This is a genomic window from Veillonellales bacterium (assembly GCA_039680175.1).
In the GTDB taxonomy this organism is placed as follows: Bacteria; Bacillota; Negativicutes; order JAAYSF01; family JAAYSF01; genus JBDKTO01.
This window is the reverse complement of the sequence record JBDKTO010000091.1, coordinates 1-57,671: the sequence shown is the minus strand read 5'-3', so window position 1 is coordinate 57,671 and position 57,671 is coordinate 1. Positions and strand designations below refer to the sequence as shown.

Annotated in this window: 56 protein-coding genes and 1 pseudogene (1 of these 57 running past the window's edge); 48 read left to right on the top strand and 9 right to left on the bottom strand. The window is 47.7% G+C overall.

Annotation, left to right across the window (positions count from 1 at the left end):
* Both ABFC84_15615 and ABFC84_15610 read left to right on the top strand, forming a co-directional pair.
* On the top strand, positions 1 to 315 hold the 3' end of the coding sequence (locus ABFC84_15615) for a glycosyltransferase (GenBank protein ID MEN6414166.1). 1,434 nt of this gene lie to the left of the window's left edge; 315 of the gene's 1,749 nt are visible here — the last part of the coding sequence; its start codon lies off the left edge, out of view; it ends in the stop codon at positions 313 to 315.
* A complete protein-coding gene (locus ABFC84_15610) occupies positions 312 to 1,412 on the top strand; it encodes a glycosyltransferase (GenBank protein MEN6414165.1) in 1,101 nt (366 codons plus the stop codon). Before ABFC84_15615 ends, ABFC84_15610 begins: the two co-directional genes overlap by 4 nt.
* Positions 1,413 to 1,447: 35 nt before the next feature.
* Here ABFC84_15610 and ABFC84_15605 read toward each other — a convergent pair whose 3' ends face one another.
* Positions 1,448 to 2,305 carry a DUF6385 domain-containing protein gene (locus tag ABFC84_15605; GenBank protein MEN6414164.1) on the bottom strand — a complete coding sequence of 286 codons (858 nt, stop codon included), beginning with the start codon at positions 2,303 to 2,305 and terminating at the stop codon, positions 1,448 to 1,450.
* A 275-nt stretch (positions 2,306 to 2,580) separates the two neighbouring features.
* On the opposite strand from ABFC84_15605, the gene ABFC84_15600 reads away from it, so the two are divergent.
* On the top strand, positions 2,581 to 4,104 hold the full coding sequence (locus tag ABFC84_15600) for a tetratricopeptide repeat protein (protein ID MEN6414163.1): 1,524 nt from the start codon (positions 2,581 to 2,583) through the stop codon (positions 4,102 to 4,104).
* A 22-nt stretch (positions 4,105 to 4,126) separates the two neighbouring features.
* On the opposite strand, the gene ABFC84_15595 is transcribed toward ABFC84_15600, so the two are convergent.
* A complete protein-coding gene (locus tag ABFC84_15595) occupies positions 4,127 to 4,489 on the bottom strand; it encodes a P-II family nitrogen regulator (GenBank protein ID MEN6414162.1) in 363 nt (120 codons plus the stop codon).
* Positions 4,490 to 4,519: 30 nt separating this feature from the next.
* The gene (locus ABFC84_15590) at positions 4,520 to 5,941 is read right to left on the bottom strand and encodes an ammonium transporter (GenBank protein MEN6414161.1); all 1,422 of its coding nucleotides are present in this window, start codon (positions 5,939 to 5,941) and stop codon (positions 4,520 to 4,522) included.
* Between the two features lie 541 nt (positions 5,942 to 6,482).
* Between ABFC84_15590 and ABFC84_15585 the strand changes: the two genes are divergently transcribed.
* The 22 genes and pseudogenes from ABFC84_15585 (at position 6,483) to ABFC84_15480 (ending at position 28,683) form a co-directional block, all read left to right on the top strand.
* Positions 6,483 to 8,429 (top strand): ASKHA domain-containing protein, encoded by a 1,947-nt coding sequence (locus ABFC84_15585; GenBank protein MEN6414160.1) that lies wholly within the window; start codon positions 6,483 to 6,485, stop codon positions 8,427 to 8,429.
* 27 nt (positions 8,430 to 8,456) lie between these two features.
* Entirely contained in the window at positions 8,457 to 8,948 is a 492-nt protein-coding gene (locus ABFC84_15580; GenBank protein ID MEN6414159.1) for a helix-turn-helix domain-containing protein, read from the top strand.
* 271 nt (positions 8,949 to 9,219) lie between these two features.
* The gene (locus tag ABFC84_15575; protein MEN6414158.1) at positions 9,220 to 9,927 is read left to right on the top strand and encodes a corrinoid protein; all 708 of its coding nucleotides are present in this window, start codon (positions 9,220 to 9,222) and stop codon (positions 9,925 to 9,927) included.
* A gap of 81 nt (positions 9,928 to 10,008) precedes the next feature.
* Positions 10,009 to 10,674, top strand: coding sequence for a corrinoid protein (locus ABFC84_15570; GenBank protein MEN6414157.1), 666 nt, complete (start codon positions 10,009 to 10,011; stop codon positions 10,672 to 10,674).
* Positions 10,675 to 10,678: 4 nt separating this feature from the next.
* A pseudogene (locus ABFC84_15565) lies at positions 10,679 to 12,070 on the top strand (monomethylamine:corrinoid methyltransferase).
* A 324-nt stretch (positions 12,071 to 12,394) separates the two neighbouring features.
* On the top strand, positions 12,395 to 13,270 hold the full coding sequence (locus ABFC84_15560) for a uroporphyrinogen decarboxylase family protein (protein MEN6414156.1): 876 nt from the start codon (positions 12,395 to 12,397) through the stop codon (positions 13,268 to 13,270).
* Positions 13,271 to 13,289: 19 nt separating this feature from the next.
* A complete protein-coding gene (gene pylSc / locus ABFC84_15555; GenBank protein MEN6414155.1) occupies positions 13,290 to 14,126 on the top strand; it encodes a pyrrolysine--tRNA(Pyl) ligase large subunit in 837 nt (278 codons plus the stop codon).
* Positions 14,127 to 14,184: 58 nt separating this feature from the next.
* Positions 14,185 to 15,273 carry a methylornithine synthase PylB gene (pylB, locus tag ABFC84_15550; protein MEN6414154.1) on the top strand — a complete coding sequence of 363 codons (1,089 nt, stop codon included), beginning with the start codon at positions 14,185 to 14,187 and terminating at the stop codon, positions 15,271 to 15,273.
* Positions 15,264 to 16,400 (top strand): 3-methylornithine--L-lysine ligase PylC, encoded by a 1,137-nt coding sequence (gene pylC, locus ABFC84_15545; protein ID MEN6414153.1) that lies wholly within the window; start codon positions 15,264 to 15,266, stop codon positions 16,398 to 16,400. Before pylB ends, pylC begins: the two co-directional genes overlap by 10 nt.
* 78 nt (positions 16,401 to 16,478) lie before the next feature.
* Positions 16,479 to 17,303: a 3-methylornithyl-N6-L-lysine dehydrogenase PylD gene (gene pylD / locus ABFC84_15540; protein ID MEN6414152.1), complete on the top strand. Its 825-nt coding sequence runs from the start codon at positions 16,479 to 16,481 to the stop codon at positions 17,301 to 17,303.
* 13 nt (positions 17,304 to 17,316) lie between these two features.
* Entirely contained in the window at positions 17,317 to 17,676 is a 360-nt protein-coding gene (pylSn, locus tag ABFC84_15535) for a pyrrolysine--tRNA(Pyl) ligase small subunit (protein ID MEN6414151.1), read from the top strand.
* 121 nt (positions 17,677 to 17,797) lie between these two features.
* Positions 17,798 to 19,153 (top strand): uroporphyrinogen decarboxylase family protein, encoded by a 1,356-nt coding sequence (locus ABFC84_15530; GenBank protein ID MEN6414150.1) that lies wholly within the window; start codon positions 17,798 to 17,800, stop codon positions 19,151 to 19,153.
* A 92-nt stretch (positions 19,154 to 19,245) separates the two neighbouring features.
* A complete protein-coding gene (locus ABFC84_15525; protein ID MEN6414149.1) occupies positions 19,246 to 20,187 on the top strand; it encodes a CobW family GTP-binding protein in 942 nt (313 codons plus the stop codon).
* A 170-nt stretch (positions 20,188 to 20,357) separates the two neighbouring features.
* Entirely contained in the window at positions 20,358 to 21,350 is a 993-nt protein-coding gene (locus ABFC84_15520) for a hypothetical protein (GenBank protein ID MEN6414148.1), read from the top strand.
* Position 21,351: 1 nt separating this feature from the next.
* Positions 21,352 to 22,338, top strand: a complete 987-nt coding sequence (locus ABFC84_15515; protein ID MEN6414147.1) for an aliphatic sulfonate ABC transporter substrate-binding protein — start codon at positions 21,352 to 21,354, stop codon at positions 22,336 to 22,338.
* Positions 22,339 to 22,374: 36 nt separating this feature from the next.
* Positions 22,375 to 23,187 carry an ABC transporter permease gene (locus tag ABFC84_15510; protein ID MEN6414146.1) on the top strand — a complete coding sequence of 271 codons (813 nt, stop codon included), beginning with the start codon at positions 22,375 to 22,377 and terminating at the stop codon, positions 23,185 to 23,187.
* Positions 23,184 to 23,927 carry an ABC transporter ATP-binding protein gene (locus tag ABFC84_15505; protein MEN6414145.1) on the top strand — a complete coding sequence of 248 codons (744 nt, stop codon included), beginning with the start codon at positions 23,184 to 23,186 and terminating at the stop codon, positions 23,925 to 23,927. The genes ABFC84_15510 and ABFC84_15505 overlap by 4 nt, the downstream gene beginning before the upstream one ends.
* Positions 23,928 to 23,952: 25 nt before the next feature.
* Entirely contained in the window at positions 23,953 to 24,330 is a 378-nt protein-coding gene (locus ABFC84_15500) for a helix-turn-helix transcriptional regulator (GenBank protein ID MEN6414144.1), read from the top strand.
* Between the two features lie 37 nt (positions 24,331 to 24,367).
* On the top strand, positions 24,368 to 24,820 hold the full coding sequence (locus tag ABFC84_15495; GenBank protein ID MEN6414143.1) for a GNAT family N-acetyltransferase: 453 nt from the start codon (positions 24,368 to 24,370) through the stop codon (positions 24,818 to 24,820).
* A gap of 249 nt (positions 24,821 to 25,069) precedes the next feature.
* Entirely contained in the window at positions 25,070 to 26,620 is a 1,551-nt protein-coding gene (locus ABFC84_15490) for a glycosyltransferase family 39 protein (protein MEN6414142.1), read from the top strand.
* Between the two features lie 82 nt (positions 26,621 to 26,702).
* Positions 26,703 to 27,383: a response regulator transcription factor gene (locus ABFC84_15485; protein ID MEN6414141.1), complete on the top strand. Its 681-nt coding sequence runs from the start codon at positions 26,703 to 26,705 to the stop codon at positions 27,381 to 27,383.
* Positions 27,376 to 28,683, top strand: a complete 1,308-nt coding sequence (locus tag ABFC84_15480; GenBank protein MEN6414140.1) for an ATP-binding protein — start codon at positions 27,376 to 27,378, stop codon at positions 28,681 to 28,683. The genes ABFC84_15485 and ABFC84_15480 overlap by 8 nt, the downstream gene beginning before the upstream one ends.
* 88 nt (positions 28,684 to 28,771) lie before the next feature.
* On the opposite strand, the gene ABFC84_15475 is transcribed toward ABFC84_15480, so the two are convergent.
* From ABFC84_15475 to ABFC84_15465, 3 genes are all read right to left on the bottom strand, one after another.
* Positions 28,772 to 30,178: an aspartate ammonia-lyase gene (locus ABFC84_15475; protein ID MEN6414139.1), complete on the bottom strand. Its 1,407-nt coding sequence runs from the start codon at positions 30,176 to 30,178 to the stop codon at positions 28,772 to 28,774.
* 49 nt (positions 30,179 to 30,227) lie between these two features.
* Positions 30,228 to 31,559, bottom strand: a complete 1,332-nt coding sequence (locus ABFC84_15470; protein MEN6414138.1) for an amidohydrolase — start codon at positions 31,557 to 31,559, stop codon at positions 30,228 to 30,230.
* Positions 31,560 to 31,712: 153 nt separating this feature from the next.
* Positions 31,713 to 33,869, bottom strand: coding sequence for a cell division FtsA domain-containing protein (locus ABFC84_15465; GenBank protein ID MEN6414137.1), 2,157 nt, complete (start codon positions 33,867 to 33,869; stop codon positions 31,713 to 31,715).
* A 259-nt stretch (positions 33,870 to 34,128) separates the two neighbouring features.
* Between ABFC84_15465 and ABFC84_15460 the strand changes: the two genes are divergently transcribed.
* The 9 genes from ABFC84_15460 to ABFC84_15420 all read left to right on the top strand — a co-directional run bounded on the left by ABFC84_15460 (position 34,129) and on the right by ABFC84_15420 (position 41,847).
* Positions 34,129 to 34,767, top strand: coding sequence for a cyclodeaminase/cyclohydrolase family protein (locus tag ABFC84_15460; protein MEN6414136.1), 639 nt, complete (start codon positions 34,129 to 34,131; stop codon positions 34,765 to 34,767).
* A gap of 237 nt (positions 34,768 to 35,004) precedes the next feature.
* Positions 35,005 to 35,727 carry a TerC family protein gene (locus ABFC84_15455; GenBank protein MEN6414135.1) on the top strand — a complete coding sequence of 241 codons (723 nt, stop codon included), beginning with the start codon at positions 35,005 to 35,007 and terminating at the stop codon, positions 35,725 to 35,727.
* Positions 35,728 to 35,831: 104 nt separating this feature from the next.
* Positions 35,832 to 36,101, top strand: a complete 270-nt coding sequence (locus ABFC84_15450; GenBank protein ID MEN6414134.1) for a hypothetical protein — start codon at positions 35,832 to 35,834, stop codon at positions 36,099 to 36,101.
* A gap of 6 nt (positions 36,102 to 36,107) precedes the next feature.
* The gene (locus ABFC84_15445) at positions 36,108 to 36,575 is read left to right on the top strand and encodes a hypothetical protein (protein MEN6414133.1); all 468 of its coding nucleotides are present in this window, start codon (positions 36,108 to 36,110) and stop codon (positions 36,573 to 36,575) included.
* Between the two features lie 206 nt (positions 36,576 to 36,781).
* Complete coding sequence (locus tag ABFC84_15440) at positions 36,782 to 38,080, top strand: ABC transporter substrate-binding protein (GenBank protein ID MEN6414132.1); 1,299 nt, start codon at positions 36,782 to 36,784, stop codon at positions 38,078 to 38,080.
* 134 nt (positions 38,081 to 38,214) lie between these two features.
* Positions 38,215 to 39,120 (top strand): sugar ABC transporter permease, encoded by a 906-nt coding sequence (locus ABFC84_15435; protein MEN6414131.1) that lies wholly within the window; start codon positions 38,215 to 38,217, stop codon positions 39,118 to 39,120.
* The gene (locus ABFC84_15430; GenBank protein ID MEN6414130.1) at positions 39,110 to 39,931 is read left to right on the top strand and encodes a carbohydrate ABC transporter permease; all 822 of its coding nucleotides are present in this window, start codon (positions 39,110 to 39,112) and stop codon (positions 39,929 to 39,931) included. The genes ABFC84_15435 and ABFC84_15430 overlap by 11 nt, the downstream gene beginning before the upstream one ends.
* Before the next feature lie 31 nt (positions 39,932 to 39,962).
* A complete protein-coding gene (locus ABFC84_15425; protein ID MEN6414129.1) occupies positions 39,963 to 41,081 on the top strand; it encodes an ABC transporter ATP-binding protein in 1,119 nt (372 codons plus the stop codon).
* Positions 41,050 to 41,847, top strand: coding sequence for a sugar phosphate isomerase/epimerase (locus ABFC84_15420; protein ID MEN6414128.1), 798 nt, complete (start codon positions 41,050 to 41,052; stop codon positions 41,845 to 41,847). Before ABFC84_15425 ends, ABFC84_15420 begins: the two co-directional genes overlap by 32 nt.
* A gap of 24 nt (positions 41,848 to 41,871) precedes the next feature.
* Here the strand turns inward: ABFC84_15420 and ABFC84_15415 are convergent, their stop codons facing one another.
* Positions 41,872 to 44,058, bottom strand: coding sequence for a Tex family protein (locus ABFC84_15415; GenBank protein ID MEN6414127.1), 2,187 nt, complete (start codon positions 44,056 to 44,058; stop codon positions 41,872 to 41,874).
* A gap of 214 nt (positions 44,059 to 44,272) precedes the next feature.
* Positions 44,273 to 45,292, bottom strand: coding sequence for an HD domain-containing phosphohydrolase (locus tag ABFC84_15410; protein MEN6414126.1), 1,020 nt, complete (start codon positions 45,290 to 45,292; stop codon positions 44,273 to 44,275).
* Positions 45,293 to 45,446: 154 nt separating this feature from the next.
* On the opposite strand from ABFC84_15410, the gene ABFC84_15405 reads away from it, so the two are divergent.
* From ABFC84_15405 to ABFC84_15370, 8 genes are all read left to right on the top strand, one after another.
* Positions 45,447 to 47,159, top strand: coding sequence for a sensor histidine kinase (locus ABFC84_15405; GenBank protein ID MEN6414125.1), 1,713 nt, complete (start codon positions 45,447 to 45,449; stop codon positions 47,157 to 47,159).
* Positions 47,134 to 47,892 carry a LytTR family DNA-binding domain-containing protein gene (locus ABFC84_15400; protein MEN6414124.1) on the top strand — a complete coding sequence of 253 codons (759 nt, stop codon included), beginning with the start codon at positions 47,134 to 47,136 and terminating at the stop codon, positions 47,890 to 47,892. Before ABFC84_15405 ends, ABFC84_15400 begins: the two co-directional genes overlap by 26 nt.
* A 225-nt stretch (positions 47,893 to 48,117) precedes the next feature.
* Complete coding sequence (locus ABFC84_15395; GenBank protein MEN6414123.1) at positions 48,118 to 48,315, top strand: hypothetical protein; 198 nt, start codon at positions 48,118 to 48,120, stop codon at positions 48,313 to 48,315.
* 15 nt (positions 48,316 to 48,330) lie between these two features.
* Positions 48,331 to 48,642, top strand: a complete 312-nt coding sequence (locus ABFC84_15390) for a spore coat protein (protein ID MEN6414122.1) — start codon at positions 48,331 to 48,333, stop codon at positions 48,640 to 48,642.
* 167 nt (positions 48,643 to 48,809) lie between these two features.
* A complete protein-coding gene (locus ABFC84_15385) occupies positions 48,810 to 49,235 on the top strand; it encodes a Fur family transcriptional regulator (GenBank protein ID MEN6414121.1) in 426 nt (141 codons plus the stop codon).
* 165 nt (positions 49,236 to 49,400) lie between these two features.
* On the top strand, positions 49,401 to 50,462 hold the full coding sequence (locus ABFC84_15380) for an HD-GYP domain-containing protein (GenBank protein MEN6414120.1): 1,062 nt from the start codon (positions 49,401 to 49,403) through the stop codon (positions 50,460 to 50,462).
* A gap of 107 nt (positions 50,463 to 50,569) precedes the next feature.
* Entirely contained in the window at positions 50,570 to 51,208 is a 639-nt protein-coding gene (deoC, locus tag ABFC84_15375; GenBank protein MEN6414119.1) for a deoxyribose-phosphate aldolase, read from the top strand.
* Positions 51,209 to 51,283: 75 nt separating this feature from the next.
* The gene (locus ABFC84_15370) at positions 51,284 to 52,144 is read left to right on the top strand and encodes a hypothetical protein (protein MEN6414118.1); all 861 of its coding nucleotides are present in this window, start codon (positions 51,284 to 51,286) and stop codon (positions 52,142 to 52,144) included.
* A gap of 44 nt (positions 52,145 to 52,188) precedes the next feature.
* On the opposite strand, the gene ABFC84_15365 is transcribed toward ABFC84_15370, so the two are convergent.
* Complete coding sequence (locus ABFC84_15365; protein MEN6414117.1) at positions 52,189 to 52,353, bottom strand: hypothetical protein; 165 nt, start codon at positions 52,351 to 52,353, stop codon at positions 52,189 to 52,191.
* Between the two features lie 57 nt (positions 52,354 to 52,410).
* Here ABFC84_15365 and ABFC84_15360 point away from each other — a divergent pair, with 57 nt between their 5' ends.
* The 6 genes from ABFC84_15360 to ABFC84_15335 all read left to right on the top strand — a co-directional run.
* Positions 52,411 to 53,853, top strand: a complete 1,443-nt coding sequence (locus ABFC84_15360) for a phosphomannomutase/phosphoglucomutase (GenBank protein ID MEN6414116.1) — start codon at positions 52,411 to 52,413, stop codon at positions 53,851 to 53,853.
* A 77-nt stretch (positions 53,854 to 53,930) separates the two neighbouring features.
* Positions 53,931 to 54,707, top strand: coding sequence for an MBL fold metallo-hydrolase (locus tag ABFC84_15355; protein ID MEN6414115.1), 777 nt, complete (start codon positions 53,931 to 53,933; stop codon positions 54,705 to 54,707).
* Between the two features lie 16 nt (positions 54,708 to 54,723).
* Positions 54,724 to 55,845 carry a trypsin-like peptidase domain-containing protein gene (locus ABFC84_15350; protein MEN6414114.1) on the top strand — a complete coding sequence of 374 codons (1,122 nt, stop codon included), beginning with the start codon at positions 54,724 to 54,726 and terminating at the stop codon, positions 55,843 to 55,845.
* On the top strand, positions 55,842 to 56,321 hold the full coding sequence (rlmH, locus tag ABFC84_15345) for a 23S rRNA (pseudouridine(1915)-N(3))-methyltransferase RlmH (protein MEN6414113.1): 480 nt from the start codon (positions 55,842 to 55,844) through the stop codon (positions 56,319 to 56,321). Before ABFC84_15350 ends, rlmH begins: the two co-directional genes overlap by 4 nt.
* Before the next feature lie 149 nt (positions 56,322 to 56,470).
* Positions 56,471 to 57,277 carry a hypothetical protein gene (locus ABFC84_15340; GenBank protein ID MEN6414112.1) on the top strand — a complete coding sequence of 269 codons (807 nt, stop codon included), beginning with the start codon at positions 56,471 to 56,473 and terminating at the stop codon, positions 57,275 to 57,277.
* Between the two features lie 78 nt (positions 57,278 to 57,355).
* Positions 57,356 to 57,671: transposase (locus ABFC84_15335; GenBank protein MEN6414111.1), on the top strand; the 316-nt coding region annotated here is incomplete at its 3' end.

The following is a 57,671-nucleotide window of genomic DNA, read 5'->3' as shown; positions in this document are numbered from 1 at the left end:
AACCGCAGCGCTGCCTGGGCTCTGTTAAGCTTGATTTCTCGCTGCAGCGGCGGCGAATACTACCGTGGGGTGGAAAAGTTCCGGGAGACAGAAGCAGCCCGGGTATTGCTCAATGTTGCCGCCAACTGTCTGCGGGCCGGTTCAGGCAGGGACGGAGCTATGTTCCGGCGGCTGGCGGCCGAGGCTCTTGACCTTGTTTCCGGCATGTCGCCAGCCGGTGCCCGGCTGACGGTCGAATTTTGGCGGAAACAGGGGAACGACGTTGAAGAATTGATGAATATTCAATATCTTCCGGCAAGGAGTTTATATGTATGAAAATCAAGCCGACAGTCAGCTTATGCCTTATAACGAAAAACGAAGAAGACTGCATTACAGCTTGCATCCAAAGCGCGGCGGGGCTGGTCGATGAGATCGTCGTTGTTGATACCGGTTCTGTCGATCATACGGTGAAACTGGCAGAGAAGCTTAAGGCCAAGGTCGTGCCGTATGCATGGCAGGATGATTTTGCCGCCGCCCGCAACTTTGGCCTGGGTCAGGCTGCAGGCGATTGGATATTAGTCCTGGATGGTGATGAGGTACTGGAACCTGTTGATCGGGAATTGTTTGCCCGGCTGCTTGCCGCTTCCGGCGTGGAAGGTTATTTTCTTACCATTCGCAGCTTGCTGGGGGATGGGGAGGAAGAGGTCAGCGATCAAGTCGTGCGGTTGTTTAAGAACAATCCGTTATACCGGTTTGAAGGAGCGATTCATGAACAAGTTATCGGCAGCATAAAGCAGCAAAACGGAAATTTTGGCCTGGTTCACTCCGGTATTGCGATTCTCCATACCGGCTATCTGCAGAAAAGAATTGCGGCGAAAAATAAGCATCAGCGCAATATCTGTATTATTAGACGGGCATTGGAAGCAAAGCCGGATGATCCGTTTTTGCTGTACAGTTTGGGAATTGAATTTACTCAGGCCGGTGATATTATCCAGGGCAATGAATTTTTGTCAGCTGCTTTGGTGCGTCTGACAGGGGGAGAGGGCTATTTTCATCATGTGATTACTACTTTGGGGACGGGAATGCTTCAAACCGGTGAGCGGGAGCGGCTGAACCGTCTGTTGGACAATGCGTTGATTATGTTTCCCGGAGATCCGGAATTTTGTCTATTGAAGGGACTGACAGCTGTTCAGTCTGGTGACTGGCAGGCGGCTGCTGACGGTCTGCGGCAGGCGGCAGCGGCAGGAACAGATACTCTTTTACCGCTTTGCCACATTCAGGTATTGCTGGCGGATGCTTTGCTGATGACCGGCCGGAATGATCAGGCGGAAGCCGCCTACTTAGCAGCCTGCCGCCTGGCACACCAGTGGCAGTATCCGCAGGGCCGGTTGCAGGAATTAAGGCAGCGGCAGTCAACAGTAGAAAAAACATAACAACAGAGACCGGCAGGTTTGCCGGTCTCTGTTGTTTATGATGTTCCTTGTACATAAACAGTTAAGGCAGTACTTTGGCCAGGAACTGCGGATGTGTAGCATAATCGCGAGAATTTGGCAATGTAGATGGCGGCAAATGTGTGCAGTTGTTTTGGCTGTATCCTGGCTGTTTCGGTCTGAGTCAGCCATGTTTCACCGTCCGGACTGATTTGCAGATAGGCAATTGCCGGGGATTCGCCGCTGTTCATCACTAAATACGAATAGCTAAAACATAAAGTATTGATCGGGTTGGTGCAATTTATTTCGTCTGAGGTATGGACATTGGACCGGAACTCCAAATGAGGGCAGCCCTGATCGTCGGGCGGATGGGGCTCCAGATAATTGATTTCAATGTACGGCCAGCAAGAAGAGTCATTGAATTCGCTGCTGCAAAAACGAATAAGATTGTTAAAACCAATTTCGCATTTCGTTCTGATCATGACACCCAGATTTGCCGCCAGACTGCTTTGCCATTTTGCCACCAGCGGTGTTATATTGAAAGCTAAACAGTCTTTGTTTTGGTTAGTTTTCAGGACAGTGTCAACTGGTTTGGCCCCGGTTAAAGGAAAGTTAATTCCGGAAACCGTTTTTTGGTTCCAGCGGGATAATACCTGAAACAACTGAATGGTTTGCGATTTGTCGCAATAGTCGCTGAAGAGAAATAAATATAATGTAGCGCGAAAGATCGGTAAAGAAAAGGGCAATTGGGATAAATCAAATTGCAGTAAAGCACGGAAAGTGTCGTCGTCCTTCCGGCCAACATTTAATTCTTTCTCGCGGCAGCGAAGACGATGGCGGGAGCCCAGGTTGACAGATGTATCCATAACCGGGGGCTTAAAAAAAATAACGCCCACGAAAATACCTCCTCACTTTATATTAGGGAAATTTATCAAGAGTTGTTAATCGGTTACATATTTACTTTAAGCACTTGCGAAGATACCGGGTGGTTTAGTAAAGCTGTTAGTACATAATATTACGCAGCAGTCTGAAAAGTGACATAAGAGATTAATATATAATTGGAATAATATCAACGGCATCAGGCCGGTTAACGCCGAACGGATGCCGTTTGCACATCGTAAATGTCCATGGCATATAGTAGTATAGATACTATTTAAGTTAAGGTGTGAATATGGATAATTTATGCATGATTGTGAAGGCTGAAGCTGCTCCGGATAATTACCAGGCACGTTATCACTGTGGAATAGAGTTGTTTCGGGCTGGGCACTTTGAGGATGCAGCCCGGGAATTCGAATTTGCGGTTCAGGAAACCGATCATAGGCAAATGTTTTTGCCAAAACTATTTAATTATCTGGCATACTCCTATTATAAAAGCGGGGAGCCACAACGAGCGCTGGCGGCGGCCCGTACCGGTTTAGAGCTGTTTCCCGACCATGCCGGTTTGTATTTATGCAGTGGTCAGGTAAGCTATGAGGCGAAAGATTATGGGGCAGCATATACTTTTTTTGCTAAATGTTTGTCACTGCCGGAGCAACCGGATCATTACGACGCATTTAACGGAAGCAGGGGATTTTGCCCCTGTTTTTATCTGGGACAATTGGCTGAGAAGTTCGGCAATGAGGAGGAGGCGCTACGCTACTACATTCGGGGATTGCGGGATAATCCAGCATTCGTTACCGCCCTGGAGTGCATCATCCGCATTCTCAGGCCAAGGGAAGATCCGATATATGCCAGGGAGTGCCTGGAAAAACTGTGTGAGCTTCGCTCCCCCCAGGCGCATTTGCTAATGGCTCAAATTCTTATCGGACAGGGAGCGTTCAGATTAGCGCTGGATTACTATGAACAGGGGATGCCGGAGTACCCGGTTCCCTCGCAGAACATTCTGAATCAGGCTATATGCCTGATTCAACAGGAACGCCATTTGGAAGCTTTGCGGCTGTTTGATTTATTTACTTCTGACGACCCATTATACCCGGTCGCCAAGTTCAATCTACTTTTATGTTTTTGGTTTCAGGGCAACGGCCATATCGTCGCTATGCTGGCTGAGCAGCTATTTGTGCTGGGGTTATCTGCCGATACCGGGGCGGTTATCAGACTGCTGCGGGATGCGTCCAATAGTAAGGAGAGTTTTTCCGTGCTTTTAGGGGAAGAAGGCATGGCTTTATTGCTGGACATTCTAAGACGGACATTCGATTTGACGCGATGGAAATATGGTAAAGAACTGCTGAATCATCTGGATGGTACCTGTTTAAACGAATATGGATTGATCATCGGTCGACTGTGGCAGCAGTATGGTCAGCTGACGGATGCCAAGTATTATGTACGTCTTTATCTGGCTGCTCATCCGGACTGCCAGGAGGCTTACGGCACATTGGCTGATTTGCTGCAGCAAACCGGATCGCCAGGGGAAGCTGCCGGCTGCTACCGGCAGGCAATTGCCTTGGAACCCCGGGAACCGGAATATTATTGCAAACTCTATGACCTGTATGAGTTTATGCGCCAGGATGTGCAGGCCGCCGCGCGTTATGGGGAGGCGGTTGATTTGGAAACACAGGAATGCCGTTGCCGACTTATTACTCTGTATAATGCTATGGGCCAGAGAATGGGTGAGCAGGTGACAAAACGGTTTGCCGCAGCCGCTCAGTTTAAGATAGCTCCTTGCGTCTTCCCAACCGAAAGACGCAAGGAGCTATAAAAATCGGGGAAATAATTCTACGTTATTGATTTGGCTCCATAATCGCGATGTCTCCTTCTTCGCCGGTACGAATTCGTACGGCGTTAGCAAGAGAGTAGACAAAAATTTTACCATCACCTATTTTACCGGTACGGCAAACTTTTTTAGCGGTTTCTACCACCCGTTCTACCGGAATTTCGCAAACTACAATTTCAAGTTTGATTTTTGGTACTAAATTGATAGTGTATTCTTGGCCGCGATAAACTTCGTTATGGCCTTTGCTTAAACCGCAGCCATACACATTTGTAATAGTCATACCGGCCACATTAATTTTATTCAGAGCTTCTTTCAGTTCATCTAATTTTTCCGGCCGGGTAATAATCTCAATTTTTGTTAGCGGATTCATCGGATTTCCCCCTTCTTTTCTACAGCGAGGTTACGCCAGTGTTGTTTTTTTCACAACAGCTGACTGACTGGAAGCAGTATTTGATAAAAAGTTCAGCGGTGAACCAACGGCGATATCCTGATGGGCGTAACCGCGTTCGCCGTGTTCGATAAGATCGATTCCTTGCACTTCTTCATCGGGATCGGCTTTAATTTGCAGGAACAGGCCAACGACTTTGACAATGATGAAGGTTACTACGGCAGCGAATATCCAGCTGGTAGCCACACCGGCAAGTTGATACAGTACTTGTTCCGGATTACCGTAGAAGAAACCATCGGCGCCGGCGGAGTTAATCTCTTTTGAGGCGAAGAAACCGGTAAGAATCGCGCCTAACGTGCCGCCAAAGCCGTGGATACCGAAAGCATCCAAGGAATCGTCATAACCAAGCTTTGTTTTCATTACGGCTACGGAGAAGTAGCAGGCGGTGCCGCCAATGGCGCCCATAATAATGGAAGACATGGAGCTGACGAAGCCGGCGGCAGGAGTTATGATAACCAGACCGGCAAGACAGCCGGATGCCGCACCAAGAATCGTCGGTTTGCCATGATGCAGCCATTCGGCGATGACCCAGAACACAGTAGCGGTGGCTGCGGCCATATGAGTCGTAACAAAGGCGGTAAGAGCAGTGCCGTTTGCACCGAGAGCGCTGCCGGCGTTAAACCCAAACCAGCCAAACCACAGGAGAGCTGCGCCAATAACAGTCAATGGCAGATTGTGAGGCACCATCGCTTCACTGCCGTAGCCCTTGCGTTTGCCAATCATAATGGCAAAAACGAGACCGGATACTCCGGAAATAATATGCACGACAGTACCGCCGGCAAAGTCAAGCACACCCAGGTCGCGCAGCCAGCCGCCAACACCCCATACCCAATGAGCTACGGGATCATAGACGAAAGTTGCCCACAGGAGGATGAAGGCTAAATAAGCCGGGAATTTTACACGTTCGGCGACAGAACCGGAAATAATGGCGGGTGTAATAAAGGCGAACATTCCTTGGAAGATCATGAAAGCAAGATGCGGGATCGTAGCCGAATAGTCAACGTTTGGATCGACGCCCACAGTATTGAGCCCCATCCAGTCCAAACTGCCAATTATATGGTTTACATCAGGTCCAAAAGCAAGAGAATAACCAAAGAGCGCCCATTGAATGGACACGATGCCAAGACAGATAAAGCTTTGCATGATTGTGCTTAATACATTTTTTGTTCGAACCATGCCGCCGTAAAAGATTGCCAGCGCGGGGGTCATTAGCATTACCAATGCGGCGCACAGCATAACGAATGCGGTATCGCCGGTATCGATTTTAGGCGGTTCCACCACAGGAGCGTCTCCTCCTTCAGCAGCGAAAACAACGGGAGCTAATAGTGCGGTTAGAACGAGCAGTAACCCAAGAACGGTACATAGCTTTTTCATACATAAAACCCCTTTCATTCCAGTCGATATATTTTTGCTTGGACACGGCTTTCAAATAAAGTACTGAATTAGATGCTTTTACGAAATAATACCATGGGGGCCACCTCCTTCAAAAAAACAGAGATGTCCTGGGGAGCATAATCCCCAGGACATCATTGTCCAGATGACTAAAAACAAAAATGCCTTTGCAAAAAAATGCAAAGGCAGCATTGCCTGATGAATGAATCAAATTTGATGTTTATATACTAGCAGATTGAAAAACAGCTGTCAATAAAAATATCATACCGAATTTAATGGATTTATATATATCATTTTACGCTAAGATATATTTTGCGTAGTAATATTTATTGCAGATATGATTGACAGAAAAAGATGATATTGCTATTATAACAGTATAAAATATCAGCAATGAGAACAAAGATGTTCCGGCGTAGCTTCGCAGAACATCTGTTTTTATTGGCATTTTGCCATTAATGGATATTTACGGCAGGTATTATCAGATAAGTTGGTATCGTTATAAATGGAATGGAGAGAATTTATCATGGAATATACTGCGGTTTTTCAGCCAGCAGGCTGCCGGGGAACGGTTTCCGAAAATCAAACTGTACTTGATGCCGCCAGAAAGCTGGGAGCTGAGATTGAAACACCCTGCGGCGGAGCTCAAATGTGCGGCAAATGCAAAGTTAAAATTGAAGCAGGCTTTTTTGGTAGCTGCGGCATTACTTCCGGTATGGCACATTTGTCACCGGTAAGTGAGCGGGAAAAAAAGCTGCTGACGCCGGAGGAACTGGCCGCTCATTATCGCTTGGCATGCTGTGCGACAATTCAGGGAGATATTGCAGTGTATGTCCCGGAACAAAGCAGAGCTGCCCGGCAGATTATTCTGGAAAATGGACAAAAGAAAGTTTTTAAGATCAATCCGGCTGTAAGAAAATATGAAGTGGAACTGGACAGGCCAACGCTGGAAGATTACCGTGATGATGCTGATCGTCTCAAAGCGGGTTTGCCGAACCGGTTATTTCAGAGAGGTAAAGACATAAATATTGATTATAGTGTTTTGAAGGTTCTGCCTGATATTTTGCGGCAAAATAAATGGAAAGTGAATGTTACGATATGGAAGGATTCAGAAATTATTGCCGTAGAGCCGCAAGACTGTGACAAAGCATATGGGATTGCCATGGATATCGGCACAACCACGCTTGCGGCATATTTATGTGATCTGGCCACAGGGGAAGTCCTGTCCCAGGACTCTTTGATGAACAGTCAGGTCCGCTATGGCGATGATGTCATATCGCGGATTACTTATTGCATGCTGAATGACGACGGCCTTGAAAAGCTGAATCAATTAATTATTGACGATATTAACACGCTTGTTAAAAGACTGACCAAGACGGCCGGTATTACGCCGCAGCATGTATTTGAAATCGTTCTGGTTTTTAACACGGTCATGCATCACATCGCCCTGAATTTAAATCCGATAAGCATTGGGACTGTGCCGTTTGTTTCAGTTATCAGGCAATCTCTTACGATTAAGGCACGGGAATTGGGCATCGGAATTGCCCAAGCCGGCTATATTCATTGCCTGCCGATTGAGGCGGGGTTTGTTGGCGCTGATAATGTTGCGGTGCTGATAGCGGAAGAGCCGTATAAGCAGGAACAAATGGTGCTTGTTATTGATATCGGGACGAACGGCGAGATCAATTTGGGCAATCGAAACGGTGTTTTGGCTGCTTCCTGCGCTACCGGTCCGGCGCTGGAGGGGGCGCAGATCAAGTATGGCATGCGGGCGGCAGCTGGAGCGATCGAAGGGGTAATCATTGATGCTGCCACCGGGGAGCCGGAGATAAAAATTATTGGCGGATATGTCTCCGGTGAACCGGCGCGGGCGAAAGGCATCTGCGGCTCAGGCATTATTGACGCTGTTGCGGAAATGTTTAAAGCCGGCATTTTGTATCCGGACGGTAAGTTTAATAAAAAAGTCAAGTCCGCTAGAGTCCGGCAGGGAGCGGACGGAAAGTTTGAATATGTACTGGCTTGGGCGGGTGAAACAGCAATTGGACAGGATATAACGATAAACCAGAAGGATGTGCGTGCCGTTCAGCTGGCAAAAGCCGCCCTGTATGCCGGGGCAAAGCTTTTAATGCGGAAGAAAGGCATAGAGAATGTCGACAGAGTAATTTTAGCCGGCGCTTTTGGCAGCTATATCAATAAGGAAAATGCCATGGTGATAGGCATGTTCCCTGACTGTGAATTGGAAAATGTAATTGCTGTGGGAAATGCCGCCGGCGAGGGAGCGAAAGTAGCGCTTATGGATGTTGATAAACGGGTTGAAGCTGAAGCAGCAGCCAAGACGGTGCATTTTATTGAAACGGCAACCGAGCCTGATTTTCAAAAGGAATTTTATACGGCAATGTCGTTTCCCCATGCTGTCGATCCTTTTCCCCATGTTCAGCATATATTGGATCAAATTCCTGATTTAACAGATTAGCAGGGATTTGCAGGAGAGGTTGATGGTATGCCAAGAGTAGCTGTCAAAATTGAGTTAACAGCGAAGGAAAGAGAAGAATTAGAAAAGAATGTAAAGGGCCAAAAAGTTGAAAAAAGGCTTTATATCCGCTCGCAGATTATTCTGTTAGCGGCAGAGAACAGGGAATGTACGGAAATTGCTAAAATACTTCATGTAACGGAAAAAACTTGCCGCAAATGGAGGAACCGGTTTGCCGAACAGCGATTGGCCGGCATCGCGGATTTGGAACGAAGCGGCGCTCCGGATATTTTTACAGAGGAAGAGCGCCGGAAAATTATTCAGCTGGCCTGCAAACAGCCGGAAGAGCCAAAAAATTGGACGCTGGCCTATATAACGGAGCTTGCCAAGGGAAAAATAGGACATTCCATTTCCATTGAAACAGTACGACAAATATTAAGGTCGGCTGATAGAAAGACAGTCCTTGGTTCTTCCGGTAGTCAAAAGTTATATGTTAAGTCTTCCCAATCAAAAAATAAATAATTGATTATAAAAGTATGTATTTATTTGATAAAATTGGATTGACGCGGTATCTTTTATTGAAATATCATATAAAATATTCTAAAAAAGTATTGCATAGCAAACGTAAAGGTGCTATAATACATTTCATATAAAACAAATAAATAGTTACCGTTATAATATGCTTAAATGAGTGATTAAATAAGCAAAGATGCTTATCTGGGTTATATCTATGGATACAACCTGGATAAGCATCTTTTATTAAATAAAGAAGATTAGTTTGAGGAGGCACGGTATGAGCCAGCAAACAGTCTTGAAAAAACTGCAGAAATCAGTGGAAAAGATGGAAACCAAATTAGCTAAAAAGGCAGCTCAGGAGGCTGTCGAAATGCAGATTTCTCCGGTTGTTGCCATTGAAAAGGGATTGGCAAAAGGGATGAAGACGATCAGCGACCGCTTCGATGAAGGAGAAGTATTTGTTCCCCATTTGCTGGTGGCTGCCGATGCCTTTGAAACTGCTGTTAATGTTCTGACCGAATCAATGTCAAGAGAGGACAAAGAGAGAACGGTATTGGGAAAGATTCTTATCCATACGGTAAAAGGCGATATTCACGATATTGGCAAAAATATTGCGTTGACAATGCTGTCTGCCAATGGTTTTAAAGTATTTGATTTAGGACGCGATGTTCCGGCAGAAGAAGTGGTGGAAAAAGCAAAAGAACTGAAAGTAGATATTATTGTCGGTGCCGCTCTCATGACGACTACGCTGCCGTCGCAAAAGGATATTATTAACTTATTAAACGAAGAAGGAATTCGTGAACAGTTTAAAGTCATATTTGGCGGTTCACCGGTATCGGCTGATTGGGTTAAAAAAATTGGCGCCGATGGATATGCGGACAGCGCAACGGAGGTGGTTGCTTTGGCAAAAACACTGATAGCTGCTAAAAACAGGAATGCCAATCTAATGCAGATGTCAAAGGGCGATATCAAACGGAGGAGGTGAGACGGTGGAGCTGAACCGGTTGGGAATCATGGAAAGACTAAAGATTCAAGTGACGATAGTAAAGTAAGGGAGGTGAGAACAGTGGGCTTAAGTCAGCAAGAGATATTGAATAAATTGAAAACTTCTATTGAAGAAACTGATGTCGACATGGCGGAAGAGGCGGCAAAAGAGGCTTTGTCCGCCAATATGGATCCTTTGTTTGCAATCAGCAATGGATTGTCGGCCGGGATGCAGACGCTGAGTGACCTTTTCGATGAAGGCGAGGTGTTTGTACCTCAGCTAGTACTCGCATCGGAAGCCTTTGATGCAGCCGTTGCGATATTGAAGCAGGCAATTTCTGCCGAGGATATGGGCAAGGTGTCCAAAGGCAAGATTCTGTTGATGACTGTACAGGGAGATATTCATGATATTGGCAAAAACATAGTCAAAACCATGTTGTCCGCCAGTGGTTTTGAAGTGATTGACCTGGGCAGGGATGTCGATACAGAGGAAGTAATCAGCAAGGCGAAAGAACATAACGTGGACATTATAGCCGGAGCGGCCTTGATGACGACAACGATGCCGGCGCAGCGGGATATCATTACTTTATTGAAGGAAGAAGGAATCCGCGATAAATTCAAATGCATGTTCGGCGGTGCGCCGGTATCGCCGGAATGGATAGAAAAAATCGGTGCCGATGCCTATGCCGAGACCGCATCGGAAGCAGTGGAAAAAGCAAACGCTTTAATAGCGGAATTACGGGGGTGAAAATATGGCAATTCCACAGACGTTAACCGTTTTTGAGGTGTATGAAAGAGCCAAAAGCGGACCTAAGGTGGATGAAAAAGACTGGGATTTTAAAATAATCCCGCAAACGGCCAGCCGTTTAAAGAAAAAATATGGCATAAAGATGGACAAAAAGCAAATGATTCCGACTGACACGGGAATGATTAGCAATTTGTTCCAGGCAGGCTTGGAAATGTTGCTGGAATGCGGTGTGTACTGTATTGATACCAATCGCGTGATTAAGTATACGAAAGATGAAGTACTGTCCGCCCTGGAAGCAGCACCGACATCGGTGGTTTATGGCGAAGGAAAGAATGCGGTTACACTGGCTTGCCGCAGTTATACCGATAAAAAGCCGCCGATCATTCAAGGCGGGCCTACAGGAGCTCCCTGCTCTGAAGATCAGTTCCTGGCCATTCATCAGTCTTACGCCCAGGAAAGACAAGTCGATACCATTGTTGACGGTGTTCTTCAGACCATCAAAGGGTATGATCCCGTACCGGGAAGCCCCTGGGAGATTGCCGCAGTTAAATCAGAAGCGATTATGGTAAGAGCTGCCCAGGACAGAGCCGGCCGCACCGGCATGGGCCTCTAGGGGAATGAAACTTCACTTTCACCGGCAGGAGTAATCGCAGCTGATTTTCCTGGCGGAATGAGGCCATCTGACAGCCATGAAGTATCCCAGTTGAATGAGTTGAAAATTGATGTAGGTGCATTGGTTTTCACTGCTCATTATGCATTAGCTGGCAATATTATCATGTGCGAACAGATGCCTATTTACGGAGGCTATGCAGGCGGTTTGGAGGAAACGACAATCGTTGACGTCGCCACCACACTGAATGCCTTTGTAATGACTCAGGCTACCTGGCATTTGGACGGTCCGGTTCATGTGCGCTGGGGCATTACTACAGCCAGAGAGGCTCTGGCTGTAGCAGGCCACTGCGCCATGGCAATTGAGGCCAATACTCATTTAATGCTGGGCAATCAGTACTATACACTGGCAGGCCCCTGCACAGTGATGTGTCTGCTGGAAACAGCAGCTCAGGCCATCACCGATACAGCCAGCGGCCGGGAAATTCTTTCCGGCGTGGCGGCCAGCAAAGGCGTAGCGACTAACTATACGACAGGTATGGAAGCCAGAATGATGGCGGAGGCCGCTAAAGCTGTAGCCGGTATGGAAACGGAAAAAGTGAATGAAATACTGGATAAGTTGATTGCGTTGTATGAAAAAAATTACAAAACCGCTCCCCAAGGGAAACCGTTCCAGGAGTGCTATGATGTGGTAAAACTTGTTCCGACTCAGGAATACCTGGATGTCTATGACGAAGCAGTAAAAATTTTGACCGGATTGGGTCTGGATTACTGGGCTAAGAAATAATAGGTTGTTATCATTCCCCCTGCAGGTAATTATATATTTCGGTGGTTGTAATCTGCCTTCAGGGGGAATAGAAATAATTTTTACGGAGAGTGGATCGAAGAGATCGCATGGACTCTAAATTCGTGCAGCCGGGTGCGACTCCCGGACTCTCCGCCATAATAAAAATTGTATTTGTAAAACAGAATAAGTTTACTTGAATAGTTAGGAAGATAACTCCTATTATAAGAGATTTCGTCAAAGAAAGCAGGTTTATTCAGTTTTACAAAATCAGTGGGTTGCCACATTGACAGCTGCTTGAAACAGGAAAGGTAAGGAGTTGCCGTTATGGATAACAAAGCCGGATTTAAATGTGGGGGGATCAACTCGGAAGAAATACCGGAATCCATTATACATTCGACCGGTATTAGTTTTTATAAAGCCCATACGGACAGACGGGCGATGGCGGCGGTTGCCGTCCAAAAGAAAGAACTGGATAAGGACAGCATCTGCAGGGTTCCGTTTTGTGTCACAGTAGAAGCGGAAGCGCTGGGGGCGAAGGTGGTTGTTGGCAACGACAGCACTGGGCCAAGGTTTACGGGAGGTTATACGTTTACCAGCATTGAACAATTGGCAGAGATACCAGAAATGGATTTGACGAAAGGCAGAATTCATGAAGTTCTGCAAAGTATCCGTCTGCTGCGGGACGAAGGCCATATTGTGGCGCTGAATGCGGAAGGACCGTTAACAATACTGGGAATGCTGCTGGACAGTATGGTGCTTTACAGAGGAATCAGTAAGCAGAAGCAGATGGTTAAGCAGGTACTGCAACTGGTGGAAGACCGTATTGTCAAGTATATAGAAGCCGGCATTGAACATGGTGCCCAGATCATATCTTATGCCGATCCCAGCGGAGTCAGTGAAATTGTCGGTCCGAAACTTTACCGGGAATTGAGCGGGAAAAGTACCTGCAATATTTTAAAACGCCTGGAAGAAAAACTGGACGGAGCCATTATTCATTTATGCGGCAAAACATCTCTTTCCATGAAAGAAGCCGGGCTTTGTACGGTGAAGCGGCTGGAATTTGCGGAAAGCCTGACATACGGCGAAGCGATCTGCCGGTTTTTGAATAATGATAACGTCAAAATACTGGGTCACAATTGTATGAAAATTACACCGCTGCTGATGCATACACCGGTGGTTTGGCAAATTGAGCTGCTATAGCCGATAGGGGGAAGATAGAATGTCGTTTTCTTGGACGGAAGTACAGAAAAAAAGATTGAGTGAATTGAATTCGACTGAAATACAAAAAAATAACGCTTTTTCTACGGAAAAAGAACGGGATGAGGCATTTAAAAAAGAAGAAATACGGATGGCAATGATTGGTAAGAAACGGTTGAATCATCTTTGTCATGAAAAAAAACGTCCGGCATTATGCCAAATGGAAACGAGACTGGTTAAAGCGTTAACCGATAACGGCTTTGTTCAGGTGACCACACCGATTATTCTTGCGAAAAGCATGCTGGCAAAGATGACGATTGATGAAGAGCATGCCCTTTTTTCTCAAGTGTTTTGGCTGGATGAAAAAAAATGTCTGCGGCCGATGCTGGCGCCTAATTTATATTATATCCTGAAAGATTTGCTGCGCATCTGGGAAAAACCAGTCAGTATTTTTGAAATTGGTTCCTGTTTTCGTAAGGAATCTCAGGGGAATCATCATTTAAATGAATTTACTATGCTGAATCTGGTTGAATGGGGATTGCCGGAAGAAAACCGGCAGGCAAGAATTGAGCAGCTGGCGGCAATTGTGATGCAGGCGGCGGAGATTGACGGCTATAGTTTGGAGAAAACCTCTTCCGTAGTTTATGGGGATACCATTGATGTCGTGCAGGGAGAGCTTGAACTGGGATCAGGGGCTTTTGGACCCCATTTTCTTGACGGAAACTGGGGCATGTTTGGTCCCTGGGTAGGAATCGGCTTTGGGTTGGAACGCCTTGCCATGGTTAAGGAAGGCGGACAAAATGTACGCAGCATGGGGAAAAGCCTTTCTTATTTAGACGGAGTGCGGCTAAATATCTAATGATCATTATTGCAACCCTGCGTACCTGGTTGATACTCGATGAGCGAGGAGAATCAATATGATGAATGTTAACAAGATAATGGATAAAGCGTTGTGTCGTATTTCATTAACAGACAAAGAAGTGCTGTATTTATTGCAGCTTACTGATCCGCTGCAGCGGGAAAAGCTGTTTTTAACTGCCAGAATGCTGCGCCAAAGCTGCTTTGCGAATCAGGTATTCCTTTATGGTTTTGTATATTTCTCAACTTATTGCCGGAATGACTGTACTTTTTGCTATTATCGCCGGTCGAACACCGGATGTGCGCGTTATCGGAAAACACCCCGGGAAATTATCGATATCGCCTGTGCGCTGGCCGAGTCCGGTGTGAATTTAATCGATTTAACGATGGGGGAAGATCCCCATTATCTTTCCCAGCATCAGGCAGGATATGACAAATTAATTGAAGTCGTTGCTTTAGTAAAGCAGGCGACAAAGTTGCCGGTTATGATATCGCCGGGAGTGGTTCCCAGAAACGTGCTGCAGGAATTAAAAAATGCGGGAGCCAGCTGGTACGCCTGCTATCAGGAAACCCACAATCGTCAGTTATATGAAACATTGCGTGTGCAGCAGAGTTATGACGAACGCTGGGCCATTAAAGTTTATGCCAAGACGATCGGGATGCTGGTTGAGGAAGGATTGCTGGTTGGCGTAGGCGATTGCGGCGAAGATGCCGTTCATTCCCTAAGGGAAATGAACAAGCTTGGAGCCGAGCAGATTCGAACCATGAGTTTTGTGCCGCAAAAAGGAACGCCTTTATACAGCAGGACAGCAACCAATAATATGGATGAAATAAATCTCATTGCCGTGATGCGGCTGCTGTTCCCGGATAAGCTGATACCGGCATCTCTGGATGTTGAAGGTGTTCAGGGACTGAAAGAACGGCTGAATGCCGGTGCCAACGTCGTTACGTCTATCATTCCGCCGGAAGCGGGGCTGGTTGGGGTTTCTCAAAGTACTTTGGATATTTCCGAAGGAAACCGGACAGTAAAAGGAGTTTTACCGATTTTGCGGGACTGCGGCCTGACGCCGGCTGCCACTGCCGAGTATGTGAGCTGGCTGGAAAGGAAGCAGGGACAGGCCGCGAAGGGGGAAGCTGTGTGCGAGTAGCGGTATTTGGCGGGAAACTGCAAGGTGTTGAAGCGGCTTATCTTGCCGGAAAGGCCGGCTGGCATGTCGTGCTTGTCGACAAAAATCCGGCTGCTCCGGCTGTCGGTTTGTGCGATGAGTTTTACCGGTTCGATCTTACGGAGAAAAATAAATTACGGGAATTGCTGGGAACCGTAGATTTTGTAGTCCCGGCGCTGGAAAAAAAGGACGTGCTGGATACGATTTATGAATGCGCCTGTGCAGCCGGCGTAAAAGTTGTTTATGATCCCCAAGCGTATTTGCTTTCCTCTTCCAAGCTGGAATCCGATAAGCTGTTTGCCGAACTGGAAATTCCCGCGCCCAAGCCGTGGCCGCTGTGCAGTTTTCCGGTTACCGTTAAACCGTCCGGCGCCAGCGGCAGCGAAAACGTCTGTCAGGTTGGCAGTCAAAGGGAACTGGATACGTTAACGGCTCAATTGACTGACAAGGATAACTGGGTGATACAGGAATTTTTAACCGGACCTTCCTATTCAATTGAGGTTGCTGGCTGCAGCGGGGACTATCGCACATTTCAGGTTACGGAACTGGCAATGGATGAAGGATATGATTGTAAACGTGTCTTGTCGCCATCCCTGCTGCCGGAAGATAAAATAAAACAATTTGCCGAATGTGCCTTGACGATAGCCCGTAAGCTGAATTTAAACGGGATCATGGATGTGGAAGTGATTTTGCATGATGACAAGCTTAAGGTATTGGAAATTGATGCCAGGCTGCCGAGCCAAACACTTACCGCAGTATACAAGTCTACGGGCGTGAATGTGCTGGGAGTGCTGTGGTCGGGTTTTGACAGGGAGAATGAGCAAACCTATTTTACTGCAGCACCGGCCAGAGGAGTTATCTATGAACATATCAAAGTCGGCGGCGGACGAATTAAAGTGTGCGGTGAGCATATTATGGGGAATGTCGGTCCGCTGCATTTATTTAAGGATTTTTTCGGGGCGGATGAAGCCATTTCCAATTACAGTGAAAACACAGCAGAGTGGGTGGCTACTCTCATCATAACCGGTGAAACCCGCCGGGAAGCCTGGCAGTACCGGGAAAAGGTGATTGGTGCCATTATGGATCATTGCGGCATTCAGGAATATTGAGATATGACTCCGTCGCTGCTGCCTGAGAGTCAAGCGTTTTAAAAGAAATCAAATGCGGTAAGACCGGGAGGTAAGGCTATGACAAGACTGCTGGAAGAAGATATGCATGGTGTCGGCGAAAAATTAGCCCGGTATGATCAGCAGCTGCAGCGTATGACCGGCAGCGGACTGGCGGGTATCGCCGCTTATTCCGTCGACAGACAGCCGGAAGATTTTTTGCCGCTGCGTGATAAACTGACAATCGGAGTTGTTCCTGTTTCCAGCGGGCAAGGCATTATTACCGGCTTTTCGCAAACAGTACAACAGATTATTGGGTTCTTAGGATTTTCAGCTTTTGTTACAAAGCAAAAAGATGTTGGCGGACTGGCCGAGGCTGTTAGTAATGGGGCTCAGGTTATCTTTCTGGCTGATGACGATTGTTTTGCAGCGTTTCATCTTGCCGGGGGAAAAGTTGTTGACAATGGGGAAGCGACCGGCCGGGGATACGCAGCGGCACTGGCTTTAATGGCAGGTGGCTTAGAAGGAAAAAGAACACTGGTTCTGGGGGCCGGACCGGTGGGGGCAGGCGCGGCATCATTTCTGCTGCAGCAAGGAGCAAATGTTTCCGTTTATGATATTGATAGCATAAAAACGGAACGTTTGCGGCAATTGATGCCGGCGGTGAAAGCGGTGAACGAATTGGACAGAGCGTTAGCGGCTTGCCGGCTGGTGATTGAAGCAACTCCGGCGGCGGATACCATTAAGAAAAAATATCTTGTGCCGGATATGAGGATAGCTGCACCGGGAATACCTGTCGGTATTAATGAACAGTGCCAGCAGCTAATTTCCGGCAGGTTTATCCATGATGTTCTGGAAATTGGTGTGGCAAGTATGTTGTATGCTGTGTTATCGGATGAATGCTGAGGGGGTTGGCAGGATGGCTGTAAAAAAAGGAATCGGTTTGGCAATGGAAAGCCCGGATGCGGTCAATAAAAAAAAGAAATATTATCGTAAAAATGTTGGTTTTTTTAAACTGGTGGAAAAAATCAAACTGTGGCCTTCCCGTTCCGGAACGCTCCATGGCATAAAATCAATTAAAATTACCGGAAATGCTGCCGAGATTACGACTCATTGCGGCGAAACCTTTGTTGCCTGGAATTCACGCAACAGCCGAGCGGCTCGATGGCTGCGCAATAAATGGTGCGTAAGTGCCTGTAAGCATTGTAAAATACCGGCCTGGAAAATTGAAAAATACAGTACTACGATGATGACTCAAAAATGGGGATCCAGTTTGTAGCATTTAGACTGATATATAGAGAGAATTCAAGAAGGGAGAGTGTCAATTTACATCGCGATGTATGTTGTTTGACTGTAAGGTATTTCCTTAAAAGTATTAATTATTTGCGGGGGTATGAACAATGAATGGCAAAGAGAGAGTTTTAAAAACATTGAGCTTTGAACCGGTTGACAGGACTCCCTGGGTTCCTTATGCCGGTGTCCAGACCGCTAATTTAATCGGGATTGATGCCGAAGAATATTTGAAGAGTGCCGACAATATTGTCAAAGGGATTACGAAAGCTTACGAAATGTACAAACCGGACGGTTTACCGGTTGTGTTTGATGTACAAATGGAAGCGGAAGCAATCGGCTGCGAATTAAAATGGGCGAAGAATAATCCGCCGGCAGTATCAAAACATGTTTTGGAAACAAAAGAGCTTTCTGAACTGAAGCTGCCGACGGAAAAAGACGGTAGATATCCCATCGCTCTGGAAGCAGCCAGGAAATTATCGGCTGCTCTTGGCAACAAGATTGCTCTGTATGCTCTCATTTGCGGCCCCTTTACCCTGGCACTCCATTTGCGGGGGATCAAAATTTTTTCCGAGATGATGCGGAAGCCGGAAAAAGTCGATGAACTGTTGACGTTTTGTACTCAGGTTGGTAAGGATTTAGCCGAAATGTATGCGAAAACCGGTGTGGATGTTATCGCCGTTGTCGATCCGATGACATCCCAAATTTCCCCGAAGCATTTCGAACGGTTTGTGAAATCGTATACTGCGGATTTGAACCGCTATATAAAATCATTGGGCTTAAAAGCAACCAGCTTTTGCTGCGGCGATGCGACAAAAAATATTGAATTGATGTGCCAGACGGAAACCGATGGAATTGCTTTTGATGAAAATGTAGATCTGGTTTATGCAAAAGATATTGCAACGAAATATAAAGTATCTTTTGGTGGCAATTTGCCGTTGACGACAGTCATGCTGTTCGGTTCACCTTTGGAAAATGTGGACGAAGCCCGCCGGGAAGTTGAGATCGGCAAGGGTGCCGGTTTTATTCTATCGCCTGGCTGCGATATTCCTTATAACACGCCAATTAATAATCTGGTTGCCATTTCCAACTATATTAATGGCGAGTTCGCGTCTCTGGATATGATGGAATCCGATCAGCAATTACACGAAGAAACCGGCGATGAACCGGAGTTTGAAGATGTGGAAGTTAAACCGGGCGAGGTTTTTATTGAAATTGTAACGCTGGATTCGGAAGGCTGTCCGCCTTGCCAATATATGTGTGAATCGGTAAAAAATATTCTTCCCGGCTACGAGGGTAAAATCACCTGGCGTGAATCTTTGGTGAAAACCCGGGCCGGAATCAAACGGATGGCGAAACTGGGTGTGAAAAACCTGCCGGCAATGCTGATTAATAATGAAGTGGTATTTGATAATATTATTCCCTCGGAAAAAGAACTGATTGCAGAAATTGAAAAACGAATTTAGTTGGTATGGCGCAGTGAAGGAGACGATAGCCTGGACTTTTTCCGGGCTATCCTCGTTTCTTGCTGACGTATAAAAAATGACCGGGAGGAATCATGATGGGCAATAAAGGGATAAAGCTTTATTTATTGACAGGGTTTTTGGGAGCCGGGAAGACTACTTTTTTGAAACGGCTCATTGATCATCTGGCGGAACATAAAATCGGCATTTTAATGAATGAGTTTGGTCAGATCAGTGTTGACGGGCCATTATTGCAACAAAATGACGTGGATGTCGTAGAGATTAACAATGGATCGGTTTTCTGCAGCTGTTTGAAAGGAGCGTTCATTGATGCTTTAATTGCATATTCCGAGTTGCCGATTGAATATTTGTTTGTGGAAAGTTCAGGCATGGCTGATCCTTCCAATATTGAACAAATCTTGCATAGCGTCATCGGCAAGGTGAAAGGCAGGGAATATGATTATCAGGGTTCGATTTGCCTGGTCGACAGCGTTCATTTTTTAGACCAGGTAGATGTTTTGGCGGCCATTGAACGGCAAATCGCTGCCAGTAATTTGATTTTAATTAACAAAGTTGATTTGACCGCTGCAGCCGGGCTGCGGGCAGTGAAAGAAAAAATAGCGGCTATCAATCCGGCTGCCGAACAGGTGGAAGCCAGCTACTGTAATATCTCTTTTGATTTTTTGCAGCGTAATTTGAAAAAAATTGCGATTAAAGGCAGTGGGGAATGCTGCAATACGCCGCTGAACCGGCCTGCGGCGCATGTTGTCAGGACAGACGGAATTTTCCCCCGGGAAAAATTCGAAGATTTTTTGCTGGTGCTGGTTCCCTGGGCCATTCGGATGAAAGGCTTTTTCCATTTGGAGGACGGCTGGAAGCAGATTGATGTGGTAGGCAGCCAAATCGATATTAAGATTGCCGCTATACCCCGGTCGGTATCCGAATTGGTTATTATTACGGATAAAGGACTGCCGGCGTTAACTGAAATTTATTCCAATTGGGATAAACGGTTTTCGGTGGAAATGTCGGTCAGCTGACAAAAGCCAATTCGCTGGTATCACCGGCTTGTGGCGAAACTGAATTTTTATGATCATTTTGCCAAAATAATAAAAATCACATTCGCACTTCTATTTTAATTTCCGTTTATGGACTTCGTCTGCTAAGTGTATAAGTACAGTAATGGAATGAGGCTGGGAGATGATAAAAAATGACACAGGTTTCTGAGTTGATTCAACGTGCCAGTGAAAATATCTTCAATGGCCAGATTTTGGATCGGGAATCGATTATTGCTTTGCTGGAGATTGATCCCGAATCTTCGGCGGCGGAAAAGCTGGGACAAGCCGCCCGGGAGGCTGCGTCCGTGGTGACCAAAGATGCAGGCAGAGTGTGGTCCTCTATCGGCGTCGATTTTGCTCCCTGTCCGGTCAATTGCAGTTTTTGCTCTTTTGGCGAAGAATGGGGCGTGATCAGGGAAAGATGCGAGTGGGAAGTGGAAGAAATTATTCAAGTGGCCGGCAGGTTTTTACATGGCGGAGCAAAATGGATTACTCTTCGTACTACGGAATACTACAGCCGCGATAGGCTGGCCGGCCTGGCAAAAGAACTGCGGGCCGCCGTACCGGGGAATTATGGCATTGTGGCCAATACCGGCGAACTGACGGCTGAGACTGCGAAGCTGCTTCTGGAGAGCGGGATTCAAATTATCTATCACAGTCTGCGCCTCAGAGAAGGGACGGACACCGGCATTCCGGTCAAAGAACGTCTGGAAACTCTGGCTGCCGTTCAGGCTTCGCCGCTGGATCTGGCATTTTTAGTGGAACCGGTAGGCTGTGAGCATCGCAGCGATGAGCTGGCCGATGTGCTTCTGACCGCTATGAAATATGGTGCCCGGCTTACCGGGGCTATGGCCCGGGTGCCTGTTCCCGGGACGCCGCTCGGCAATATTCCGGCAGTTCCGGAGCGCCGGCTGGCGCAAATCGCCGCGGTGACAAGATTGGCCGCCGGTTTTAACGCACCGGATATCTGCATTCATCCGGCGTCACAACTGGCGTTGGAATGGGGTGCAAATGTAGTGGTTGTGGAAACGGGGGCAATTCCCCGGGATACCAGCAACTTGCAGCAGGAATGGACCCAATTTAAAGTAGCAACGGCTGCCGATTGGTTTAAGCAGGCCGGTTATCAGTTAGACAGGGGGATTTGACGTGCTGAAGAAACGGATGCTGCGCAGACTGACAGGCTGGATTGTGCTGATGCTTTTTCTGATGACTGTTTTGTTGGTGGCAGGCTGCGGCAGGCAGCCGGACAAAAGCGATACATCCGGGGGAAAAGAAATACGGCTTGGCATTGTGCCGCTGCCGCATTATGCCCATATGTGGATCGCCTATAAAAAAGGATTTATTGACGAAGAATTGAAAAAAATTGGGTTTACGTTGAAATGGCAGCCTTTTGGCTTAGGACCGATGGTGAGCGAGGCCTTTGCCGCCGGTCATTTGGATATGGGAGTTATGGGCGATTTTCCGGCTTTCATCGGTCGTTCCGCCGGAACGAATTACCGGATTGCCTCCATCGCTTCGGCAGCGCCGAAAGCTTTGGCATTGGTTGTGAAAAAAGATTCTTCCATTACTACAGCAGCCGATCTGAAAGGGAAAAAAGTAGCGACAACGAAGGCTGCTTACGGTCAAAAATTGTTGACTTTGCTTGTGGAAAAGGAGGGTATGACCATGCAGGATATTCAGTTTGTGAATATGACAATGTCTGATTTATCTACTGCATTAGTCCGCGGCGACGTGGATGCAGGAGTCATGTGGGATCCTTTGCTTACCCGTATGGAAGAAACTGGTGAAATTCGTGTTATTGCCGATGGGACCGGTATTTATGAAGGTTATGCGGTTGTGATGGCGGACGAAGCGATGCTGAGTCATCATCCGGAAGCGGTGGATGCCGTGCTGACAGCATTTCAGCGGGGGAAAGAGTACCTTCAGCAGCATCCGGATGAAAGTATTCAATTATTGCTGGAAGACATGAAAATACCGCAAACCCAATTGGCTGCAATCGTCAATAAATTTAATTATGACGATACGATTACCGGCCAATTTGTCGCGGATATGAAAGACACCGAAAAATTTATGGAAAGCAACGGCCTGCTTAAAACCGGAGTGGATGTTGACAGCTTTATCTTTAAAAAGTAATGCTTGCGGTAAGCATGGTAGGGAGGAAATAGCAAAATGGCGCAAATTGCCGGGGAACGGACAGCTGCTGTAAAAAACAAAGGATTGACTTTGCCGGAAAACTGGAAAAAATTTCTATTACCCTGTGTTGTAGTCGCTTTCTGGCAGGGAATTACCGTCAGCGGCATGGTAAAACCGATTTTATTGCCGTCGCCCTGCCAGGTGCTGACTGCTGTTGGGGTTATGTTGAACAGCGGCGAGCTTGTCGTCCATTTGGGAACTAGTATAGTGAGAGTGTTAGAGGGCTTTTTTTTCGCCGCTGTTTTGGGAGTGGGGCTGGGTATGGCCCTCGGCCTTTCCCCTTTTTTGTTTGACGTGATGGATGGCATGATTCAGTTTCTCCGTCCTATTCCTCCCATCGCCTGGCTGCCCTTATCCATTCTCTGGTTCGGCATTGAGGAAGGGTCTAAGATTTTTATTATTATCATGGGGTCCTTTTTTCCGATTTTCATCAATGTTCTGGACGGAATCCGGCATACGGATTACCGGTTTGTCGAGCTGGCGAAAGTACTGGAAGTTCCCCGGGGTAAATTTATCGCCAAAGTTATTCTGCCCGGCTCGCTGCCGTTTATTATCGCCGGACTTCGCATCGGTCTCGGGTATGCCTGGATGTGTGTACTGGCGGCGGAACTGTCTGCCGGAATGAAGGGGATCGGCTATATGCTGACCGATGCCCGGGCTTTGGCGCAAACTGATCGGGTGCTGGTGGGCATGCTGGCGATCGGCGTGGTTGGCAAGGCAATGGACAGTATTCTGCGGGCAGCGGAACGGAAAATGATTCGCTGGAAGGAGTGCTTTACCGGCGTATGAGTGAACAAAAATATTTGGTTATCAGCCATCTTTCTAAGGCTTACCGAAATCAGGATCGCCGATTCACGGTTCTGGATGATCTTTCCCTCAGTGTGTCACAATATGAGTTCGTAAGCATTATCGGTGCCAGTGGTTGCGGCAAAAGCACGCTGTTGCGGATTATCAGCGGACTGGATACCGACTATCAGGGAACGGTTGCGCTGGCCGGGAGAAAAATTACCGGCGCCGGTCTTGAGCGGGGGATCGTATTTCAGGAGCACCGGCTGCTTCCCTGGCTGACCGTCGAGGAGAACATGGAGTTTGCTCTGCAGACGGGAACGCCGGCAGAAAAGGCGGAACGGATTGCCGGCCAGCTTCAGATGGTGGGATTGACCGGCTTCGAGACAGCGTATCCCGCACAATTGTCGGGCGGAATGGCGCAGAGGGTCGCCATTGCCAGGGCTTTGGTCAACCGGCCCGAACTTTTACTTCTGGATGAACCGTTTGGTGCGCTGGATGCTCTGACCCGCTTAAAATTGCAGCAGGAATTTCTGAAGATTTGGGAAAAAGAAAAAATGACGATTATTTTGGTTACTCATGACATTGAAGAAGCCGTTTATTTGGGAACCCGGGTAGTGGTTCTGTCGTCTCATCCCGGACGAGTAAAAAAGGAGATTTTAGTGGATATTCCCCGTCCCCGGCAGCGTTCTGCTGCCGTTTTTCAACGGATCAGGCAGGAAATTTACCGGGAGTTTCAGTAAAAAATAACTCGGAGGCGGTTCGTGGATGGAAACGATAAAAAAATGTCCTTGTATGGGAATCAATCTTGATAAATTGATTCAGCCTGCCGCTTTAATGATTTTAGCGAAAGAAAATTTTCATGGGTATATCCTCGTACAAAAATTGCAGGAAACATGTATACTGCAGGGGAAAAAGCCTGACCCTTCCGGCGTATACCGCTGTTTGCGCCTTTTGGAGCAGCGGGGGTTGGTGACCGCCGCCTGGGATGTATCGGATCCGGGGCCGGCCAAAAAGCTGTATAGAATCACGGCAGCGGGAATGGAATGCCTGGGAAACTGGGCTAATACGCTGGAAAAATATCAGCGTTCCCTGGGGCTGTTTTTGACTTCGGTCAAAAGTGCAATCCGGTTCAAGTACAGCTAGGGTGAAGAACAAACGCGAGCAAGCGGAGGGATTCCGGATGAATTCAAAATTGATCGTTCGTCAAGCACTGCCGGCTGACATTGATTCTCTGGTAGAGCTGCTTCAATTATTGTTTGCAATCGAGACGGATTTTTCTGTTGATAGGGAAAGACAACGCTGCGGACTGGAAATGATGCTTCAGGCAGAAAAGTTCCGCTGTGTGCTGGCTGCCGAGATAAACCGGAAAGTAGTGGGCATGTGTTCGGCCCAATTGCTGGTTTCCACCGCCGAGGGAGGTTTTAAAGCAATGATTGAAGATGTTGTTGTTGCCGAAGAATATCGCGGGCGGGGAATCGGCGCACAGCTTTTAAAATCAATTGCCCAATGGGCGGCAAAACAGGGGGCAACCCGGTTGGATTTGCTTGCCGACAGGGGCAATGGTCCTGCGTTGGCGTTTTATAAAAAGCTCAACTGGACTTTTACGGAATTAATCTGCTTGCAGAAGAAATAAAAACTAAGTTAATGTGAATGTTGTGACTCCGGTACAGTTTATTCCCCCAAAAAAGCCTGAAAGAGGATATTTCGAAAAGCTCCTTCAAAGTGCGCATATGCATTTAGAAGGAGCTTTTTTCATCATTTTTTCAGTATTCACTCTTATACTTATTAAAAAAGATTACCAGTTATCAAGAAAAGTGACGATGTAACAAAATTCATCCAGAATATGTCGGAATACTTATTCCATAAGTATGAGGGAGGCACAATGGGAACAAAGAATGCTTTATCTTTACTATTAGTTTTATGTGTGGCAGGTTTTATTTCATTCTTCTATTTGGGACAGCTTCCTCTCCTGGACCCCGATGAGCCTGTATATGCGGAGACAGCCCGGGAAATGATCCAATTCAACGATTACATTTCGCCGAGAATTTATAACGATTTTTGGTATGATAAACCGCCGATGTACTATTGGCTGGTTGCCGGTGCATTTAAACTGTTCGGCGCCGGTGAATTTGGCGCCAGATTTCCATCGGCCCTATTAGGCGTTTCCGGAACAGTGCTGATTTATCTTGTGGGCCGGGGGTTGTTTGGCAATCGTGCCGGAATGCTGGCTGCTTTAGTGCTAACGACAAGCTTGGAATATTTTTATTTGTCCAAAGCAGCGGTTACTGATATCACGTTAACTTTTTTCATGGCGGTATCATTGCTGGCATTTCTAAAAAAACGGTACTATTTGTTTTACGGCTGTGCCGCATTAGCCGTGTTAACTAAAGGCCCCATCGGGATTGTTTTTCCGGGAATTATTATCTTCATATACCTCATGGCGACCCGCAGGCTGGCGGAAGTAAAGAAGATGAAGCTTTTTTCGGGCACTCTGCTGTTTTTGGCAGTTGCCCTCCCCTGGTATGCAATTATGTATCAATACCACGGCTGGGATTTTATCAGCACGTTTTTAGGGTTTCATAATGTTACCCGCTTCCTACAGCCTGAGCATCCATCAGGAATGTTATGGTACTATTATATTCCGGTGCTGTTTCTTGGCTTTTTCCCCTGGTCCGTGTTTATGGTTCAGGCCTTATATCGTGCAATCACACGAAGCTGCGAATCAAATCGGCCTGCTTTGTTGTTTTTAAGCATTTGGGCCGGAGTGGTTTTTCTCTTCTTTTCGGTATCGCAAACAAAACTAATTTCTTATATTCTGCCGATGTATCCTCCTTTAGCTTTAATTACAGGCTGGTATATTGATAAAATTTGGTCGGAAAAGAATCAAAAATCTTTTCTGCTTTCAGCAAAGATTCTAACATTGCTGGTGATTTTACTGGAAGGAACATTACTGTATACGGCCAAAGAGAGCGCTTTCTCTATGCGGACCGGCATACGATTGACAAGTATTACTTTTCTAGTCATGCTGATAACGGTTTGGGGAATGAATCTCAAAGGGAAATATCAAAATGCCATAATAGCCAAGGTAGCTGGCATGATATTGTTTTCTGTTGTCTTAATGACTAATTTATTTCCGGCAGCGGCAGCCAGCTTCTCTGTACGTGAATTTAGCGGTCAGTTTATGGAACAGTATAATGAAGGACAGGCTCCCGTATATATAACTAAATTTTATCATCCTGGGTTTATGTTCTACACTAATGTTCCCGGTACGGAACTTAATAATATCAGTCAACTTAAAGATGCACTGCAGTATAACCAAAATGCATATTACGTTATCAGAAAGACAGAATATGATCAATTGGCTCCGGCAGATAAAACTAAATTAGTAATTGTTAACGAACAGGAAGACAAGCTATTGCTGCTTCAGCCATGAATTTCCGGTATGGTTATGGTATGATGTGCATAGAAGCAAGTATGCACTCCCTGACGGTGTATACTAGTTGGAGGGGATGCTGATGCGGATTCTTCTGGCTGAAGATGATGTTAGACTTGGCAGGCTGATTGCACATATGCTTGAAAAGGAAAATATGCAAGTGGATTGGGTTCAGCGGGGAGATGCTGCTATTGAATCTGCGATGGATTCACCTTATGATATAATCATCATGGATTGGATGATGCCGGGAGAATCCGGTATTAATGTTTGCGGTTATTTACGCCGACAGGAATATCAGGGGAAGATTATCATGTTAACAGCGCGGGATGCCCTGGAAGATCGTGTACTGGGGTTAGATACCGGAGCAGATGATTATATAGTTAAACCCTTTGAATTCGCTGAGCTTATGGCGCGCATTCGCGCCTTGTCCCGCCGGGGCGGACTGCAGATTAAAGAAGAAATGATTCAGGCCGGCAATCTCATTCTTGATCGCGCCACGCACACGGCCCGTCAGGGAGAACGGGAGATTCAATTAACATCCCGGGAATTTCAATTGCTGGAGCTTTTAGTCCAAAATATGGGCCGGGTACTGTCACGGGAGATATTGTTGGATCGGGTGTGGGGGTTAGAAACAGAAGTTACGCCGAATAATTTGGAAGCTTATATACGCTTACTCCGCAAAAAAATCGGCCTTCTCGGTAAGAATGTTCTCATCCACAATGTCAGGGGAATCGGCTATAAGCTGGAGGTTCTTCATGTTTAAAAAAATCCGCAACCGTCTGACATTGCTGTATACGATCATTATGTTTGTACTGATCGTAACCTTTGTAGCAGTTAGTTTTGCCGGATTAGTCTGGACAATCGCCTATGAGCTGAAACAGGAAATTCGGTTGGTATCACAGGAAGAATTGGACGAACGATTAGCGATTTATAAGCTTAAGGGTAGTTTGACTCTTGATGAACATGAGTCAATCCATAATAGTATTTTTTGTTATATTTTAGATAGCAATGGGGTTTTGGTAAATGAAGAAAAAGCAAGCGCCATACAAAGAGACTATGTTTTCGACGCAATCCAGCACTGGGATACTCCGGAAGGAAAAGTTAATATAAACTGGATTACTCTGCCGGGTGGGGAAACGACTGTTTTTATGATGATTCAGCGGCAAATTAGATTTGACTCGCAGTGGGTAGGAACGGCCTATCTGGGAAGAGATGTTACTGACTATTATCACGTTTTAAAAAATGTACTGCTTGCACTGATTATGGGAAGTTTATTGTGCTTACTTACCGCTTCCATGGCAGGCCATTTTATGGCAGGACGGGCCATGATTCCCATTAATCAGTCTTTTTTTCGGCAAAAAGAGTTTGTGGCAGATGCTTCGCACGAACTTCGGACGCCGTTGAGTGTGTTGCTTGCATCGGTAGATGCAGTACAAAGAGATGATGATAATAAAATTTCCGCCTTTTCACGCCAGGTTCTTCAGGATATGAAAGACGAAATTTGCAAAATGTCTAAAATTACAACGGATCTCTTGACCTTGGCTCGAGCCGATGCAGGGGTGCTTGAGCTATTAAAAGAGAATTTTGATATCAAATTAGTCGCAGAGCCGGTGATTCGTTCACTGCAGACATTGGCACAGGCGAAGAACATTCGAGTGGCATTGGCGGCGCCGGAGCAGCTGGAGGTTTATGCTGATCGCGCAAGAATTAGTCAATTATTGTTCATTCTTATCGACAATGCCATCAAATATACCCCTACGAACGGTGAAGTAAAAGTGAAACTGGAATCAGCAGCCGGCAAAAATCAAGAATGGAAAATTATTGTACAAGATACCGGCATTGGCATTGCCCCAGAATATCAGGCAGCAATTTTCAAACGTTTTTATCGTGTGGATAAAATTCGTTCGCGGACAGCCGGCGGTACGGGATTGGGTCTGGCAATAGCCCAATGGATTGTTGAGACACACGGCGGGGTCATACAGGTCCAAAGCGCAGTAGGAAAGGGAAGTATTTTTACAGTAATCTTACCTTCGCGTGAAAATTTAAAGAATGACTCGGATTGAGTGTACTAAAAAAAAGCCTCCGCAAAGGACAATGTCCTGCAGGAGGCTTTGCATCTTGGGATGCTCGTATTCCAATTTAATTTACATATTATTTAGTAAGCAATTGCTTTCCGGCAATGCCGGGCTTCGTCATCTCTTCCGGCGACAGGATAATATCCATCGCTTCTTTAGTCAGCAGTTTGTGGTTCAATATGATTTCCCGTACCGGCCGGCCGCTGTTATAAGCTTCTTTGGCCACCATGGATGATTTTTCATAGCCAATGTGGGGCAGCAGAGCCGTGACAATGCCTACGCTTCCTTCCAGCCAGCTGTCGCATTGTTCTTTTTTTGCCTGCACTTTCTGCACGCAGAGCTGATTGAAGGTGTTCACGGCATTGGTCAAATAAGTAAGCGAATTAAACAGATTAAATGCGATTACCGGTTCCATGACATTTAATTCCAACTGCCCGTTTTCAACTCCCAGCGTAACGGCCAAATCATTGCCGATTACCTGATAGCAGGTCTGATCGAGTACTTCAGGAATAACCGGATTTACTTTTCCCGGCATAATTGAAGATCCCGGCTGACGGGGCGGCAGAGCCAATTCATTCAGGCCGCAGCGCGGACCTGACGCCATCAGGCGGAAATCATTGGCCATCTTAATCAATGCCAGGGCGGTCACCTTCAACGCCGCCGATACCTCGGCAAACAGATCGGTATTGTTCGTTGCATCCACCAAATTATCGGCGGTCGCAAACGGTTCCTGCGTAATTTCCGACAATTGTCTGGCAACTTCACGGATATACTCCGGTTCCGCATTCAAACCGGTGCCCACGGCAGTCGCTCCCATGTTGATGGTGTGTAAATGCTCCAGAACATCCTCAATACGCTGGGCGCCCCGCCGAACCGCTGAAGCATAAGCGGCAAACTCTTGTCCCATGGTAATAGGCACGGCGTCCTGCAGATGGGTGCGGCCCATTTTGAGGACTTTTTTGAACTCTACGCCTTTTTCATCCAAAGCCTGCGCCAAATTGCGTAATGCCTGAATCAGAATCCGGCCTTTGCGAAGGGCGCAAACCCGGATGCCGGTTGGAAAAGAATCATTGGTTGACTGAGCCATATTGGCGTGATTATTAGGTGAAACATGGGTATAATTGCCTTTTTTATCCCCCAGCAGTTCCAAAGCACGATTGGACAGCACTTCATTCATGTTCATGTTGACTGAGGTACCCGCGCCTCCCTGAATGGGGTCGACAAGAAATTGGTCTTGCAGCTTGCCGCCGATTACTTCTTCCGCCGCAGCAACCAGAGCCTTTCCAATGGTTTGATCCATCCGTCCGGTACTCATATTGGCCTTGGCGGCCGCCTTTTTTACCATAGCAATGGAAATGATGAACTCTGGGTCCAGCTTTTGGCGTGTGATCTTGAAATTTTCTATGGCACGCAGTGTCTGCACCCCGTAATACGCATCATCAGGAACTTCCATTTCTCCTAAAAAATCATGTTCTAACCGCATAATATCTCGTCTCCCTTTTTTAAATATATCAAATTAACTTCTCGCTCTGTTATTTGTTCTGTTCTACGTTGCCGGGCGATAAAAGCTCGGCCGCTGCAGTACTTAAAAAGCGGATCGCCTTGCTTAACGCCTGTTCGTCGAAATCGAACAAGGAATCATGATGACCTGCTGCCAAGTCCGCACCGACTAGTATATAAGCGGCTTGTCCGCCATGCTCCTGGACTCTTTCCATGAAATAAGAGCAGTCTTCGCTGGCGCCAAAATGACATTCTGGTACGATTTCATCGAAGATAGTTGCCTCTTTCGCTAGTTTAACCAGTTTTTCAGCCAAGGCTGACGAACTGTTGCAGCCGGCGGCTCCGCCCACTTCTTTGGTCGCAACATCCACCCCGTACATGGCAGCAGCGCTGTGAATAATTCGTGAGGCTTCGTCGGCCATAAACTGGTTGATCCTGCTCGTTGCGCCCCGTGTTTCCAGTTTAATCACCGCATTGGGGGCAATGACATTGCGTCCGGTACCGGCTTGCATGATTCCTACATTAATGCGGGAAATTCCCTCGCTGTGCCTCGGTATGGCATGCAGATTGAGAGCCGCTGCCGCCGCTGCCAGCAACGCATTGCGTCCCGCTTCCGGCGCTGCGCCGGCATGGGCCGGAAGTCCCGTAAACATGGCGTCATATTTGCTTGTAGCCAGAAACCCGGTTACGTTGCAGGCCGCTTGTCCCGTTTTACGCAGCTGAAGACCGAAATGCATGCCCAATAAATAATCGACATCATCCACGATGCCTTTTGCCACCATGGCCTTAGCGCCGCGTACTCCTTCCTCGGCCGGCTGAAAGATCAGCTTTATTCTGCCGCTTAGATTCTCTTTCAATTGCGACAGGATGCAGGCCACTGCCAGCCCAACGGCCATATGTCCGTCATGACCGCAGGCATGCATCGCGCCGTTGTTGACAGAGGCAAACTGTGCCTGATTCGGCCGGTGCTCCTTGGCTGTTGACTCTGAGACGTCATTTGCATCCAAATCAAACCGCAGAGCTACCGTGGGACCTGGGTTGGCAAATTGCAAAATGCCAACGATTCCTGTTTTGCCGCCTTCCATTTTGGCAATCCAGGCCGCTTTTCCTCCCTGTTCCAGGGCACGCTTTTTATGTAATTCCAAATCAGCGGCACTTGGTACACCCATCATTTGAGCGCCATCAATTACTTCATCACCACTTGCAACCTGATAGCCAAGCCGGTTTAATTCATCAGCTACAAGCGAGGCTGTCCGAAATTCTGTCCAGCCTGTTTCGGCGTAACGGTGAAAATCGCGACGCCTAGCGATGGCTGTTTGTTCTAAATTTTTTGTCAATTCTTTAATTTTTGCAACTAAATCCATTTTTTCCTCCCTTACAGGGTATTTTGTATTCTGTATTCATATTCTGAATCTATTATACACTTATTTTTTAATATTGTAAATTTTTCTGGCAAATACTGTCTGAGCATGCAAAAAAAAAGCAGCGTAGCAAATTTACTACACTGCTTTTACATATCAATCAAGGCTGGTTTTTACTTCGCTGCTGCCAATGTCGATGTCAATAGCATCGCCACTACTTACCAGCGAAGTGAACTCGGCAGGGCGGCCATTGAGACGAATTTCAACCCGGCCGCCGGCCGGCAGGCTGCCGGGGTTGAATTCGGCAGCCAGCAGCACATCGCTGATCATGGGATGGGGCTGTTCCAGGCAGGTGTACTGAATGGCGCTGCTGTCTGGAACTTTATCGGTAAGCTGGGCTGGTTGTCCGTTAACGGCAAATTGATAGCGCCGAAGAGGAATGCCGCAGACGGTACCGTTAAAAGTAACTTGAATGGTATCGTCAGCCGGGTCGGAAAGCCCCAATATTTCCTGCAAGGTGGGAAGGGGAGCCGGGACGCTTTGAATGGCGCTGTTTGCCGGTATAGAGGTAGTAGCGGTGGCCGGAGCGTCATCCACAATATATTTTGGCCATACGCTGTAGGTCCGTTCGATTCCGTTTACTTTGTAGGTATAGTGCAGGGGTGTGCTGGGGGTTTTGGTCAGTGTCAGTATTTCAGCTAGAGTTTTTGGCAGACGGCAGGTTACTTTGTCCCGGTCGGCCAGAGGGGTAGCGGCTTCTGCCGGGGCATCATTCAGTGTCAGCAGGGGCGGCAGCTGGTACTTTGTGCCGTTGACTGACACCGACAGCGGCTGAGGAAGTGTAACGACTTCACCCAGGGTGACAACCGGGGCGGTACCGTCCGTCCCCTTGGTAACGGTGATGACATCATTTTCATTAAGACGATCGGTATAGACGGCGGGTTTGTCATTGAGCAGGATGCTGCCCGGCTTACCGCGGCTGCCGCGGATAAACTGAGTTTGTCCGTTGACGCTGATGGTTGCGCCCAGGCCGGGTTTGCTTTGTAGGCTTCGGATATGAATGCCGGCTGATAGCAAGGCATCGGCAACGGTAAGCTGACCAAGGTTGAATAAATGTAAAGCCTGGCCATTCAAGGTGACATTTACAAAGTTCAAAGTACGGCTGCCGGATAGTTTTAAAATTCCCAGGGGAGTTACCGCATCCGGCATACAGAGGTCTTCAGGGATATCGACAATATCTTCTATGGAATCCGGACGGCGGATTGCCACGCGGGAAGCCGGAATATCCAGGGCTTGGGCCAAAGCTTCCGGCAGCATGGGTGTCAGAGAGCCGCCGCCGACCAGCAATACCGCCTGAGGCGCGGTTTTGTTCAGAGTCAGAATTTGGCCGGCAATGGCCTGAGCCAATTCTGCCACATGGGGCGACAGGCCGGCGATAATGTCGCTAACAGGCGCTTTTTGTACTGCGCCTAATATATCGGTGAAGGTGACCTTTTTATGCTTGCCGTTTAATTGCCGTTTGACTTTTTCGGCTACGTTAAAATCGAGGAGATACTGCTGAGAAATGGCTTCGGTAATTTCATCGCCGGCGCAGGGTACCATGCCGTAGCCGACTACGGAACCTTCCCGGGTAATGGCCACATCGGAGGTGCCGGCGCCTACATCCACCAGGGCCAGATTGAGATGACGCATAGTCGGCGGGATCAGGATGCTAATGGCGGCGATGGGCTCTAGTGTCAGGGTATCCATTTCCAGTCCAACGCTAAGCAGTGCGGACTGCAGGGAATCAATAACCTGACGTGGCAGAAAGGTGACAATGAGTTCTACTCCGGCGGATTTACCCCGTTGTCCGACTAATGTTTTTAGGATCGTTCCGTCCAGAGTAAAGTGAACAACGCTATAGCCGACACAATAATAGCCGGTGGGGTCGCTGACAGTGCCGGAAGTAGCCAATTGATGCTGGGCGGCCTGAATGGCAGACAGTTCTAAGGTTTGTTCGTCATCGGCCGTTAGCAGCCCCTTGCCCTGGACTTCGCTTTCCGCACTGCAGGTGATGGTGCACAGTGCCCGGCCGGCGGCCGCTACCGCGACTTTTTTTAGCGGACCGCAATCATCTTCCAGACGGGATTTCACAATTGCCAGGGCGCTGGCGACTTCCGGTACGTCGTGAATCTGGCCGTCCAGCATGGCTCTGGTATGATGCTCGTGGCGTTCGGTCGCCAATAGTCGTATGGAGGTTTCGGTTTGTTCGCCGACTAGGCCGACTACGCTGCGAGTGCCGATATCTAAAGCAAACAGCAGTTTCTTTTCCATAAATACTCCTTATAGTTTTTGCGAGAAAGCGAACCTTCTGCAAAATATCCATTTTTAAATTTAATTTCGCGATTTTTTTCCATTTTCCTGTTGAGTGTTCTGATTTAAGTAAGCAAGGAGGTACGAAAAAATGTCGAATTTGTAAAAATTATAGTATAATTAATTAGAATAATTTGGTAGAATATAACGTAGGGATAATTGTAATCAATATTGAGTGAGCAAATCGTAATCATATTGCTAGATTATGGGGAGAGGTATTATGCTGCATCAATTGTCAATTCATGAGTTTAGTGAAAAGCTGGCGGCAGCTACGCCACCGCCTGGCGGCGGCAGTGTGGCCGCTTTATCCGGGCTGACTGGGGCCGGGCTGCTGGAAATGGTGCTTCAGGTTTCCGGCAACTGTCCGGAGTTTGCGGGAGAGTCTGTGCTTTTTACGGAAAAAAAGAATTGCTTGGCCAAATTGCATCAACAACTGGAGCAGCTGATTGATCGGGACGCGGCTGTCCTGCGTCAATTGCTGGAGGTTTACCGCGCAAGGGAAAAAGACAGTACCATTGCTCGGACTGCTTTTCAGAATGCTCTGCGGGAGGCGGCGGAAGTTCCTCTGGTAACGGCTCGCGCCTGTTTAGAGGTGCTGGAAATCAGCCGGTCCCTGCTGGGCAGGATTCATCCCCTCACTGCCGGCGACTTGGCAGTGGGAGCGCTCACCAGCTATGCCGGTCTTAGAGGGGCACTGCTGAATACGGCTATGAACGTAAAACAATTGGAGGATGACACTCTGGTAAGCGCTCTTCACGGTCAGGTGGTGCTGCTCAGTGCATCAGCCGAGACTCTGATCGCCGATATACGGGACAACTTTCGTAAAAATGAAGACTATGTAATCCTGCGGGATATTTAAACATGGCAAAGCATTTGAGGATTGACTTTTGCCAAGGAGTAATATACAATGCAAATGTAACATCTTGAGGGAGTAGTTAGGGAGGACAATGTCAACAACCGCGACGCCTGGGCGTCTGGCATTGTCATTGACGACAGTCAATTAACGAGACTTTTGATGACTTCTACAGTCATAAAAAGAGTCTCGTTTTTATTTGGGGAAATGGACAGAGTTTAGCCGAATGGGGGGGAGAGAAAATTGATCAGTGAATTTTTACAGGCAATGCTTAATAACTTCGCCGGATTTTTTTCTTTTGCCGAATTCTGGAGTGAATTAGCCGATCCAATGAGCTGGGGACTTATTGGCACCCTGGTTATGCTGGAGGGATTGTTGTCAACCGATAACGCTCTGGTACTGGCGGTGATGGTCAATCATCTGCCGCCGGAAAAGCAGCGCAAAGCGTTATTTTACGGCATTTTAGGTGCTTATTTATTTCGCTTTCTCGCCATAGGCATTGGCCTTTTTCTGATTCATATCTGGTGGATCAAGCTGATTGGCGCTCTGTATCTGTTGTGGCTTCCCCTTCAGCATTTTCGGGAACGCAATCAGAAAAAGCGCCGGGTTACGGTTAAACGGCTGGGATTTTGGCGTACGGTGCTGACGGTGGAGATCATGGATATTGCTTTTAGCATCGACAGCATCCTGGCAGCCTTTGGCGTCAGTGAGAAGGTTTGGGTTCTTTATTTAGGCGGAATTTTGGGAGTGGCGATGATGCGGGGAGTGGCTCAGGTTTTTTTAACCTTGCTGAAGCGGTTCCCCGGACTGGAGACAGCAGCCTATGTGCTGATTGCCGTTATCGGGTTAAAAATGTTTGGTGCCGCTTTTGATTATCATGTAAATGACGCCCTTTTTTTTACCACGATGCTGGCTTTGTTTTTCGGCACTGTTGTGTTGCAGGATCTGGGCAGAGGCCGCCGCTGAAAGTATAATGCAAAGGGGGTGACGACAAGATACGGACGATGGGATATAATAAAGCCAATGGTAGCGGAACCGATAAATGATGAATGAAAGTGAGGAGAATACTTATGTCCGAACGAATCACGCTGCAGGAAGTACTGAAGAACTACGGCGTACCGCTGGTGGAATTGGAGGTAAAGGCAGCGGAGGAACAATGCATCCGCTTACGGGATCACCTGAAGGGACTTACTAACGACAAGGAACAGGGCTATTTGCAGGTGGATTGCTCTTTCTTTATTGATATTCATGATATCGACCGGTATTTGCGGGGAGAACTGCCGAATCTGGCTGCCATCTACGCTTTTCCGGAAGATGTGAAAGTTCACAAGGAGGAATAACATAGCATGAAAAAGATCATTGCGTTAACCGCCGTGCTGCTATTGGCATTCAACTCTTTTTGTTTTGCCGCCGTCAGCAGTTCCGGCTCGCGTTCATCGACGCCCCGGTCATCCACATCAACAACGTCTCCTGCTGTCAGGCAGACATCACCGGCGACGCCTAATTCCCAATATAAGCCGTCGGCACCAGCCGGTAGCTATAGCGATAAGGCTCCGGCCGCCGCGCAGAACAAACCGGGAACAACGCCGGCCAACAATCCGTCGAGCAGCGGCGGCTTCTGGCGCAGTGCCGGCATGTTTGGCGGAGGTATGCTTATGGGCGGTCTGTTGAGCCACATGCTGGGGTTTGGCCAGATGGGGGCGATGTCTTCCATTTTCGGTCTGTTGTTTAATATTTTGATTCTGGCCGCTGTGATTATGGGGATTCGCTATTTATGGATCCGTTTTCGCAATCGGGACAAAAGGAGTATGTAGCAAAAAGCCGGACGCGCTGCGTCCGGTTTTTTGCTGTTTAGTTAGCCGATTTCAGTGCTGGGGAACTGCGGGCGACAGTGAACGTACAGGTGGGAAATCAGGTTGGAAGATGAATCAATTTTTACATAAAATTTACATTGGCTTAACTTTTGCATCAGCCTATGCCGCTATACTAAAGATAAGATTAAAAGGAGAGGAAGTACAGAATGAGAAAAAATATCGTAAAAGCAGCAGCTATTGGATTGCTCAGTACAATGCTGCTGGCAGGCTGTGGCGCTTCAAACTCCAATAATACGGCGGGCGATAACAAAAAAATCAAGATTGAATATTGGCACGTGAATGCGGAAACCCAGGGAGGCAAAACGGTAGAACAACTGGTTCAGGATTTTAATGCACAGAGTAAGGACGTGGAGGTCGTGGCCCGCTACAATCCAGATATGTATAAAGGGCTGATGCAGAATCTGCAGGCCGAGGTAGCTGCCGGAAAATCGCCGGCGGTCGTCCAGATCGGCTGGGCATTTTTAGACTATTTCTCCAATAACTTCAATTATGTTGATCCGCAAAAAATTATTGATGCTCATTTTCCGCAGGACAAAACGTATTTACAGGACAATTTCCTGCCCAATATTTTAGGTCTTGCGAAAAACAGCAAAGGCTCTCAGGTGGGGATTCCCTATTCCCTGAGTAATCCGGTGCTGTATATCAACAAAGATCTTTTGCGTCAAGCCGGTTTGGATGAAAACGGACCAAAAACCTGGGAAGAATTGATCCAATTCTCGAATACCATTAGGGAGAAAACCGGTAAATACGGCTTTTATATGCAGGAACCTGCCGACAACTGGGCGCAGCAGGCTCTTTTGGAAAGCAACGGTGCCAGAATGATGACAAACGGCAAAGCCAGTTTTGCGTCGGAAGAAGGGATTCAGGCTTACGAAGCCTATGCCGATATGGTTACGAAAACAAAATCTGCCTTGCATATTTCCTGGGGTGAGGGCGTACAGTCCTTTATTGACGGAAATGTAGGCATGTTATACACAACTATCGCTCAAAGAGCGAATGTCCAAAAGGGCGCGGCCTTTGATGTTGCGGCAATCAATTCGCCCTCCTGGCAGGGCAAAACGAAGCGGCTGCCGGCAGGCGGATGTTTTCTGGCTATTACGGCACAGTCGGAAGCGGAACAGAAAGCGGCATGGGAGTTTGAAAAATATCTTTATAGTGTTGAATCCATGGCGGCGTGGACGAAAGGCACCGGCTATGTGCCGCCGCGCAAAGGTGTAGCGGAAGCTGACAATGGTCTGAAAAGCTTTTTGGCAGAAAATAAGATGATGGCAGCCGCTACGACACAAATGGACGGCGTGGTGCCGTGGACTTCTTTCCCGGGAGATGCGGGACTTCAGGCCGAGCAGCTGCTGCTTGATGTCAGGGACCGGATTTTAAGCGGCAGCATTTCGGCCAGAGAGGGTTTGACGACAACCCAGACAAAAATCAATGAACTGCTGAATTAGAAAGTTCGTTTACAGGAGCTCCCCGGAGCGAAGACGGAATAACGAGAAATGTTGAAAACGGTGGATGCAGAAGAATATCTGGACCGCCGTTTTTTGACACGCTGGCATGATACAAAGAGGGGTGAAAAAGCAGAATGGGAAAAAAAGGCCGGTATCAGCTGATTACCCGGGACACGTTAATGGCCTACGGCTTTATTTTGCCGGCGGTACTTGTCTTTGCGGTTTTTATGTTTTATCCGCTTTTCTATACGGTTTATTTAAGTTTGTTTGATTGGAATATGATTAAGCCGATCAAAGCCTTTGTCGGCTGGAAAAACTATATTGCCATGTTCCAAGACCCGCTGACCTATTTGGTATTAAAAAATACTTTGGCCTACATTATAATTTTGCTGGTGCTTAATTGCGCGGCACCTTACGCATTAGCGTTTATTTTGTCTTTTGTAATCAAGCGGGGGCGGGAATTTTATAAAAGTGCGTTTTTCCTGCCCAGTGTGATTTCCCTTGTCGTCGGCTCTATCTTATATTTGTGGATTCTGAATCCCGTTTCCGGCCCGGTGGCTATTATTGCCAAGTTCTTTGGCATCGCCATGCCCGTCTGGAGCAAGACTCAGGGGCTGGTTATCGTTGTGCTGAGCATGATTACCACCTGGAAAGTGTTTGGCTATAATTTCATTGTCATCTTCGGCGGAGTGAGCGGGGTACCCAGAGAAGTCATTGAAGCGGCCCGGATTGATAATGTGCCGCCGCACCGGATTTTTTTTGATATCGTTCTGCCGATGAGCAGCGCTACCGGCATCTATATTTTTATTATGACCGTTGTCCAGGGACTGCAGTATGTTTTTACTCCGATCAAGGTGGTTACCCAGGGCGGTCCGGATAATGCCAGTTCCAACGCGATTTATCAGGTCTATCAGGAGGGCTTTACTCTCTACCACGCCGGGTATGCGTCTGCTTTTGCCATTGTCACAATGGCACTGTTCGTGGCAATGCTGATTCTTGAATTCAAGTATGTGGAGAAGGGTATTTATTATGAGAAATAACCATGACACCCTATGGCATATCCTCCTGTGCACAGCTTTATTCCTTTCGCTGCTGCCGATTGTTTTTGCCATTTCCAGCTCTTTCAAGGAATTAAGCGAGGCGTATAATAACGTATTCGGCCTGATCCCCCATCATCCCACAATTGGCAACTACCTGCAGGTGTTTTCCCAGCTGCCTCTGGTGCAGATTACGACGAATACCTTTCTGATTGCCGTGGCGGTAACGACTTTTAAGATCATTACCGGGATTATGGCGGCCTATGCTTTTGTTTATCTTGACTTCAAGGGGAAAAATGTTTTGTATTTTATTCTGATCAGCACGATTTTTATTCCCTTTACGGTTACGATGATCCCTAATTATCTGACCGTATCCCAGCTGGGATTCAGAAATAATATTATTGGGGTCATTTTGCCGCAGCTCAGTGACGCCACCGGTATTTTTCTGATCCGGCAGGCGATGCGGACGATTCCTTATTCACTGATCGAGGCGGCCCACCTTGAACAGGCAGGGCACCTGAGAATTCTGCGGGGAATTGTGCTGCCGCTTGTAAAACCAGCCATCGTTTCTACGGGTATTATGTTTTTTATCAATTCCTGGAATGAATATGTCTGGCCGGTATTAATTCTTAAGGATAAAGCCAATTATACGCTGCCGCTTGCCCTGCAGCTTTTTATCAGCTCCGAAGGCGGCACGGATTTTACAATTGCCATGGCGGTGTCGGTAATCACGATGCTTATCCCGCTGGCGCTTTATCTTGTTTTTCAACGCTACATCATTAGCACGTTTACTTCCTCCGGAATTAAGGGGTAGGATGAAATTTAAAAAGAAGGGCAGGGTCGATATGAAGAAAATCGTTTTTGAGAATGTATGCAAATCCTATGCTAAAACCAAAGTCATAAAAAATCTGAATTTGACCATTCAGCCGGGAGAACGGCTGATTCTTCTGGGCGCTTCCGGTTGCGGAAAATCTACCACGCTGCGGCTGATTGCCGGTTTGGAGGACATCACTTCCGGCAGCTTGTACATGAACGGACAGCGGGTGAACGATGTAGCCAGCGGTGAGCGGAATGTAAGCATGGTGTTTCAGAATTATGCTTTGTTTCCCCATATGACGGTGACGGATAATATCACCTATGGACTGAAAATACAAAAGCTGCCCCGGGAACAAATTCGCCAAAGGCTTCAGTCCGCTTTGGATATGCTGGAACTGAACGGACTAGAGGACAGGAAGCCGCGAGATCTGTCGGGTGGTCAGCGCCAGCGCGTGGCACTGGCGCGGGCTATTGTGAAGCGAAGCGATGTGCTGCTACTGGATGAACCCCTTTCCAATCTGGATGCCCAGCTTAGAGGTCATGCCCGGAAAGAATTAGTTAAAATTCACCAGGCCTATCAGCAGACTTTTGTTTATGTTACCCATGACCAAGTGGAAGCCATGACAGTCGGTCAGCGGATTGCCCTTATGCACGAAGGACGGCTCCAGATGATTGATACGCCTCACAATGTGTATAACCGGCCGGCTAATGTTTTTACGGCCAAGTTTATCGGTTCGCCGCCGACCAATATTTTTGCGGCCTGCTATGCAGACCGATCCATTCGCCTTGGCAAACAAACGATTAAACTGCCGGATTTTTGGAATGCCCATATTGGCAAAAACGGCTGTCGGGAATTTTACCTGGGGATTCGACCGGAGCATATCCGGCTGGAGAGGGACAAAATAGAGAACAGTTTTGCCGGTACCGTTAAATATGTCGAAGAGTATGGTAATCGCTGCGGTGTTTATTTTGCGATGGAGGGCAGGGAAGCCATCGCCATATGCGATGAGACGGGCTTGGAACCGGGTGAACCGGTGTGGTTTAAGCCGGATGTAAGCAAGATTCATGTTTTTGACCGGCAGACGCAGGAGAATATTGGCTATCCGGAGGTATATCATGAGAATTTATATCAGTACCAATCTGTATAAGCCGGAACAGCTGCATTTGATTTTCGGGCTTATAGACAAAATCGGTGATCCGCTTCTCGGCATTGAGCTGTTTCCGGAATGGCACAGTCAGGTGTTTTGTAACGAAGTGACAAGAGGTATGGAGAGATTTCGGTGTTATCCCAACTCTTTGCACGGTCCTTATGTTCATACCGAACATAGCAAGCCGGAGGGAACGGAGGAGTATGCCAGGACCATGGATTACTTTCGGCGGACTTTGGCCCTGTCCCGGCAGCTGAAAAGCCGCTATATCGTCTATCATCACAATAACTGCCGGGTGGACCCCCGGCATCGGGATGAAATGATAAAAAATTCTTCCCGGAATCTTGTGAAGCTGCGGTGCGAGGCCGAATATTTCGGGGCCAAACTGGCAGTTGAAAATGCGGGAGTTATGTCCCGGGGAAATATGTTATTTGATGAAGCACAGTTTATTAGTATGGCGGAGCGGATATCGGATGATATTTTGCTGGATGTGGGTCATGCCCATGCCAACGGCTGGGATCTGCACCATGTCATGGGGAAATTGGCGCATAAAATTACTGCCTATCACGTCCACAATAATGACGGATACGAAGATCAGCATAATCGCATCCGCCAGGGAACGTTGGATATCGCAAAGTTTTTTTGCTGGTATCAACAGTATACGCCCCAGGCGGACATTGTGGTTGAGTACGGGCAGCAGTGTGCGGAAGACCTCGATGGCATCGCCGAGGATGTTGCTTATGTCAAACAAATATTGTCTAAATAATAAAAGCCGCATTAGCGGCTTTTATTATTTAGACAGTACCGGCGTCGGTACTTGTTTTAAACTTAGGGCGATACGGCCCCGGGCTTCATCGACGCTGAGGATCATCACATCGATGATATCGCCGACCGACACTACGTCCAGAGGATGACGAAAGGGCTTGCGGCTGAGCTCGGAGCGGTGGATGAGGCCGTTGGTCTTGATGCCGATATCAACGAAAACGCCGAAGTCCACTACATTATGGACGGTGCCTTTGACAATGGTGCCGGCAGTAAGATCCGATAATTTGACGATGTTTTTCCGCGTCATGGGCGCCGGCAGATCTTCCCTGGGGTCACGGCCCGGTTTCGACAGGGCGGCCAGAATATCCCGTACAGTGGGCTCGCCGGCTCCCAGTTTGGCCGCCAACTGAGCGGCATCAACCCGCTGTACTTTTTGCTGGATGGCTTTTAGTGTGGTTTTTTCTTTTAAACCGGCAGGAGTAAAGCCCAGCCCGGTCAAAATAGCTTCGGCCAGAGAGTAGGATTCAGGATGGACCGGGGTGTTGTCCAGGGGGTTTTCGGCAGCTTGGAGTCGCAAGAATCCGGCGCACTGGACAAAGGTGGCCTGACCCAGGCGCGGCACCTTTAACAGCTGGGCCCGGCTGCTGAAGGTGCCTTGTTTGTCACGGAAGGCGACAATGTTTTTGGCGACGCTGGCGTTAACGCCGGAGACATGTTTCAATAATTCGATGGAAGCGGTATTTAATTCCACTCCCACATGATTGACTGCTGATTCGACGACGTTATTCAGGGTGGTGCCCAGTTCTTTCTGGTTCACGTCATGCTGATACTGGCCGACGCCAATGGACTTGGGATCAATTTTTACCAGCTCGGCCAGAGGGTCCTGCACCCGGCGGGCGATGGAAACGGCACCTCGCAGGGAAACATCCAAACCAGGAAGTTCCTCTTTCGCCAGCTTTGAGGCCGAATAAACGGAAGCACCGGCTTCATTGGTAATCAAATAATGTAGATTCAGGTTGTGGGCGGCAATCAATTCGGCGACAAATTCTTCTGTTTCAAACGAGGCGGTGCCGTTGCCGATGGACAGGAGAGTAACACCGTATTTTTTGATGACGGACAGGATGATTTCCGCTGCCTGCCGTCTCTCGGCGTCACTTTTGGTCAGATATAGGGTGCTGGTCGCCAGGGCAGCGCCGGTGGGGCTGACAACCGCCATTTTACAGCCGGTGCGATAGCCGGGATCCAGCCCCATGATGGTATGTCCGGCCAAAGGCGGCTGCAGGAGAAGCTGCCGCAAATTAAGACCGAATACCCGGGTGGCCTGCTTTTCGGCATTCTCGGTCAGTAAGGCCCGTATTTCCCGTTCCAGGGCAGGAAACAGCAGTCGCTTATAGCCGTCGCTGACAGCCGAGTGAAGAATACTGCTGAAAATAGAAGGACCGGTAATGACTTGGGCGGCGATTTTTGCAATATTGGCTTCATGATCCACCAGCAGATGTACCTTCAGCAGTTCTTTTTTCTCACCCCGGTTTACGGCCAGGATTCGATGGGATGGCATGCGCCGGACAGGCTCATGATATTCTTTATAGGAGAGGAAATCTTTTCCTTCTGCTTCCGATACAGCCAATTCGCTGCTGAGTTCGGCGCTTTGCCAAAGCAGCTTGCGAATCAGAGCACGGATGGAAGCCCGCTCCGCTGCTGTTTCGGCAATAATGTCACTGGCTCCGGCTAAGGCTGCTTCCGGGGATTCAATTTCCTTTTCCGGATTGACGAACCCGGCGGCTATTGTTAACGGATCGCCGCTGGTTAGTTTTTGGGCCAGAATGGTTTCAGCCAATGGTTCCAGCCCTCTTTCCCGGGCAATCTGGGCCCGGGTGCGCTTTTTCGGACGGAAGGGAAGATACAAGTCTTCTAAGTCCTGCAGTTTATCGGCGGCGGAGATGGCAGCAGTCAGTTCCGGCGTCAGTTTGCCTTGTTCTTCAATACTGCCGAGAATTTCTTCTTGGCGTTTGATGAGATTGCGGAGATATTGCAATCGCTCCTGGGTAGTGCGGATTTGCTCTTCGTCCAGTTCGCCGGTGGCTTCCTTACGGTAGCGGGCAATAAAGGGAATGGTATTGCCGTCATCCAGAAGTTTAATCACGGCAGTGACCTGATAAGTTTTGACTGTCAGTTCCCGGGCGATTAGAGCGGGTATATCGGTAAGCAGCATATAATTCACCAGCTTTGCAGTTATTTCTGTTTATTATAGCATCAAATGAGACTTTATTCAGGTGGAGTTTGTACTCCAGCTGAATTTTAGTCGAATTTATCCAGGAGCTTGTCGGCAGCATGAGCGGAGATTTTTTGGCTGCTGCGGTAAAAGCAGAGGGAATGCGGGGATAGAATAAAAAACAAGATTTGGCAGAAGCCAAATCCTGTTCTGTTTACTCTTCAATAAAACCGGTAATGAGAATTGTCGGTTTATCAATAAGATCAATAATGGCAGCGGTTTCGTCTTTCATCCGGATCAGCGGGCGTAAAGGAGACTGAGGATGATTTTCCAGAACATAAGCTTGCTGCCCTGTATTTAAGCAGATGAGACTGCCAACAGGATGAATGGTTACCGTATGCAGGAAAGTTCGTAGTACCTTCAAGTCAAACTGAGTGTTGCCGGATGCCAGCATATCTTCGACTACTTCCTGCCGGGGAGTGCCGCCGGTTTCCGCCTGCTTTAAAGCGTTATCAAAGTAATTGGCGACTGCCACAATTCGCGATAATGGATGCATGTCGCTGCCGGTCAGGCCCAGAGGATAACCGGATCCGTCATACATTTCATGATGTTCGGCGGCAATACGGGCGATGACCGGATGCAGTTTGTGGTTCAGGAGCAGATTTTTTCCATACAGGGTGTGGAGTCTGGGGCTGTTAACCAATTTATGATCGACCATCGGCAGAATGGATTTGCCCAGATCATGCAGCAAAGCGCCCATCGCCAAATCCGATAAGACCGGTCTGGACAGCTTCAGACCAAAGCCGGTGATTACCGAAAGCAGACAAACATTGATTGCGTGGTTGACTTCATCCGGATCGGGCTGGCGTACCTGAACACTGAGAATCTGCGGCAGATTTGTTTCGATTTCGCTGATTACCCGGTCAGTGGTCTGATGAATTTGGCGAATTTGTATTTTTTGCAGTTTAGGTGTCAGAAATGCCGCCGTTTTCATGGCAAACAAAGTACGAAAACAAGAAGTCAGTTCCCGGCGGAGACCAGTCGAAATGACCGGAGCCGGTTTGCAGACAGGAGCTTGGGGATCGATGGCCGGCAGCAGGGTAAAACCCAGCCTTTTTAATTGATGTATATAGCGTTCCGTTAAAGCCATTCCCTTTTCCAGCAGAAGATTGCTGCGGTCGTCAATAATATCTTCAGTAAGAATCATTCCGGATTTTGCCTGTTCAATTCGCATATTAGCACCTCGATAAAAATGCCATACTCTAGATCAATTATACCATGGATTATCGTGGAAAATAAGCGACTATAGTCCTGTGCCTAAAGGACCTAATGCCTATATTGCGACTGCTCTGAAAAGATGATATTCTGTAAGAACAGGGGTGAGACGATTGGAAAGTTCCCTATTGGTTCAAATGATAGAACGAATGAGTATTATGGCTACGCTGGCCTTTGTGCTGTCCCAAACCTCTATGTTTCGCCAGATCATTTATCGGCAGGTTGAGGTGCGAGAGCGGGTGCTTTTGATCCTGATTTTTGGCTGTATCGGAATTTTAGGGACGTATGCCGGTATTCCGATTAATGATGCGCTGGCGAATTCCCGGGTGATTGGCGTAATGGCCGCCGGCTTGGTAGGCGGGCCGGTTATGGGGGTCGCTACCGGTCTTATTGCCGGCGGACATCGTTATTTTCAGGGTGGATTTACTGCTTTCTCCTGCGGGCTGGCTAATGTCTGCGAAGGCTTGCTGGCCGGCTTGGTGCACCGCTGGTATCCGGCCCGGCCGATTCCCTGGTGGGTTGCGTTGGCTGCGGGCATGGTCGGTGAAATCATGCAGATGGGGATTATTTTATTAACTGCCCGGCCCTATGCCATGGCTCACTCGCTGGTAGAGCAGATTGCCATGCCGATGATAACAGCGAATTCGTTAGGTCTGGCCGTCTTTCTGCTGATTGTGAAAACGGCGATGGCCTCGCAGGAAATGGAGGGAGCGAAGCAGTCACGGAAAGCGTTGGATATTGCTACCAAAACGCTGCCTTATCTGCGGCAGGGACTGGATGAACGATCGGCCCAGGCTACGGCGAAAATTATTTATAATTCCGGCGGATATGATGCCGTATCGGTTACGGATAATGAACATGTGCTGGCTTTTGTCGGCGCAGAGGCCGAACATCATGCTCATAAAATAGGGCTAACCCGGTCTACCCGGCAGGTATTGGCATCCGGTGAAATGTATATTGCCCAGCACCAGTCGGAAATTGGCTGCGATTATCCCGGCTGTAAGCTGGCCAGCGCTGCTGTGGTACCGTTGAAACGGTCCGGTGCCACCATCGGCGCTTTAAAGTTGTATTATGTTCGTGACGGCGCCATTGGTTTTGCCGACAGGATGTTCGCTTCCGGTTTGGCCCATTTGTTTTCCACCCAGTTGGAACTGACGGAAATTGACCGTCAGTCGAAGCTGGCAGCGAAAGCGAAGATGAAAGCTCTGTATGCTCAAATTAATCCTCATTTTTTGTTCAATACACTCAATACGATTACTTCGCTGATTCGTACCAAACCGGATCAGGCCAGAGAACTATTATTAAAACTCAGTGCCATTTTTCGCTATACTCTGCATAAAACCGGGAGAAACATTACTCTTGCTGAAGAAATGGCTCAGGTAAGAGCGTATCTGACGATTGAAAAAGCCCGTCATGGGGACAAGCTGACGATTGAGGAAAAAATTGCGCCTGAGACCGAGCGATGCCTGATCCCTTCCCTGATTATTCAGCCGCTGGTGGAAAATGCGATAAACCATGGACTGCAGCCGAAGGCGGAAGGGGGTCATATTGTGATTCAGGCATCCATAGATGCCGGCATGATTATTATCAGCGTCGCTGATAATGGTGTCGGCATGGATCTGACTAAGTATCATCCCTTAACCGCTCCTTCCGATACCAGCATTGGGTTATCCAATGTTCACGAGCGAATCCGGGGCCAGTACGGCGTTGAATTTGGAGTGAGTCTTTGCAGTATATTAGGCAGCGGAACAACGGTTACTATGCGACTTCCCATTTGGAGAAATGAAGAGGGGGAGAACTGTGATCAGAACTTTGATTGTAGATGACGAGGCACCGGCCAGAGATGAATTAAAGTATCTTTTATCCCAGGAAGAGGGGATCTCGATTGTCGGTGAAGCTGACAGCGGACCGGAGGCCATTCGGCTGGCCGCTCGGGAAAAACCGGCGGTTATTTTTCTTGACGTGGAAATGCGGGGATTGAGCGGTCTGGAAACGGCTGTTGTCTTGCGAACTGTTGTGCCGGACGCTCTTATTGTTTTTGCCACCGCATATGATGAGTACGCAGTAAAAGCGTTTGAAGTGGGAGCCGTTGACTATGTGTTAAAGCCATTTGAGCAAGCACGAATTCGACGCTCCATTGGGCGGATTCGGGAATATCATCCCCAGGAGTGGGCGGAAGCTGCCAAGCGGGTGGATACGGTTCTGACTAAGAGCAAAATTATTATAGCGAAACTTCCTGTGGAAAGAAACGGTAAAATATTATTGGTGGATTACGATGATATTGTCTATATTTCCACCCAGTCCGGGAGTGTGACGGTCGTAACAGCGGGCGACCGGTTTTATTACAGCGGTACGTTGGCGGAACTGGAAGAACGGCTGCTGAATACATCATTAGTCCGTGTACATAAAAGCTATATCGTCAATTTGGATAAAGTGAAAGAGATTATCCCCTGGTTCAAGGGAACGTACTGGCTCAAGGTAGAAGGCGTGCCGGATATGGAAATTCCGGTAAGTAAAAGCCAAATTAAAGGAATTAAGGACATACTTGGTTTAAAATAACAGCGTGCGGACGGCAGAATCTTTTTTGATTCTGCCGTTGTTTGATTTTTGTCACATAAATTTGAAGATAACATAATATGTAATACCTAGCGGCAAAAAAGGCAGCGGGGGATCAGAGACGTTTAGCCAAGCAGCGAAAAAATGCGTTAGCGGCTTTTTTAGAGGAATATTCGCCAGAACTATAGCGCATGCTAAGGGTGAAGTTGAAGAAAAGGGGGGATCAGGGTGCTGTCATCAAAGGAATTAATGCAGCTGGAAGACTTTCTCACCATGGAGCAAACCTATGTGAAGACGTTGAATTACTTTGCCGGCAATCTACAGGATAATCAAGCGAAACAATTATTTCAGCAGATGGCTCAAAAAAACCAGCAAAACTTTCAATCCGTATCCAGGCACTTAAATGCCGGTCAAACATTACAATAAGAAGAGGTGATCAGAATGGCGCAGACAGGACAGCAAAATCAGCAGCAGGCCGGTAATAACGGGCAAGGCATGCAGTTTACCGATCAGGACATGCTGCAAGTAGCACTGAATGAAAGTAAGCATATGGCCGAGTCGGTTAACACATATATTTTGGAAGCTAATAATGACCAACTCCGCCGGGATTATATGACGATACTGGGTGATGTATACAGCCAGCAAAAAAAATTGTTTGATGTGATGCAGCAAAAGGGTTTCTATAATGTCAAAAATGCCAATCCCCAGGATATTGCCCAGGCGGAAAATAAATTCGGCAGTCAGGCGCAATAAAGTCTAAAAATCTAGTGCGGCAGTCAGGCCCGGTGTATAATACACTGGGCCTGACTATTTGGCGGTACGTTTTTCCTTGACAATAATTCTTCCGGTCAGTAAAATTAGAACTGAAATAGGTAATAATTATTTTCCAAAAGTATATTTGTAAAGCAGGTGTTATAGTCATGGGAAAAATATGTGTTACAGCGTTACTTAGAGATAAAGGGTTTAAAGTGACGCCGCAGCGGTTGGCCATTTATAATGTACTGGCCGGGACAAAAAGTCATCCCAGCGTGGAAATGATTTTTAACCAATTGCAGCCGCTGTATCCCACGATGAGTCTGGCAACCGTTTATAAGACGATTGAAATACTGAAAACAATTGGGTTGGTACAAGCCCTTAACGTGGGAGAAGACAGTTTCCGTTATGATGCCAATGCCAGCAGCCATCCCCATATTTGCTGTATCCAGTGTGGCCGGGTGGATGACCTTGACGGCATTGATGCTGAGGAGTTTATCGGGCAGGTCGCCGGAAAAACTGCTTACCGGCTGACCGGCCAGCAGTTCTACTTTTACGGGATATGCCCCGCCTGTCAGGGAAGCAGCCACTAAACCAAAAGCAACCGGACAATACGATGGACATGCGACAACAAGTCTTTGGCAACAAGCCAAGGACTTGTTGCATTGGAAGAATGTGGTGAAAAAGGTAGACGAATAAAATTCATAATGTTATGATAAAAATAGGAAGCGCCAACTATAAAGTTTCGGAGGCCGATTATGGTTTCTGCTAAGGAATTGCGTTGCGTTATAACGAAAGTGTCACCGAATATGATGTTGGCCCGGGATTTGCTTGACGACGGAACGCTCCTGCTGCGGGCAGGAACGATTCTTACCGTGAATTTGATTCGCCTGCTGCAGCAGTGGGGCGTATGCGTGCTGGATGTGGTAGCAGATAAACAAGGAAGCCCGAAAGCTGCTGCCGACAGTGTCAATGGCTTGTCGGTAAAATATCAGGATACGGTAAATCAAGTCCGGCAGGCTTTTGACTCAATCTCCCATTTTAAGGAAATTCCCCTCCGTAAGATGCGGGAGCTGGCGAATCAGTCTATAGAGCCATTGGTTCACTCCGGCAGTATTCTTAGTCAGCTTCACGTGATGCGTCGAATTGATGATGATTATACCTTCAATCACTCCGTAAATGTGGCAATCATCGCTGGCATCCTGGCAAAATGGGAGGGATATAAGGAGAAAGATCTGAAAGACATCATTCTGGCAGGGTTGCTGCATGATGTGGGCAAGACGCAGATTCCCTTGAATATCCTGAACAAACCGGGGAAGCTGTCGGCGGATGAAATGGAAATTATGCGGCTGCATAGTACTTTTGGTTATCATTTTATCCGTCAGACAAATGGGGTACCCAAGGCAGTTGCGTTGAGTATTCTTCAGCATCATGAACGGCTGGACGGCAGTGGTTATCCTCAGGGGCTTAAGGCTGATGAAATCCATTATGCCGCCCGGATTGTTGCCATTAGTGATGTTTATGATGCGCTGACTTCGGACCGGGTATACCGCCGCGGCTTAACCCCCTTTGCTGCTGTGGAAATGTTGATCGATGAAATGGGTCACCAACTGGATGCCCCTGTTTGCAGTACTTTTCTGCTGAATGTGCGGGATTATTTGATTGGCAATGTTGTTATGCTCAGTGACGGGCGGGAAGCAACCGTCGTTCTTTCCGGCCGGTTTATGGCTGATCGTCCGCTGGTGCGTACGGTTGATGGCGAATTTATTGACCTGGAACAAAATAAGGAATTGACGATTATAAAAATTTTGCAAGCATAGTAAAGAAGCACTCAGCCCCTGACGGGTATTTCCCGGTCAGGGTTTTTTGGCGTGCGACAGGAAAAGTGCCGCTGTCAGCGAAATATATTGTCAGGGAGAGTGATAATATGGATTTGGCCCGTTATATTGATCACACTAATTTGAAACCGGAGGCTAAGCCGGCAGACATTATCCGGCTGTGTCAGGAGGCGGCTCAGTATCAGTTTGCCGCCGTATGCGTGAATCCCATCTACGTGGATTTAGCAGTTCATCATCTCAAAGGTACAGGTGTAAAAGTGGCAACAGTTATCGGGTTTCCCCTCGGGGCCGTTCCGACGACAGTGAAAGTATATGAGGCCCGTCAGGCGATAGCGGACAAGGCAGATGAATTGGATATGGTGATTCAGCTGGGGGCGGCCAAAATTGGTTTATGGGAAGCCGTTATCCGGGACATTCATAATGTGGTAACAGCGGCGGAAGAAAAAACAGTCAAGGTAATTATTGAAACGGCGCTGTTAACGGAAGAAGAGAAAAAACAGGCCTGCCGGGCCGTACTAGCCGGTGGGGCTCATTTTGTGAAAACCTCTACCGGATTCGGTCCCGGCGGGGCAACGGTTCAGGACGTTCAACTGCTTAAGCAAGTGACTCAGGGCCGGATTGGGATCAAGGCGGCCGGCGGTATCAGAACCCGGGCGGACGCCGAAGCATTGATTGCAGCCGGAGCGACCCGGCTGGGAACCAGTGCCGGAGTGAATTTGATAAAATAGTTTACATAAAATACAAGTAGGCAAGGCCGGACCCCTGTGCTATAATGGGTTGCTGCAATAAAGGAGGGGTGCCGGATGCGTATGATCACACATAATGACGCGGTTGCTATGACCGGTCTCATCGCCATTGCTTTTGTCGTAATGCTTTTTCTTCACCTGCCGGCACGGCCGCAAATGTGGCTGTATCCGCTGGTTCGCCAGGCAGCAAAGACAAAGGTGGAGTTTGAGACTCGTCATTTGGCGGTAGAGGAAACGGAACATTTTATCATTAGATATTCACCGCTGGATGCTGATGTGGTACCGATGGTGGCTAAGGCTGCGGAAGAGGCGTACCGGCCGGTTACCGGTACGATGGGATATGTGCCGCAGGGAAAAACTATGGTTGTGATTTATCATGACAAAGACGAACTGCGTCAGGCCTTCGGCTGGTCGGGAGACGAAAGCGCTATGGGCGTATACTGGGGCGGAGTCATTCAATTGCTGTCGCCTCACGTTTGGATGAAGGACAGTCCATCCGTCGAAGAATTCATTCATTCCGGACCAATGGTTCACGAATATACCCACTTAGTTTTTGACTATTTGACCAACGGTAATTACCCCCGCTGGTTTACCGAGGGGATTGCCCAGTATGTAGAGTACAAGGTCAATCACTATGAATGGCTGACAACGGATAATACCTGGGGTCGTCCTCTATATTCAATGACGGAAATGGAGCGCAGCTTTGATGATTTGCCTAACCAGCCGCTGGCTTATCGCGAATCCTTTGCTGCCGTGCGGTATATCGCCGAAGTTCATGGGGACGATAAGCTGCATCGGGTTATCAGCAGCCTGCAGGCCGGTCAGAGTATGGAGCAGGCGATTCACAGCAGTCTGGGGATGGATGAATTGGCTTATGAAACTGCGTGGCGCAGCTGGGCGGTACAGAATATGAAATGAGAACGAGATATACCAAGGCGGGTGTATCTCGTTCTCATTTTTTCTTATTCTCTGGCTTCCAACAGGGCATAAATCTTTTGCAGCAAATCGATAATTGTTTTATTTTGGACAATGAGAATATCCTGATTTTGTACAATCTGGGCAATCGGAGCCGTGTCTTGATGAATTTCTTCCAGAACGGCTTTAATCATTTTTTCCGGGCTGGCCATTAGCGGACCTCCTTTGTTATAGAGACTGTTGGTTGGTGCCGGCATTTGTTATATCTTATGCCTAGAGAGGAAAATGGTGAGCGTTTCGGCCGGCAGGGACTTCTTGTGTCCGCTAAACAGGAGTGCTACAATGAATGCAACAGCGAAGGGAGAAATGGTATGGGTATTTTTCATGCGTGCGATATTCGCGGAATCGCCGGAAAAGATCTTTCGGATGATATAGCCCGCCAAATTGGCTGGGCAGTCGGGGCCAAATTACAGAAGGGAAAAGTCGTGGTCGGAGGCGATATCCGTTTGTCTACGGCGGGTTTGAAACAGAGCATGATTCAAGCTCTGGTGGAATCAGGCTGCAGGGTAATTGATATCGGCACCGCAGCTACGCCGGTGTTTTATTACGCACTTCAGGTCACTGGCGCCGACGGCGGGGTAATGGTGACCGCGTCTCATAATCCCGCCCCTTATAATGGTTTTAAATTGGTGCTGGGTCCCCAGCCGGTGACGGAACAGGATGTCAAAGAAATTGAAAGCTTCGTGCAAAACGGCGTTCGGGTACAGGGCGATGGCCGCAGTGACTTTTTGCCAATCATCGACCCGTATATCGAACATACGGCCAAGCAGGCACAAGCCGGCAATTTGCGGGTTGTGGTTGATGCGGGACACGGCGCTGCAGCAACAATAGCGCCAAAACTATTTCGCTCCCTGGGGTATGATGTAGTGGAGCTCTATTGCTGGCCGGACGGCAATTTTCCCCACCGGCCGCCGAATCCGGCTTTGGCGGAGAATTTAGCCGATTTAGGGAACATGGTTCGACAGACCGGGGCTGCGCTGGGCGTCGCTTTTGACGGCGACGGCGACCGGGCCGGGTTTGTCGATGAAAATGGCCGCCCCCTGGATAATGATGATATTATGGTGCTGCTGGCGCGGCATTATTTGGCGAAGGGTCCGGGAACGGTTATTTATGACGCCAAGTGCTCCATGGTCGTACCGGAGGAAATTCGCAAAGCCGGCGGCCGGCCGGTCATGGCCCGGGCGGGACACACCTTCAGCAAGGCGGCTTTTTTGCGCGAAAAAGCGTTGTTTGCTGGAGAAATCAGCGGCCATTTCTTTTTCTCGGAATTGGGCTATGACGACGGCATGTTTGCCGGACTTAAAGTCTGTGAATTTGTCGCCCGCCACGGAGCTCTCTCCGGGTTGATAGACGCTATTCCCGCATATCTTTCCACGCCTGATATCCGCATTCCTTATCCGGGGGCGGATAAAGATGCTATTTTAGCTGAGGTGGCGGAAAGGTTACACAAATTTCGGCCCAATCGAATTGACGGTGTGCGAATTGAGTTTAGCGACGGCTGGGGAATGATCCGTGCTTCGGTGACCGAACCCTTATTTACCCTGCGGTTTGAAGCCAAATCCAAAAGAAGACAGCGGGAGATTACCAACTTGTTGTTGTCTGCTTTACCGAAGTCAATTCGTCAGGCGGTGTTGAACAAAATAGAAGAATAGACCATTTGACGGCAGGGAAGGATTTTAAATCGCTGCAGCGAAAATAATAAAAATATAGGTTTGATAAAGGAGTTTCTATGGAAGTTCATGTGCTAGCCAGCGGCAGCACCGGCAATGCTGCGTTATTGAAATTCGATCATACGAATATTTTAGTCGATGCCGGTATCAGTGCTCGGCGAATTCAAAAGAAGATGGCGGATACGGGGACAGATATTCAGGACCTGGACGGAGTTCTCATCACCCATGAACACCGGGATCATATCAGCGGGCTGCCTACATTAATGAAGAAGTATCATTTGCCGGTTTATGCCAGACCGGATACTTGGAGTGCCATGTATTGCCGGAATTTACTACCGGAAGAAAACTGCAATATCCTGGATGACAGCTTTGAAATCGGTCAGGTCAAGGTCGAACCTTTCAGTATTTCCCATGATGCATCGGATCCGGTGGGCTTTAATCTGTTTCATCAGAAACTAAAATGCAGTGTGGCCACCGACCTTGGTTTTGCCACCGAGACGGTCAAGAAAGCGTTGAGCCTGTCGGATATTATGGTGCTGGAAGCAAACCATGATCTGGAGATGCTGCAAAATGGCAGCTATCCCCTGTATTTAAAGCGCCGCATTATGAGCAATAGAGGACACTTGTCCAATAATGACGCCGGGTGGCTGCTCGCCCGCCTGTCCCGGAAAAATCATACGGAAGTCATGTTGGCTCATCTCAGCCAGGAGAACAACCGTCCCGCGATTGCCGAACAAACGGTAAGTGAAATTTTACAGGAACAGGGCTGCCGGCTGGGCACCGAAGTGAAGCTCAACATGACATTCCCTGATTCGATTGCCAGTTTAAAACTATAGCAGGGAGGAGAACAAAATGGATAAACATTATAAACGGTTTGCCCCTTTCTTTATTGTTGCTGTCATTGGCGCCATTATCGGTGGCAGTATAGTCTTGGGCTACAGTTCTGAGAGAATGGCTAAGCCGGCGCCGCAAAATACTGTGGTTCAGAATATGCTGCTTCCGTCTGTTGCTCAGGCACAGGTTTCGGAATCACGCAATACACCGATCGTCCGGGCTGCTCAGGCCGTTGGTCCGGCAGTTGTGGGGATTACCAACAAGGCTTATGCCCGGGACTTTTTTAACCGTAAAGTTCTTGTACAGCAGGGCAGCGGATCTGGTGTTATTTTCGATTCCAATGGCTATATTGCCACTAACTATCATGTGGTGCAAAATGCCCAGGAAATCGCAGTTTCTTTAGCGGATGGACGTACTTTTAACGGAAAAGTCCTGGGAACTGACCCGGCCACCGATCTGGCAGTGGTAAAAATTGATGCTACCGATTTGCCGGCAGCTGCTTTTGGCAATTCCGACAACCTATTGGTCGGTGAACCGGCGATTGCTATCGGCAATCCTTTGGGCTTGGAGTTTAAAGGCAGCGTTACCGCCGGAGTTATCAGCGCTTTGGGCCGTTCCATTGAAATTGGTGAACGCAAGTTTAAATTGATTCAGACCGATGCCGCTATTAATCCGGGGAATTCCGGCGGAGCGCTGGTTAACGCCGACGGATTGGTGATCGGCATTAATAGCGCGAAAATTTCCGTAGCGGGTGTGGAAGGGATCGGCTTTGCCATTCCCATAAACACAGCCAGGCCGATTTTGCAGGCAATTATCGATAACGGCCGGGTCGTTCGGGCGTATCTGGGCGTAGGCGCATTAGATAAAAACACGGCTGCCCGTTATGGCTATGAGTTAAATATCGACAAAGGGGTCTACGTTGCAAGACTGTCCCAGGGTGGTCCGGCAGCCAAAGCCGGTATCCAGGAGGGAGACATCATTTTGAAGGTCGCCGGGACTGAAACCAACAGTGTAGCCGACCTCCGGGCGGCGGTAGATGCTCAGCCGGTAGGCAGCAAGTGTGAAGTGGTTATTGTTCGTGATAATCAGACGCAGACCGTAAAGGTATTGCTGGAAGAAATGCCGACTCAGCAGCAATGAAGATTACCATTGCCGCTGTCGGTAAAATAAAAGAAAAATATCTTACCACCGGTATCGCCGAGTTCGTCAAACGCCTCGGCCCCTATTGTCATCTGCAGATCCTTGAAATTGACGAAGAGCGGATGCCGGATAACCCTTCCCCGGCGGAAAAGGCAAAAGTATTGGAAAAAGAAGGGGAAAGACTGCTCAGGACCGTCCGGGACAACAGCTACCTTATTGTCCTGGACGTCGCCGGCAAACCATCCTCCTCCGAAGAATTGTCCGCCAAACTGGACGCCCTTGGCCTCGCCGGCCAAAGCGACATCACCTTCGCCATCGGCGGCGCCTTCGGCCTCGCCCCCAACATCCTCGGCGCTGCCAAGGAACGGCTGTCATTTTCAAAAATGACATTTACCCACCAGATGATCCGCCTGCTGCTGGTAGAGCAGATATACCGGGCGTTTAAAATCAGCCGGGGGGAGAAATATCATTGGTAGTGGCGAAAAAGTAGAACTCCTGCCCAACTTTTGTTAATTTGGCAGGAGTTCTTATTCTTTTAAGAAATTATTTAATTATAATATTGCACGGTAGGACTGAATCGGTGGAACTGTCCCCGAGAGTCCAATATATTAGGATGGTGCTTTAATTGAGAAAAGAAGATCTTGAGGCTGTAAAAGATTTCATTAATCTTACTGAAGATATGGCTGGAAAGGCAACTGGGGCTGCTCTTGGATTTGTTATAGGTGGACTGCCAGGTGCTATGATAGGAAGTGCCAGTGTTCCTGTTGTGCAAAGACTTTTTAAAGAACTTGGAGGAGATTTAAAAGAACGGATGCTCGCACCACGTGAAAAAGTGAAAATTGGTTTAGCTATCACATATGCTGCAAATAAGATACAAGATAAATTAAAAGTTGGTGAGCAACTTCGGGATGATGATTTTTTCCAATCTTGTAACTCTGATCGAAATACAGCAGAAGAAATCATTGAAGGAGTGCTGTTTGCAGCGCAACGGGAACATGAGGAAAAGAAAATTAAGTACTATGGTAATTTGTATGCTAATTTGAGTTTTAAGAATTATCAAAATTTGGGTAAAGGTGAAGCAAATGCATTATTAAGGAGTGCTCAAAATTTATCATATCGGGAACTATGCATATTAGCTATGATTGGTGGTAAAATGATCGGAGTATATGATTCTAATAAATTTAGACAAGTAAGTTACCGTAATGAGCAAAAATTGAACGATAAATTAGTCATTCTATTACATGAAATTTATAGTCTATATAACCAGGGAATGATTAATAATGGCGGGGAAGCTGCGCTTGGATTGTCAGACTTAAATCCTTCTAAGTTGAATATACAAGGCGTAGGGGCAGATTTATTTAATATAATGGAGCTTTTATATATTCCAAAAGAGGATTATTCAAAGGAGTTGAATTTATTGGAATATATTTAGTGAGAGACACAAAGGACAATTGGGGATGTTCCTTTCTTGTCAATCTTTTGATATAACTGTCGTCAGGGGTGATGATGAATGGGAAGGAAAGCGAGACAATTAAGCAGCAGCGGCTTTTATCATGTAATGTTTCGAGGTGTTAATCATCAACACGTTTTTGAAGATAAGAGTGATTATACCTGCTTCCTAAGCGCATTGCATGACTTGAAAATCGATCTTGCTTTTGAGATACATGCTTATTGTTTAATGAGTAATCATGTTCATCTTTTACTTCGAGAAAAGAAATTGGGAGATATATCTCTGATTATGAAGCGGTTACTGACTAAATACGCTATGTACTTTAACCGTAAATATCAGCGTAGCGGAGCGCTGGTAGCAAGTCGCTATAAAAGTG

Coding starts and splice junctions, on each gene's coding strand:
- ABFC84_15530 (MEN6414150.1), top strand. CDS start 17,798: ATGAATGGCAAAGAGAGAGTTTTAAAAACATTGAGCTTTGAACCGGTT.
- ABFC84_15445 (MEN6414133.1), top strand. CDS start 36,108: ATGAAAAAGATCATTGCGTTAACCGCCGTGCTGCTATTGGCATTCAAC.
- ABFC84_15435 (MEN6414131.1), top strand. CDS start 38,215: ATGGGAAAAAAAGGCCGGTATCAGCTGATTACCCGGGACACGTTAATG.
- ABFC84_15585 (MEN6414160.1), top strand. CDS start 6,483: ATGGAATATACTGCGGTTTTTCAGCCAGCAGGCTGCCGGGGAACGGTT.
- ABFC84_15370 (MEN6414118.1), top strand. CDS start 51,284: ATGCGTATGATCACACATAATGACGCGGTTGCTATGACCGGTCTCATC.
- ABFC84_15390 (MEN6414122.1), top strand. CDS start 48,331: ATGGCGCAGACAGGACAGCAAAATCAGCAGCAGGCCGGTAATAACGGG.
- ABFC84_15490 (MEN6414142.1), top strand. CDS start 25,070: ATGGGAACAAAGAATGCTTTATCTTTACTATTAGTTTTATGTGTGGCA.
- ABFC84_15355 (MEN6414115.1), top strand. CDS start 53,931: ATGGAAGTTCATGTGCTAGCCAGCGGCAGCACCGGCAATGCTGCGTTA.
- ABFC84_15470 (MEN6414138.1), bottom strand. CDS start 31,559: ATGGATTTAGTTGCAAAAATTAAAGAATTGACAAAAAATTTAGAACAA.
- ABFC84_15365 (MEN6414117.1), bottom strand. CDS start 52,353: ATGGCCAGCCCGGAAAAAATGATTAAAGCCGTTCTGGAAGAAATTCAT.
- ABFC84_15360 (MEN6414116.1), top strand. CDS start 52,411: ATGCCTAGAGAGGAAAATGGTGAGCGTTTCGGCCGGCAGGGACTTCTT.
- ABFC84_15575 (MEN6414158.1), top strand. CDS start 9,220: ATGAGCCAGCAAACAGTCTTGAAAAAACTGCAGAAATCAGTGGAAAAG.
- ABFC84_15560 (MEN6414156.1), top strand. CDS start 12,395: ATGGATAACAAAGCCGGATTTAAATGTGGGGGGATCAACTCGGAAGAA.
- ABFC84_15595 (MEN6414162.1), bottom strand. CDS start 4,489: ATGAATCCGCTAACAAAAATTGAGATTATTACCCGGCCGGAAAAATTA.
- ABFC84_15420 (MEN6414128.1), top strand. CDS start 41,050: ATGAGAATTTATATCAGTACCAATCTGTATAAGCCGGAACAGCTGCAT.
- ABFC84_15475 (MEN6414139.1), bottom strand. CDS start 30,178: ATGCGGTTAGAACATGATTTTTTAGGAGAAATGGAAGTTCCTGATGAT.
- ABFC84_15525 (MEN6414149.1), top strand. CDS start 19,246: ATGATGGGCAATAAAGGGATAAAGCTTTATTTATTGACAGGGTTTTTG.
- pylSc (MEN6414155.1), top strand. CDS start 13,290: ATGTCGTTTTCTTGGACGGAAGTACAGAAAAAAAGATTGAGTGAATTG.
- ABFC84_15500 (MEN6414144.1), top strand. CDS start 23,953: ATGGAAACGATAAAAAAATGTCCTTGTATGGGAATCAATCTTGATAAA.
- rlmH (MEN6414113.1), top strand. CDS start 55,842: ATGAAGATTACCATTGCCGCTGTCGGTAAAATAAAAGAAAAATATCTT.
- ABFC84_15380 (MEN6414120.1), top strand. CDS start 49,401: ATGGTTTCTGCTAAGGAATTGCGTTGCGTTATAACGAAAGTGTCACCG.
- ABFC84_15350 (MEN6414114.1), top strand. CDS start 54,724: ATGGATAAACATTATAAACGGTTTGCCCCTTTCTTTATTGTTGCTGTC.
- ABFC84_15385 (MEN6414121.1), top strand. CDS start 48,810: ATGGGAAAAATATGTGTTACAGCGTTACTTAGAGATAAAGGGTTTAAA.
- deoC (MEN6414119.1), top strand. CDS start 50,570: ATGGATTTGGCCCGTTATATTGATCACACTAATTTGAAACCGGAGGCT.
- ABFC84_15495 (MEN6414143.1), top strand. CDS start 24,368: ATGAATTCAAAATTGATCGTTCGTCAAGCACTGCCGGCTGACATTGAT.
- ABFC84_15480 (MEN6414140.1), top strand. CDS start 27,376: ATGTTTAAAAAAATCCGCAACCGTCTGACATTGCTGTATACGATCATT.
- ABFC84_15415 (MEN6414127.1), bottom strand. CDS start 44,058: ATGCTGCTTACCGATATACCCGCTCTAATCGCCCGGGAACTGACAGTC.
- ABFC84_15450 (MEN6414134.1), top strand. CDS start 35,832: ATGTCCGAACGAATCACGCTGCAGGAAGTACTGAAGAACTACGGCGTA.
- ABFC84_15465 (MEN6414137.1), bottom strand. CDS start 33,869: ATGGAAAAGAAACTGCTGTTTGCTTTAGATATCGGCACTCGCAGCGTA.
- ABFC84_15590 (MEN6414161.1), bottom strand. CDS start 5,941: ATGAAAAAGCTATGTACCGTTCTTGGGTTACTGCTCGTTCTAACCGCA.
- ABFC84_15580 (MEN6414159.1), top strand. CDS start 8,457: ATGCCAAGAGTAGCTGTCAAAATTGAGTTAACAGCGAAGGAAAGAGAA.
- pylB (MEN6414154.1), top strand. CDS start 14,185: ATGATGAATGTTAACAAGATAATGGATAAAGCGTTGTGTCGTATTTCA.
- ABFC84_15520 (MEN6414148.1), top strand. CDS start 20,358: ATGACACAGGTTTCTGAGTTGATTCAACGTGCCAGTGAAAATATCTTC.
- ABFC84_15425 (MEN6414129.1), top strand. CDS start 39,963: ATGAAGAAAATCGTTTTTGAGAATGTATGCAAATCCTATGCTAAAACC.
- pylSn (MEN6414151.1), top strand. CDS start 17,317: ATGGCTGTAAAAAAAGGAATCGGTTTGGCAATGGAAAGCCCGGATGCG.
- ABFC84_15410 (MEN6414126.1), bottom strand. CDS start 45,292: ATGCGAATTGAACAGGCAAAATCCGGAATGATTCTTACTGAAGATATT.
- ABFC84_15460 (MEN6414136.1), top strand. CDS start 34,129: ATGCTGCATCAATTGTCAATTCATGAGTTTAGTGAAAAGCTGGCGGCA.
- ABFC84_15610 (MEN6414165.1), top strand. CDS start 312: ATGAAAATCAAGCCGACAGTCAGCTTATGCCTTATAACGAAAAACGAA.
- ABFC84_15440 (MEN6414132.1), top strand. CDS start 36,782: ATGAGAAAAAATATCGTAAAAGCAGCAGCTATTGGATTGCTCAGTACA.
- ABFC84_15505 (MEN6414145.1), top strand. CDS start 23,184: ATGAGTGAACAAAAATATTTGGTTATCAGCCATCTTTCTAAGGCTTAC.
- ABFC84_15430 (MEN6414130.1), top strand. CDS start 39,110: ATGAGAAATAACCATGACACCCTATGGCATATCCTCCTGTGCACAGCT.
- ABFC84_15600 (MEN6414163.1), top strand. CDS start 2,581: ATGGATAATTTATGCATGATTGTGAAGGCTGAAGCTGCTCCGGATAAT.
- pylD (MEN6414152.1), top strand. CDS start 16,479: ATGACAAGACTGCTGGAAGAAGATATGCATGGTGTCGGCGAAAAATTA.
- ABFC84_15485 (MEN6414141.1), top strand. CDS start 26,703: ATGCGGATTCTTCTGGCTGAAGATGATGTTAGACTTGGCAGGCTGATT.
- ABFC84_15510 (MEN6414146.1), top strand. CDS start 22,375: ATGGCGCAAATTGCCGGGGAACGGACAGCTGCTGTAAAAAACAAAGGA.